This is a genomic window from Calorimonas adulescens (genome assembly GCF_008274215.1).
Taxonomy (GTDB): domain Bacteria; phylum Bacillota; class Thermoanaerobacteria; order Thermoanaerobacterales; family UBA4877; genus Calorimonas; species Calorimonas adulescens.
In genome coordinates, this window is record NZ_VTPS01000012.1 from 1 (window position 1) to 57671 (window position 57671).

54 protein-coding genes and 2 riboswitches (1 of these 56 running past the window's edge) are annotated in these 57671 nt (G+C 42.8%); of the genes, 4 read left to right on the top strand and 50 right to left on the bottom strand.

What is annotated here, in order from left to right:
- Positions 1–108: 108 nt before the first annotated feature.
- From FWJ32_RS08515 to pruA, 8 genes are all read right to left on the bottom strand, one after another.
- Positions 109–837: an amino acid ABC transporter ATP-binding protein gene (locus FWJ32_RS08515; RefSeq protein WP_149545533.1), complete on the bottom strand. Its 729-nt coding sequence runs from the start codon at positions 835–837 to the stop codon at positions 109–111.
- A gap of 12 nt (positions 838–849) precedes the next feature.
- Positions 850–1500: an amino acid ABC transporter permease gene (locus FWJ32_RS08520; RefSeq protein ID WP_149545534.1), complete on the bottom strand. Its 651-nt coding sequence runs from the start codon at positions 1498–1500 to the stop codon at positions 850–852.
- 12 nt (positions 1501–1512) lie between these two features.
- Positions 1513–2355: an amino acid ABC transporter substrate-binding protein gene (locus tag FWJ32_RS08525; protein WP_203227640.1), complete on the bottom strand. Its 843-nt coding sequence runs from the start codon at positions 2353–2355 to the stop codon at positions 1513–1515.
- Between the two features lie 527 nt (positions 2356–2882).
- On the bottom strand, positions 2883–5984 hold the full coding sequence (locus FWJ32_RS08530) for an FAD-dependent oxidoreductase (RefSeq protein ID WP_149545535.1): 3102 nt from the start codon (positions 5982–5984) through the stop codon (positions 2883–2885).
- Positions 5985–5996: 12 nt separating this feature from the next.
- Positions 5997–7757 carry an NADH-quinone oxidoreductase subunit NuoF gene (locus FWJ32_RS08535; protein WP_149545536.1) on the bottom strand — a complete coding sequence of 587 codons (1761 nt, stop codon included), beginning with the start codon at positions 7755–7757 and terminating at the stop codon, positions 5997–5999.
- A 5-nt stretch (positions 7758–7762) separates the two neighbouring features.
- Entirely contained in the window at positions 7763–8254 is a 492-nt protein-coding gene (gene nuoE / locus FWJ32_RS08540; protein WP_238988837.1) for an NADH-quinone oxidoreductase subunit NuoE, read from the bottom strand.
- A 151-nt stretch (positions 8255–8405) separates the two neighbouring features.
- Positions 8406–8738: a winged helix-turn-helix domain-containing protein gene (locus FWJ32_RS08545; RefSeq protein WP_149545537.1), complete on the bottom strand. Its 333-nt coding sequence runs from the start codon at positions 8736–8738 to the stop codon at positions 8406–8408.
- A gap of 54 nt (positions 8739–8792) precedes the next feature.
- Positions 8793–10340, bottom strand: a complete 1548-nt coding sequence (gene pruA / locus FWJ32_RS08550) for an L-glutamate gamma-semialdehyde dehydrogenase (RefSeq protein ID WP_149545538.1) — start codon at positions 10338–10340, stop codon at positions 8793–8795.
- A 441-nt stretch (positions 10341–10781) separates the two neighbouring features.
- On the opposite strand from pruA, the gene FWJ32_RS08555 reads away from it, so the two are divergent.
- Positions 10782–11159 (top strand): tyrosine--tRNA ligase, encoded by a 378-nt coding sequence (locus FWJ32_RS08555; RefSeq protein WP_162523572.1) that lies wholly within the window; start codon positions 10782–10784, stop codon positions 11157–11159.
- Between the two features lie 449 nt (positions 11160–11608).
- Here the strand turns inward: FWJ32_RS08555 and FWJ32_RS08560 are convergent, their stop codons facing one another.
- The 31 genes from FWJ32_RS08560 to FWJ32_RS08710 all read right to left on the bottom strand — a co-directional run bounded on the left by FWJ32_RS08560 (position 11609) and on the right by FWJ32_RS08710 (position 44877).
- Positions 11609–12412, bottom strand: a complete 804-nt coding sequence (locus tag FWJ32_RS08560) for a formate/nitrite transporter family protein (protein WP_149545540.1) — start codon at positions 12410–12412, stop codon at positions 11609–11611.
- A 145-nt stretch (positions 12413–12557) separates the two neighbouring features.
- Positions 12558–13460, bottom strand: coding sequence for an amidohydrolase family protein (locus tag FWJ32_RS08565; RefSeq protein WP_149545541.1), 903 nt, complete (start codon positions 13458–13460; stop codon positions 12558–12560).
- Between the two features lie 29 nt (positions 13461–13489).
- Entirely contained in the window at positions 13490–15169 is a 1680-nt protein-coding gene (locus tag FWJ32_RS08570) for a formate--tetrahydrofolate ligase (protein WP_149545542.1), read from the bottom strand.
- Between the two features lie 356 nt (positions 15170–15525).
- Positions 15526–16350, bottom strand: a complete 825-nt coding sequence (locus tag FWJ32_RS08575) for a methyltetrahydrofolate cobalamin methyltransferase (protein ID WP_149545543.1) — start codon at positions 16348–16350, stop codon at positions 15526–15528.
- A gap of 705 nt (positions 16351–17055) precedes the next feature.
- Positions 17056–18537 carry a lysine--tRNA ligase gene (gene lysS, locus FWJ32_RS08580; protein WP_149545544.1) on the bottom strand — a complete coding sequence of 494 codons (1482 nt, stop codon included), beginning with the start codon at positions 18535–18537 and terminating at the stop codon, positions 17056–17058.
- A 17-nt stretch (positions 18538–18554) separates the two neighbouring features.
- Complete coding sequence (greA, locus tag FWJ32_RS08585) at positions 18555–19034, bottom strand: transcription elongation factor GreA (protein ID WP_149545545.1); 480 nt, start codon at positions 19032–19034, stop codon at positions 18555–18557.
- A 133-nt stretch (positions 19035–19167) separates the two neighbouring features.
- Positions 19168–20253, bottom strand: a complete 1086-nt coding sequence (locus FWJ32_RS08590) for an NAD(P)H-binding protein (protein WP_149545546.1) — start codon at positions 20251–20253, stop codon at positions 19168–19170.
- Positions 20254–20269: 16 nt separating this feature from the next.
- Positions 20270–21175, bottom strand: coding sequence for a quinate 5-dehydrogenase (locus FWJ32_RS08595; RefSeq protein ID WP_149545547.1), 906 nt, complete (start codon positions 21173–21175; stop codon positions 20270–20272).
- An 11-nt stretch (positions 21176–21186) separates the two neighbouring features.
- Complete coding sequence (locus FWJ32_RS08600; protein WP_149545548.1) at positions 21187–21711, bottom strand: helix-turn-helix domain-containing protein; 525 nt, start codon at positions 21709–21711, stop codon at positions 21187–21189.
- A gap of 186 nt (positions 21712–21897) precedes the next feature.
- A complete protein-coding gene (dusB, locus tag FWJ32_RS08605; protein WP_149545549.1) occupies positions 21898–22893 on the bottom strand; it encodes a tRNA dihydrouridine synthase DusB in 996 nt (331 codons plus the stop codon).
- Complete coding sequence (locus FWJ32_RS08610) at positions 22886–23860, bottom strand: biotin--[acetyl-CoA-carboxylase] ligase (RefSeq protein ID WP_149545550.1); 975 nt, start codon at positions 23858–23860, stop codon at positions 22886–22888. The genes dusB and FWJ32_RS08610 overlap by 8 nt, the downstream gene beginning before the upstream one ends.
- Positions 23861–23918: 58 nt before the next feature.
- Positions 23919–25091 carry a sodium ion-translocating decarboxylase subunit beta gene (locus tag FWJ32_RS08615; protein ID WP_162523573.1) on the bottom strand — a complete coding sequence of 391 codons (1173 nt, stop codon included), beginning with the start codon at positions 25089–25091 and terminating at the stop codon, positions 23919–23921.
- An 11-nt stretch (positions 25092–25102) separates the two neighbouring features.
- Positions 25103–25501 (bottom strand): biotin/lipoyl-containing protein, encoded by a 399-nt coding sequence (locus FWJ32_RS08620; RefSeq protein ID WP_149545551.1) that lies wholly within the window; start codon positions 25499–25501, stop codon positions 25103–25105.
- A 5-nt stretch (positions 25502–25506) separates the two neighbouring features.
- Complete coding sequence (locus FWJ32_RS08625; protein ID WP_162523574.1) at positions 25507–25836, bottom strand: OadG family protein; 330 nt, start codon at positions 25834–25836, stop codon at positions 25507–25509.
- A gap of 12 nt (positions 25837–25848) precedes the next feature.
- Positions 25849–27399 (bottom strand): acyl-CoA carboxylase subunit beta, encoded by a 1551-nt coding sequence (locus FWJ32_RS08630; RefSeq protein WP_149545553.1) that lies wholly within the window; start codon positions 27397–27399, stop codon positions 25849–25851.
- 15 nt (positions 27400–27414) lie between these two features.
- On the bottom strand, positions 27415–27816 hold the full coding sequence (mce, locus tag FWJ32_RS08635) for a methylmalonyl-CoA epimerase (RefSeq protein ID WP_149545554.1): 402 nt from the start codon (positions 27814–27816) through the stop codon (positions 27415–27417).
- A gap of 141 nt (positions 27817–27957) precedes the next feature.
- Entirely contained in the window at positions 27958–28902 is a 945-nt protein-coding gene (gene meaB, locus FWJ32_RS08640; protein ID WP_203227642.1) for a methylmalonyl Co-A mutase-associated GTPase MeaB, read from the bottom strand.
- Positions 28902–29303, bottom strand: coding sequence for a cobalamin B12-binding domain-containing protein (locus FWJ32_RS08645; RefSeq protein WP_149545556.1), 402 nt, complete (start codon positions 29301–29303; stop codon positions 28902–28904). The genes meaB and FWJ32_RS08645 overlap by 1 nt, the downstream gene beginning before the upstream one ends.
- 14 nt (positions 29304–29317) lie before the next feature.
- On the bottom strand, positions 29318–30997 hold the full coding sequence (locus FWJ32_RS08650) for an acyl-CoA mutase large subunit family protein (protein ID WP_149545557.1): 1680 nt from the start codon (positions 30995–30997) through the stop codon (positions 29318–29320).
- Positions 30998–31182: 185 nt separating this feature from the next.
- The gene (locus FWJ32_RS13500; RefSeq protein ID WP_275266286.1) at positions 31183–31452 is read right to left on the bottom strand and encodes a sugar phosphate isomerase family; all 270 of its coding nucleotides are present in this window, start codon (positions 31450–31452) and stop codon (positions 31183–31185) included.
- Between the two features lie 215 nt (positions 31453–31667).
- Positions 31668–32519, bottom strand: coding sequence for a dihydropteroate synthase (locus FWJ32_RS08660; protein WP_149545558.1), 852 nt, complete (start codon positions 32517–32519; stop codon positions 31668–31670).
- 12 nt (positions 32520–32531) lie between these two features.
- A complete protein-coding gene (locus tag FWJ32_RS08665) occupies positions 32532–33524 on the bottom strand; it encodes a two-component system sensor histidine kinase NtrB (RefSeq protein ID WP_162523575.1) in 993 nt (330 codons plus the stop codon).
- Between the two features lie 22 nt (positions 33525–33546).
- The gene (locus FWJ32_RS08670) at positions 33547–33945 is read right to left on the bottom strand and encodes a thioesterase family protein (protein ID WP_149545560.1); all 399 of its coding nucleotides are present in this window, start codon (positions 33943–33945) and stop codon (positions 33547–33549) included.
- 128 nt (positions 33946–34073) lie between these two features.
- The gene (gene ftsH, locus FWJ32_RS08675) at positions 34074–35879 is read right to left on the bottom strand and encodes an ATP-dependent zinc metalloprotease FtsH (RefSeq protein ID WP_149545561.1); all 1806 of its coding nucleotides are present in this window, start codon (positions 35877–35879) and stop codon (positions 34074–34076) included.
- 147 nt (positions 35880–36026) lie between these two features.
- On the bottom strand, positions 36027–36566 hold the full coding sequence (gene hpt, locus FWJ32_RS08680) for a hypoxanthine phosphoribosyltransferase (protein WP_149545562.1): 540 nt from the start codon (positions 36564–36566) through the stop codon (positions 36027–36029).
- Between the two features lie 64 nt (positions 36567–36630).
- A complete protein-coding gene (gene tilS, locus FWJ32_RS08685) occupies positions 36631–38019 on the bottom strand; it encodes a tRNA lysidine(34) synthetase TilS (protein ID WP_149545563.1) in 1389 nt (462 codons plus the stop codon).
- Positions 38020–38031: 12 nt separating this feature from the next.
- On the bottom strand, positions 38032–38898 hold the full coding sequence (locus FWJ32_RS08690) for a protein kinase domain-containing protein (protein WP_149545564.1): 867 nt from the start codon (positions 38896–38898) through the stop codon (positions 38032–38034).
- A 6-nt stretch (positions 38899–38904) separates the two neighbouring features.
- Positions 38905–39606 (bottom strand): vWA domain-containing protein, encoded by a 702-nt coding sequence (locus FWJ32_RS08695; protein ID WP_149545565.1) that lies wholly within the window; start codon positions 39604–39606, stop codon positions 38905–38907.
- Between the two features lie 66 nt (positions 39607–39672).
- Positions 39673–42003 (bottom strand): stage II sporulation protein E, encoded by a 2331-nt coding sequence (gene spoIIE, locus FWJ32_RS08700; RefSeq protein WP_149545566.1) that lies wholly within the window; start codon positions 42001–42003, stop codon positions 39673–39675.
- Positions 42004–42127: 124 nt separating this feature from the next.
- On the bottom strand, positions 42128–43780 hold the full coding sequence (locus FWJ32_RS08705) for a cobalamin B12-binding domain-containing protein (protein ID WP_149545567.1): 1653 nt from the start codon (positions 43778–43780) through the stop codon (positions 42128–42130).
- The gene (locus FWJ32_RS08710; protein WP_149545568.1) at positions 43777–44877 is read right to left on the bottom strand and encodes an NAD/NADP-dependent octopine/nopaline dehydrogenase family protein; all 1101 of its coding nucleotides are present in this window, start codon (positions 44875–44877) and stop codon (positions 43777–43779) included. The genes FWJ32_RS08705 and FWJ32_RS08710 overlap by 4 nt, the downstream gene beginning before the upstream one ends.
- 4 nt (positions 44878–44881) lie before the next feature.
- Positions 44882–45005: riboswitch (cyclic di-AMP (ydaO/yuaA leader) on the bottom strand.
- Positions 45006–45127: 122 nt separating this feature from the next.
- Positions 45128–45250, bottom strand: a riboswitch (cyclic di-AMP (ydaO/yuaA leader).
- 125 nt (positions 45251–45375) lie between these two features.
- Between FWJ32_RS08710 and FWJ32_RS08715 the strand changes: the two genes are divergently transcribed.
- Positions 45376–46788 carry a hypothetical protein gene (locus FWJ32_RS08715; protein WP_149545569.1) on the top strand — a complete coding sequence of 471 codons (1413 nt, stop codon included), beginning with the start codon at positions 45376–45378 and terminating at the stop codon, positions 46786–46788.
- On the opposite strand, the gene FWJ32_RS08720 is transcribed toward FWJ32_RS08715, so the two are convergent.
- Positions 46785–47897, bottom strand: a complete 1113-nt coding sequence (locus FWJ32_RS08720) for a CapA family protein (protein ID WP_149545570.1) — start codon at positions 47895–47897, stop codon at positions 46785–46787. The genes FWJ32_RS08715 and FWJ32_RS08720 overlap by 4 nt on opposite strands.
- 151 nt (positions 47898–48048) lie before the next feature.
- On the opposite strand from FWJ32_RS08720, the gene FWJ32_RS08725 reads away from it, so the two are divergent.
- Positions 48049–48576, top strand: a complete 528-nt coding sequence (locus FWJ32_RS08725; RefSeq protein WP_149545571.1) for a ferredoxin domain-containing protein — start codon at positions 48049–48051, stop codon at positions 48574–48576.
- Between the two features lie 16 nt (positions 48577–48592).
- Here FWJ32_RS08725 and FWJ32_RS08730 read toward each other — a convergent pair whose 3' ends face one another.
- The 3 genes from FWJ32_RS08730 to FWJ32_RS08740 form a co-directional block, all read right to left on the bottom strand.
- A complete protein-coding gene (locus tag FWJ32_RS08730) occupies positions 48593–50020 on the bottom strand; it encodes a stalk domain-containing protein (RefSeq protein ID WP_149545572.1) in 1428 nt (475 codons plus the stop codon).
- Positions 50021–50256: 236 nt separating this feature from the next.
- Positions 50257–51183 carry a radical SAM protein gene (locus FWJ32_RS08735; protein ID WP_149545573.1) on the bottom strand — a complete coding sequence of 309 codons (927 nt, stop codon included), beginning with the start codon at positions 51181–51183 and terminating at the stop codon, positions 50257–50259.
- A gap of 5 nt (positions 51184–51188) precedes the next feature.
- Positions 51189–51728 carry a GNAT family N-acetyltransferase gene (locus FWJ32_RS08740; RefSeq protein ID WP_238988838.1) on the bottom strand — a complete coding sequence of 180 codons (540 nt, stop codon included), beginning with the start codon at positions 51726–51728 and terminating at the stop codon, positions 51189–51191.
- 119 nt (positions 51729–51847) lie between these two features.
- Here FWJ32_RS08740 and FWJ32_RS08745 point away from each other — a divergent pair, with 119 nt between their 5' ends.
- Positions 51848–52237 carry a ribonuclease FAU-1 family protein gene (locus FWJ32_RS08745; RefSeq protein WP_149545574.1) on the top strand — a complete coding sequence of 130 codons (390 nt, stop codon included), beginning with the start codon at positions 51848–51850 and terminating at the stop codon, positions 52235–52237.
- Positions 52238–52350: 113 nt separating this feature from the next.
- Here FWJ32_RS08745 and FWJ32_RS08750 read toward each other — a convergent pair whose 3' ends face one another.
- The 7 genes in view from FWJ32_RS08750 to csm3 are tightly spaced (at most 59 nt apart) and all read right to left on the bottom strand, a layout consistent with a single transcriptional unit that may run on beyond the window.
- The gene (locus FWJ32_RS08750; protein WP_149545575.1) at positions 52351–52953 is read right to left on the bottom strand and encodes a DUF445 domain-containing protein; all 603 of its coding nucleotides are present in this window, start codon (positions 52951–52953) and stop codon (positions 52351–52353) included.
- Between the two features lie 40 nt (positions 52954–52993).
- Positions 52994–53920 (bottom strand): ROK family protein, encoded by a 927-nt coding sequence (locus FWJ32_RS08755; RefSeq protein ID WP_238988839.1) that lies wholly within the window; start codon positions 53918–53920, stop codon positions 52994–52996.
- 43 nt (positions 53921–53963) lie between these two features.
- Positions 53964–54719: a CRISPR-associated endoribonuclease Cas6 gene (gene cas6, locus FWJ32_RS08760; protein ID WP_149545576.1), complete on the bottom strand. Its 756-nt coding sequence runs from the start codon at positions 54717–54719 to the stop codon at positions 53964–53966.
- 59 nt (positions 54720–54778) lie between these two features.
- Positions 54779–55042 carry a CRISPR-associated endonuclease Cas2 gene (gene cas2 / locus FWJ32_RS08765; RefSeq protein WP_149545577.1) on the bottom strand — a complete coding sequence of 88 codons (264 nt, stop codon included), beginning with the start codon at positions 55040–55042 and terminating at the stop codon, positions 54779–54781.
- Between the two features lie 12 nt (positions 55043–55054).
- Complete coding sequence (gene csm5 / locus FWJ32_RS08770; RefSeq protein ID WP_149545578.1) at positions 55055–56113, bottom strand: type III-A CRISPR-associated RAMP protein Csm5; 1059 nt, start codon at positions 56111–56113, stop codon at positions 55055–55057.
- On the bottom strand, positions 56110–57036 hold the full coding sequence (gene csm4, locus FWJ32_RS08775) for a type III-A CRISPR-associated RAMP protein Csm4 (RefSeq protein ID WP_149545579.1): 927 nt from the start codon (positions 57034–57036) through the stop codon (positions 56110–56112). The genes csm5 and csm4 overlap by 4 nt, the downstream gene beginning before the upstream one ends.
- Before the next feature lie 14 nt (positions 57037–57050).
- Positions 57051–57671, bottom strand: partial view of a type III-A CRISPR-associated RAMP protein Csm3 gene (csm3, locus tag FWJ32_RS08780; protein WP_203227644.1) — the 3' portion only. 171 nt of this gene lie beyond the right edge of the window; 621 of the gene's 792 nt are visible here — the last part of the coding sequence; its start codon lies beyond the right edge, outside the window; the stop codon is at positions 57051–57053.

Here is a 57671-nt window from a genome sequence, read left to right on the forward strand (position 1 = left end):
AGTTTTATACTCATCCGGATTATAGGATGGTGAGGTCTTATTTCTACATCAAGACTGATTTTTCCTGCTAAGTGACCTAATAAAATTTTACACTATCAAAAAAAGCACCTATCCAAGGCTTAAAACTGAAGATAAAAACGATCTTGTCCTTGAATTCTTAGGTGCTGTAAACACCTCCTCCGGGACACCCTCCTCTAAAAGCCTGCCCTCACTCATAAATATCACCCTATCTGCCACCTCCCTGGCAAAACCCATCTCATGGGTTACAACAACCATTGTCATGCCTTCCTTCGCCAGCGTCTTCATAACATTTAGTACCTCACCAACCAATTCGGGATCAAGGGCTGATGTTGGTTCGTCAAACAGCATTATTTTAGGGTTCATTGCCAGAGCCCTTGATATTGCTACCCTCTGCTGCTGGCCTCCTGAGAGTTTGGATGGATAACAGTCCATTTTGTCCGCAAGCCCTACCTTTTTTAGAAGGTCCATGGATAGTTCTTTTGCCTCCTTAACAGGCATTTTTTTGACTGTTACCGGCCCCTCCATCACATTTTGAAGGGCGGTCATATGAGGAAATAGATTAAAGTTTTGAAAGACTATACCGACTTCAGAGGATATATTTATCTTCTTTGTATCTTTAGTTATCTCTTTATCATTTATCACTATCCTACCTGAATCAATCCTCTCCAAGTGAGAAAGGCATCTTAAAAATGTGCTTTTGCCAGACCCGCTTGGACCTATGATGACAACCACATCACCATCCTGCACCTTCATAGAAACATTCTGCAGAACCTGATTACTGCCAAAATATTTGCATACATTCTCTGCTATAAGCATCTCAAACCACCTCTATTCATATACAGATAGTCTTTTTTCAAGACGCCCAAATAGGATAGTAAACATTGTAGTCATTAAAAGATACAACACACAGGCCATGCCAAATATCTCCAGTGGCCTGAGCGTTACAGAGTATCTCTGCTGGGCTACCCTCATGAGGTCTACCATGGCAATAGTAGATACAAGGGAAGAGTCTTTCAGGAGGGCAATGAACTCATTGCCCATTGGCGGTATAAGCCTCCTGTACGCCTGTGGCACTATGACCCTGCGCATGGCCTGGCCATAACTCATGCCCAATGCCCTTGCCGCCTCCATCTGACCCTTAGGTATGGATTCAATGCCTGCCCTTATTATCTCAGCTAAATACGCTCCTGAATTCACGGACAAGCCTATCACCGCAGCAGGCATGGGGTCTAACGTAATTCCCACCTGAGGCAATCCATAATATATGACAAAAAGCTGCATCATAAGAGGCGTCCCCCTTATAAGCCAGGTATAAAGGGAGCAGAACCATTTTATATAACTGATACCTGATATTTTCCCCAGTGCTACCAGAAAACCTATTGCAGTACCTATCACTATGCCGTATATAGTGAGCTGTACCGTCATACCTGCTCCTTTTAATAGTAAAACCAAGTTTGAAACAACAAAACTCATGTCCATTTCAGAACACCTCTATTGTGTCATATCCACACCAAACCATTTTAGCGAAAGCTCCCTCAGCTTACCATTTTGTTTAAGTTCATTAATAACATCATTTACTGCATTCCTCAGCTCTACATCCTCTTTCCTAAAGGCTATACCTACAGGTTCTTTTACCAGTTCCTCATCCAGTATACGGTAGTTGCCAGGGTTCTTCGTAAGGAAATATCCTCCTACCATGCCATCAACTACAACGGCATCTGTGCGTCCTATGGATAGGTCAGCAAAAGCCTCCGGGTACTGGCTGTATGTCTTAATCTCCCTTATACCATCTATTTTTCTTGCAGCCTCTTCACTGGTGCTGCCCAACTGTACCCCAACAATCTTGCCTTTAAGGTCTTTGCTGCTATTTATTTCCTTATTATCACCCCTCACAACAATCATCTGAGAACCATAAAGATATGGATCTGTAAAGTTAACAGATTTAGCTCTCTCCTCAGTTATGCTCATACTGGACAAAATCATATCAAATTTCTTAGAGTTTAACGCTATTATTACACCATTCCAATCCGTCGGCATCCATTCCATTTTAACACCAAGGGCTTTCTCTATCTCCTTCGACAGGTCGACATCAAAACCAACCAACTCTCCATTATCATCACGGTATTCCATTGGTGGAAAGTTGTCATCCACACCTATAACTATCTTACCTGCCTGCTTAACCCTTTCTAACGAACCGTCCGATTCAACAGGAGTGAGTTGCTCTGATGTACTTTTTGTCTTATTTGTATCTGCGCTTTGACTGCTGCCGCATCCTGATAAAGCCATTGACATAATTAAGATACCTATAATAACAAATAAAAATCTCCTCTTCACTTATATCTCCCCCCTAAAATTTATGTCTTTATTATAATTTACTATTTTATTATAGTAAAGTGTTATCATAGTATCAAAAGAAAAGGATTAAACGTTTTCCATCTCCAGCGCTTTGTTTTTCTTCTAATTGCTTATAACCATGCATTAGATGATAAACCCTAAAAGCATCCCTTTTCCTGTTTATAGTTTTATCAGGTCCTCAACTTTTATATCGTTTTTTATTATTTCCATATACAGTGCCATATACTGTGTTGCCTCCGTTGTTTCGTACCCCTCTCAGATCTTTTGGCACGGCTATGCCACAGAATAGCCTTGCCGTCTTCCATAGAGACAGGATTTGACAGATAAGTCGTGTTTAAATATAAATTGTTATGGAATTGTCCACAGATTCAATTGAGTTTGCACCAGCAGCATTGTTGTTTTTTCCAACCATCCTATAGGTTGCATTTAACCTGTGAGATTTTCATTGCTGTATACATGGTACATAAAAAAGACAGGTTTCATGTAAAAACCTGTCTTTCACATATTTATCTCAGGTATATATGCTCTTCATGATCACTGCCAGTTTGCTTGATGTCTTTCTTAAAATACTCTGCCATCTTAGAAAGAGTCCTCATGCTGCATCTTCTGTCAATGGCACTTCTCAATCTCTTGATCCCATAATCGCTCTCTATGGTACCGTCCTTTTCAAGAGGAGATGTAAATGGTATCACCATATCTACATAAGGCCTCAAGTCCTTCTCTATTGGAGTTATATCAATGAGCAGATGCAAATTGCCCATTGCAGGTTGGTTGAGTCCGTCAATATTGCCCAGAGTTATCAATCCCAGTACCTCACCCTTATTAATTTTTTCGGCCAGTTCCTCACGGGCTATTGCATTATAACCCATAGCAGTTAATCCATTTATATTAGCGCCATACCTCACGGGAATAGCTTTTAAACGAGGATTTAATCCCTCCATCTCTTTAATCTCATCGGCCAACTCTTCACGATATACCACATAGGGCCTTTTGGCCTGTTTTAGCATGTCGACATCATAACCCTCATTATAGTGTTTCCCGCCCATCTTTATGGCCTTTCTTGCCCAGTAGAACACCTGCGGACAGTCCTTTATATCCAGCCCCCTTGTGATTACCACATCGGCCATCTCAATTTCCTTTAATGATAGTGTTTCTACATTAGTGTACCTGCCTATGGTATAGAACATATTATCAGCTATAAAACCTTCAAACAGTTTCTTTGCAGCCAGGCCCTCCTCATTGGTAACGGACGGGGATGCCAGCAGGGCCAGTTTTCCATGATTGGCAGAATTGAATCTCATAACCTCTTTGACCATAGTCCTTAAGGCATTGTCCATATCTATAGTTTTCAGCCCATCTCTATCCCTTATCATGGGCTCTTCCACCACATATTTTCCGTTTACCCAGTCAAAGCCGAAACTACCCTTCCTGCACAATAAGGCCTCATCAAGACCGCTCTCCATATATGGCTTTATCCTTATCATCATGTCACCACGAGACTCAACGGTTACGGGACATGTCAGGCTGCACCCTGTACATGTGGTGACTGTCTCCTTTACCTTCACGGGTACCGGCTTTGTATTGCTGTTTACACTCATTATAGCACCCGTCGGGCATACATAGGCACACTCGCCACAGAATATACATGTGGAGTTAGCCAGTGGATTTTCAAATTCCGGCTTGGTAACAGCCTCAAACCCCCTTCTTACGTACCCCAGTGTGGCAGCGCCAGCTATCTCGTCACACACCCTGACACATAATCCGCAAAGTATGCACTTATTTGGATCTCTCAATATATTAACGCCAGAATAATCCTTCTCCCTCTTTGGCTTCACCCCAGGAAGTTTCTCAGGGTTAACGTCATATATATTGGAATACTGATACAGCTTGCAGTCAAAATAGTCAAGACAACCACACTCTAAGCATCTGGCTCCCTCAGCCCTTGCAGATTCCTCGTCAAAGGTCTGTAGATACTCCCTGAAGTTATCCTTTCGAAGCTCAGGTTCTAAAAGCACAGGTTGATTTCTTGCTATCTTTTCTCTGCCTTCAAGGTCCTTCGTTGAGATATCATCCTGTTTTACAAGATACGGCAATTTTATCGGCTTCAACTCGCCGCTCAAATAACTTTCTATGGCAAAGGCAGCCTCTTTTCCAGTGGCAATGGCCCTAACAGCTATATCCGGCCCTGTAACAGCATCTCCTGCAGCAAACACATATGGTATGCTGGTCCTGTATGTGCCATCCTCTATAACAATCCTGTTTCGGCTGATTGAAATCCCATCCAATCCCGTTGAGTCTATCTGCTGTCCTATTGCAGCTATGCATGTGTCTGCCTCTATATAAAGCTCTTCCCCTGGGATTGGTACAGGAGACCTTCTGCCCGATGCGTCAGGCTCACCGAGCTGCATCTTCTGGAATTTTACTCCTGCCATCTTTCCGTCCTCTACAACCACTTCTTTGGGGCCTGCAAGGTATATAAACCTGATGCCTTCTTCCTCTGCCTCTTCTATCTCTTCTCTTCTGGCCGGCATCTCATCTTTAGTTCTTCGATAAACCACAGCTACCTCGTCAGCACCGAGCCTGAGTGCTGTCCTTGCAGCATCCATGGCTGTATTGCCTCCGCCAACAACTATGACCCTGCGTCCAAGCACTATCGGCTGGTTCAGCGCTACCCTGCGTAGAAATTCAACTCCACCTAGGACGCCCTCTGCATCTTCACCTGGTACCCTTAGAGAAGAACTGTCCTGCGCCCCAACAGCCAATAGGACTGCGTCAAATCCCTGTGCCTTTAAAGAATCAATGGTAAAATCTCTCCCCAGGGCAGAATTTGTCCTTATATCAACACCCATCTCCTCAATTAGAGAAATTTCCTTTGCCAGCACAGACTTGGGAAGTCTGTATTCAGGTATCCCATACCTTAGCATACCCCCGGCCTCGGGCATCTTCTCAAAGATGGTGACGTCATAGCCATCTTTTTTCAAAAAGTATGCAGCAGATAAGCCCGCTGGTCCTGAACCTATTACGGCAACCTTCATCCCGTTTGATGGCTTTATCTCCGGCATATATGGGTTCTCTAATGCAAGGTCATAATCTCCAACAAACCTCTTCAGGTTGCATATAGAGACAGGCTCATCTACCATACCCCTTCTACAGGCTTCTTCACAGGGATGAGGGCATATCCTGCCTACACTGGCCGGCAGAGGTACTGTCTCTTTAATAAGCTTTAACGCCTCCTCATACTGACCGTTGTTTATCAACGCAGCATAGCCCTGGGCATCACAGTGCGTGGGGCAGGCCAGCACACAGGGTGGCCTGCAGTCGCCCCTGTGCTCGGAAAGAAGAAGCTCTAAAGTAAACCGTCTCGCCTCAACCACCCTTGGGCTCTTTGTGTTTACAACCATACCGTCCGCTGCCTCTGTAGCACATGACCTCAGAAGCTTTTTACTTCCCTCAACCTCTACCACGCACATGCCGCATGACCCATACGGCTCTAATCTTTCATCAAAACATAGGGTTGGTATGTCTATACCATTCTGTCTCGCAATTTCCAAGATAGTCTGCCCTTTATAACCGTACACCTGTTTACCATCTATACTAAGCCTTATCATCAATATCCCCCCTCAGCTTATGACAACAGCATCGTAGTTGCATACATCATAACATGTATGACATTTGGTGCATTTATCCGGGTCTATATGGTATGTCTTTCTGAATTCACCCGTTATGGCATGCGACGTGCACTTCAACTCACATAACCTGCATCCTGTACACTTCTCAGGATCTATACTAAAGTGTATGAGTTCCTTACACCTACCACCAGGACACTTTTTATCCCTTATGTGGGCCTCATACTCATCCCTGAAGTATCTTATGGTGGTGAGTACGGGGTTTGGTGCTGTCTGACCCAGTCCACAGAGGGCAGTACTTTGCACCATATGGGCCAGATCCTCCAAAAGCTCTATGTCTCCCTCCTGGCCCTGGCCATTGCATATCCTATCCAGTATGTCCAACATGCGTCTTGTGCCAAGCCTGCATTGGGTACACTTTCCACATGATTCCTTCACTATAAAGTCCATGAAAAACCTCGCTGTATCTACCATGCAGGTGTCCTGATCCATTACAACCATTCCGCCAGAACCTACTATGGCTCCCGTCTTTGTGAGAGACTCATAGTCTACTACTGTATCTAAAAGGCTTTCGGGTATACAGCCACCTGATGGGCCACCTAACTGCACCGCCTTGAACTTCTTGTCTTTCTTTATGCCTCCCCCTATGTCATATATTACCTCTCTTAATGTCATGCCCATGGGTACTTCTACCAGGCCACCTCTTTTTATCTTTCCTGTGAGGGCAAACACCTTTGTACCTTTTGATGTCTCTGTACCGTAGGATGAGTACCTCTTGCCACCGTTGGTTACTATCCACGCTATGTTAGCGAGGGTTTCCACATTATTTATCACTGTAGGCTTCCTCATATATCCTGAATAGGCAGGGTATGGTGGTTTTAGCCTTGGCATCCCCCTCTTACCCTCCAGGGATTCTATAAGTGCCGTCTCTTCTCCACAGACAAAAGCTCCAGCCCCCTGTCTTATCTTTATGTCAAAGCTGAAGTTGGTACCGTACAGATTCTGTCCTAAATATCCTCTGTCTTTAGCTTGTTTTATAGCTATTTTTAACCTTTTTACTGCTACTGGATACTCTGCCCTTACGTATATTATACCCTCCTGAGCCCCTATGGTGTATCCCGCTATCATCATTCCTTCTAAGACTGAATGGGGGTCTCCTTCCAGTACACTCCTGTCCATGAATGCTCCTGGATCTCCTTCGTCAGCATTGCATATTATATATTTTGGATTACCCGGGGCCTCTTTTGTGTTTTTCCACTTTAGCCATGTTGGGAAGCCAGCTCCCCCTCTTCCCCTCAGACCTGACTCCTTTATTTCTGCTATTATGTCATAGGGGTCCATGGTAAGTGCCTTTTGTATTGCCTTATATCCACCAACCTTGATATAGTCCTCTATATCTTCTGGATTTATCTGGCCACAGTTTCTTAAAACTATTTTTACCTGTTTATCCATATAATTGTCATATTTCTTTTCACCTTCTGTATCCCTTACTACCCACTTGAGTAAAGGCTTACCGTCCATTATATGGCTTTTTATTATCTCTTTTATCATGCTTGGTTTCACGTTGCCATATGTCACTGTTCTTCCATCTTCATCTATTATGTCTACCAGTGGCTCCTTATAGCACATACCTACACAGCCAGTAGGATAGACCTTTACATCCATGCCCTGGGTTTCTTTTAACAGTTCGTCATATACTTCAAGCCCTCCTGCTGCTATACCACAGCTTCCCAAGCCTACCCTTATCTCGTACATAAACATTACCCCCTTGACCTGTAATCGGCTATTATCTCTTTCACTCTGTCTAAGGTTAACTGACCATAGGCCTGGCCATTCACCATCATCACAGGTGCCAGGCTGCAACACCCAAGACATGCAACGCTTTCAATGGTAAAGAGTTTATCATCGGTCGTCTCGCCCACCTTTATTCCCAGCTCATCCTCCAAAGCGGTAAGGATATTCTCCGAGCCGTTGACATGGCATGCAGTACCCTGACAGCACATAATAAGATATTTCCCAACAGGTCTAAATCTGAACTGAGCATAAAATGTAGCAACCCCGTACACCTGGGCCTCAGAAATTCCCATCCTTTCAGCAATATATGTCAGTGCCTTTGCCGGCAAATAGTTATATATAGCTTGGGTTTCCTGTAAAATGGTTATCAGTGAGCCCTTATCATCCCCATACTCCTCAAGTATAGGTTCAATCAACGAGAGGTCTATCTCATCTTCCATATTTTTAAGCTTCGACATAAAAATCCCCCTTTTAAGGATATATTTATAAAATAAACCAGTCATTTAAAAAATGGACATAAAAGCTGCTTTAAATGAATCGCTTGCCATAAAATGGAGCCATACAAAATAACCCATATTAATTGTTAAACAATTAACATACCTATTAGGCCTACACGTCATATCCTTCCTCAAATGACCCCTCTATGTCTGCTAAAACCCGTCTTTTAAGCTCACTATATCTTTTTAAGATATCCCTGGCCTTATCTGTAAGGGCTGCACCACCCCCTCTTTTGCCGCCAACACGTGTTTCCACAAGCTTTTTATTCAGATAACGCTCTGACTCCTTTATCTTACCCCATGCCTTTCTGTAAGACATTGAAAGACTTGCTGCAGCCTTATTTATTGAACCCAGTTCATCAATGGCTGCAAGTAGCTCATAAAGCCCATCACCCATTACATACCTGTCATTCTCCTCAATCCACAGCCTGCATCTTACATTCATATGGACACCCCCAGTAGTCAATTATATCACAAAGTCACATCGTGGATAATGTTTTTAAAATCTTTCCGAGATTACCTTAGGCTGCATAAAATACTTTAAATAGTCATGGCTACCAGTCTTTGCGTCTGTACCAGAAAGTTTGAAACCACCAAACGGATGAACGCCAACCAGTGCACCCGTGCAGCCTCTGTTAAAGTATAGATTTCCAACGTTAAATTCCTTCCTGGCCCTCTCTAAATGCTCACGAGTTTTTGAATATACAGATCCTGTGAGGCCATATACGGTATTATTGGCAATATTCAAGGCATCAGTAAAGTCCTTTGCCCTTATGATGGACAGAACCGGCCCGAAAATCTCCTCCTGGGCTATCCTGGCATCGGGGGCAACATCTTTGAAGACTGTCGGCATTATGAAATACCCATTATCCCTTGCCCTGTCTCCACCATATATCAATCTTCCCTCATTTTTACCTATCTCTATATAACTCATTATCTTTTTATAGGCTGCATCATCTATAACAGGCCCCATATCTACAGTGAGTTTCCTGGGGTCTCCCACCTCCAGTTTCGATGTAAGCTGCACTATCCTTTCCACCATATCATCATATATGTCCTCAAGGATTATTGCCCTGGAGCAGGCAGAACATTTTTGACCCTGAAACCCAAACGCCGAAGCTACTATACCTTCTGCAGCTTTTTTAAGATCTGCCGAGCTGTCGACGATTATAGCGTCTTTGCCGCCCATCTCTATGACAGTCTTTTTCAGATGGGCCTGGCCAGGCCTTACCTTTGCTGCCTCCTGATATATATGTATCCCAACCTCCATAGAACCAGTAAAGGCAATAAAGTGTATATCGGGATGTGAGACGAGATAGTCACCAATCTCACTGCCACTACCCGGGAGGAAATTGATAACCCCGTCCGGAAAACCTGCTTCCTCCACCATCTCCATGAACTTAGCGCCAATCACAGGTGTGGCACTGGCAGGTTTTAGTATCACAGTATTCCCTGCAGCCACCGGTCCAATGGTAGTACCTGTCAAGATGGAGAGTGAAAAGTTCCACGGTGGTATAGCAAGTCCTACGCCCAGGGGGATATATATCATCTCATTATCCTCATCAGGCAACCTCACCAGGTCCTCTCCAGCATCCATCCTTTCGGCTTCCCTGGCATAATATTCAAGAAAGTCTATGGCCTCTACCACCTCCCCATCAGCTTCAGGCCATGTCTTGCCACCCTCTATCATCATTGTAGCAACCAGCTCTACCCTTCGCTTTCTAAAAACGCTGGATAACGAGTATAGATATCTGGCCCTTTCCGTCCCAGAAAGAGAACCCCAATACTTAAAGCTCAGCTTACCCGCCATCACAGCCCTGTCTGCCAATTCCCTTGTCCCCTTAGACACATACCCTACTACCTCATGTGTATCTGAAGGATTTATCGATTTTATATAATCATCTAAGAGTATATGGTCACCGGCTATGACAATGGGATACCTAGACCCAAAGGATTCCTCCACCTTTGCAATGGCCTTCTCCAGCTCAGAAGCCATTTCCGGCTTTGAAAAATCAATTGTACACTCATTTTTAAACTCATCTCTCACCGCAATAACCCCCTCCATCTTTATTAATTAAAATTTTTGCCAGATGCTTGACTCTACTGCAAAACCTGTCAGGTACTGCATGTAACCACCTAAATTGTCAAGCTTTACACCATGTCTGACTTAATTTATTGCTGCGTTTCCCTGCTATTAATTCATAAACATAACAATATTATACCATATAAAAAAGGATTAAGGCACTCTTACATAACCTCAGGTTTGAATTAAGTACCCTTAGGTTTTTAAAAACCTCATCATCATATTTAAATTACATATCCATAAAACTGCAAAAGAGAGCAGCACAGATAAAAAATGTTTAAGATACCTTAATAAGGAAGGGGTCTTATAAAACAAACAGTCCATGGGAGGAGATAAGAGAGCTTTTAAGCAAGGAAAAGGTCACTTTTTACATCAGATTTGACACCACAGCCAGCAAGCCGGCATGTGTGGCATTTCTTCCAGATAAACGCCACGAGTCACACACAGAAGGCAAGCCATACATCGATAGTTCTGCTATGGATAGGCACCGCCATGGTGGGAAACCTTTCCAGGAAGGTCGAAATGCACATAATGCACACCCCAGCACACATTAAGAGCAATGTCCGCAAACTCAACAAACAGTACAAAGAGCTGATTGACTTTTCAAACGATAAGTCCATCATTGTAAGCAAAGCCGATTGGTTGCTGGAACCAAACTATGTCGTCTTTTTGCGTGATATCAGCAGACATTTTCCAACAGACAGGGTGCCTACCCCAAATGTTACAGGCAGTGTCTGGAAACCGGGTTGGCTTTTCTTGAATTATACTGATGCAGTCGTATAACCTTATGCAGCTTTATCGGAAATGCAAATGCAGGCTGCAAATGAGTAGAAACGACCCGTGGGCAAATATCATCGGTGGCACTGAGTCAATAAAAAGGTGAAAGGCGCCTATGCTTACGGACTTACCTTCACTCTTCTTGCCTCCAGCAAAGGTGAAAAATAAGGTGAAAAATAAAGAAGGTAAGTACCTGAGGTTTCTGGAAGAGACTAAAATCAATAAAACGAAAGAAGCCCTATCTTTATAGGCTTACAAAAATGATTCACGGGGAATACAAGACAAAAAAGTGGAAGAGACCGCAAAGGCCCTTTTACAGCGGCTCGGACATTCCTTCCACTTAGTTTTATTCCCACTTTCAATATCTCATTTTGCGCTTTACATTCTATTGCTGGCCTCATGTCTTTCCAAATACTGAAGATCAGATGCGAATAGTCGAAACAATAATTTTTGGTCTATATTTGCATCGATTCTTTCTCCGGTAGACTGGCACGTCTTACATAACATAAATAATAGGTAAACGGCACTATCATCGCACCACCGACAATATTCCCAAGAGTGACAGGAATTATGTTATTTATAAAGAACTGTCCCCATGTGACATCAGCACCAAGGAATTTTCCCAATGGAATAAAAAACATGTTTGCCACGCTGTGCTCGAAACCGGAAAGGACAAAGAGCATGATTGGGAACCACAGAGCCAAAATTTTCCCGGTCATGTCTTTTGAACCAGCCTGCATCCAACAGGCCAGAACTACCAGCATATTGCACAATATCCCTCTGATAAATGCCTGCATGAAGGGAAGAGATACCTTGGTAACCGCAATACTCACAGCTTTTGCCACCAAAAACTTTGAACTGTACAGGCCTGACTCTGCTAGCAACCACGCCAGAACAACGGAACCAACAAGGTTCCCTATATATACCATCGACCAGTTAAGGAGCATCTTCCCTGAAGTTATTTTTCTATCAAGCAGTGCCAGAGTCATCAGATTGTTGCCTGTAAAAAGCTCTGCGCCTGCTATTACTACCAGCATCAGACCCACTGGGAATACCGAAGCCCCGAAAAACTTTGCCAGTCCTACATCTACATTACTCTCGAGTGTTTGCGTCACAACGATGCTGGCATTTGCGCCAAATCCTATGAATATGCCTGCAAGTATCCCCAGTAAAAGCATCTTATCTACAGATAAATTCGCTTTCTTTCTCCCATTTTCAATCCATACGGAGGCTATCTCGGCCGGTGAAAGTATATTCATATATTTAATCGACTCCTCCCCAACACAGATAATCTTGCACATCGATCCCTTCTTGTTAATCCCTATTAATTATGAAATTTACCGGGTTCGCAAAAATTTCGTGTCAATCAGTCCTGGTTTCCAATCCACTTGTAAGGTTAGTGAATCAGGGGATGGTACCCTGATTCACTTTAATACCCAAAGCTTTAATGCCATTCTCAAAAGACATCTCATATATTTTGTCCTTTGATATGCCGCATTTTTGTAAGTGCATAACCTCGTCAAAAAAGCCCGTAACGTGATGGACTCTGTAAGAGCCAGCATCGCTTCCAACAGCAATTCTCACACCGATGGTCAGCGCTTTTTTTATTTTCCACAAATGTCCTTCATATATTCTTTGTATATTCGAAATCTGTCCTGAATATCTCTGGTCACAGCTTTTTATGTTGCCCAGTGGAGACAGAGTAGGCACCCACACGGTGTTTCTTTCCCTCATCAGATAAAGTTCATCTTCGGTAATGAAATATCCGTGCTCTATTGTGTCAGCCCCAGCCAACACTGCCATTCTTACTGCCTCCGATGAATTTGCATGCACCATCACCGGCAAATTTTTTTCTTTTGCACTCTGTATCATATAATACAGTTCATCAAAAGTGAAAAATATGCCGCCAACCTGACCGTAAGATTCAAAATCCACCAGGCCCGTCAATATAATCTTTAAATGATCAGGCCGCACCTTCAGAAGTTCTTTGAAGCTCTCCTTGAATTCCGAAATATCTTCCACAGGCCTGCCGAGGAAACTGCCGTAACCCCCTTTTTTATAAATCGCCCATCCTGGCGTCTTATAAATAATTCCAAGCGTTTGGGCTATATCCCTTGCTGCCAGTGACATTCCCAGATTGTCACCACCGTCACGAAGTATTAAAATGTTGTTATCCCTGTACTGGCAGAGTATATCCTTTAAAGAATCATACTTCTTCTCTTTAAACTCTGCACGCAGTTTCCTCGAGTTTTCTCCATTCAGAGATATGTGTATGTGAGCGTCTACATATACTCGCTTATCACTCATTTTTTAAACTCATCCTATATTTAGCCAAATCAGAACAATCCTGAAATCACGCCATTTTCATCCACATCGATTTTTTCAGCCGCCGGCGATTTGGGAAGGCCCGGCATCTTCATTATGTCTCCTGTCAGGGCTACTAAAAATCCTGCTCCAGCCGATACGGTCACGTCCCTTACAGTAATGTCAAAATCAGTAGGCCTACCAAGCTTTGAAGGATCATCCGTCAGAGAATACTGGGTCTTGGCCATGCATACCGGCAATTTCCCAAATCCGAATTTCTCCATATTGCTGATTTCTTTTGAGGCCTTGTCTGTAAATATTACATCCCGTGCTCCGTATATCTTCTGGGCAATAGCCCTTATCTTTTCTTTTATAGGCATGTCAAGGTCGTATGCAAATGTTACTGACTCGCTGTGGTTGTTTTCTATCAGCCGGAGCAGCTCCTGTGCCAAATCTATACCGCCTTCGCCGCCCTTGCCCCAAACTTCGGACAGCACTGCATTGACACCCAGCTCCCTGCATCTTTCCTTGACCAGTTCCAGTTCAGCTTCAGTATCCTGCGGGAACTTATTTATAGCCACCACAGCCGGCAGATGGAAGACCTGAGTGATGTTCTCCACATGCTTTAGCAGGTTAGGCAGACCTTTTTCGAGGGCTTCCAGGTTTTCCTTGCCCAGTTCGGATTTAGGCACACCGCCGTTATATTTCAGAGCCCTTATGCTGGCTACGATGGTCACCGCATCTGGTTTTATCCCCGCGTGCCTGCACTTAATGTCGATGAATTTTTCCGCTCCAAGGTCTGCACCGAAACCGGCCTCAGTAACCACGTAATCCGCCAGGTGCATGGCCATTTTCGTAGCAATCACAGAGTTGCACCCATGGGCGATATTTGCGAACGGACCTCCGTGTACAAAGGCTGGTGTACCTTCCAGAGTTTGCACCAGATTTGGTTTAAGCGCATCTTTGAGCAGTGCTGCCATGGCGCCGTGGGCTTTTAAATCCCCTGCAGTTACCGGGGCGCCGTCCATGTTGTACGCTACAACTATTTTCGACAGCCTCTCTTTCAAGTCCTTTATGTCCATCGCCAAGCAGAAAACTGCCATGACTTCCGAGGCCACGCTGATGTCGAAGCCGTCTTCCCTGGGCATGCCGTTGGCTTTGCCTCCTAAGCCGTCTACAATGAATCTCAGTTGTCTGTCGTTCATGTCTATAGCCCTTCTCCAGACTACACGCCTGGGGTCTATGTTCAGCTCATTGCCCTGGTAGATATGGTTGTCAATCATGGCTGCCAGAAGATTGGTAGCAGCAGTTATGGCATGTATATCGCCCGTAAAATGAAGATTTATGTCTTCCATGGGGATTACCTGGGAGTATCCTCCGCCAGCGGCGCCACCTTTTACTCCGAAAACAGGCCCCAGAGATGGTTCCCGTATAGCTACAATTGCTTTCTTCCCCAATCTTGACAGCGCATCAGCAACTCCGATAGTGGTGGTAGTTTTTCCTTCTCCGGCAGGAGTAGGATTTATGGCAGTGACTAAAATCAGTTTGGCCTTTTTGCCAGTACCTTTTTTGAGCAATCTGTAATCAACCTTAGCTTTATACTTGCCGTACAGTTCGATGTCCTCATCTGAAAGACCGAGTTTTGCCGCAATCTCACGGATATCTTTGGGTTTCACCGATTGGGCAATTTCAATGTCGGATTTGTAGACCATTATAACGCCTCCTTATACAGTTGATTTATAAAAAATTTGTAACTATTCAGCGTCACTTGCCGATGCAGTATTTTTTCGCTCATCCCAAGTTTGCACCAACAGCACTGGGGTTTTTCAAGACCGGGCTTGTGACACTGTAAATGCAGCATTAAACTGCTATACGAACAAATATTTTTAGGTATATCTCTGATTTTTATGTGACTTTCATCTGTCATCCGTTTTATTCCGCCGCCCGGTTACCTTAACCGCTCCGGGTGCTGCTTTTGGTGTTGCACAAGTCGCTCTGCAAAAACACTTGCATCATTTTTAAATAGTGCTGATATAGTTACAAAAATTTTTACGCTAAATTTGTATCCTTATTTAATTGAGGGATCGTTTTCCTTTACAGGACCGATGAGACCCTTCCGATATGCATTGGAGAATTTTCTGCAAAATTTGTCCCTGCCAGCTATTGCCTCGGCAGCCATTAGCATTGTCATCATCTCTCTGTTGCATGGGTCCATTATAGCGGAATCCATCCCATTGAAAACAGCTATGATTAAGAAGTTCTGATTGATTACTTTCCTCAAGGGCATACCAAAAGAAATATTGCTGAGACCGGAAGTGATTTTTATGTCAGGATACATCTTCTTTATACCAACCATGGCTTCCACAAATTTATGCATGGATTGGGTATCCGTGGCCAGTGCAATAACCAGTGGGTCAATATAGATGCGGTCTGGCGTTATATCATATTTTTGAGCTTTTTCCACGAGTATTTTGGCTATATCTAACCTGGTCTGAACATCCGAAGGTATGCCCCGGTTGTCACACGTCAGGCCGATGACCTGCCACGGGGTACCTTTCAGTAATGGATAAATAATTTCACATTTATTTTTTTCTTCAGATACTGAGTTGATTATGCCGGGCTTTTTTGCATACTTCAATACCTGCTCTATGACCCTTGGGTTGGGACTGTCGATACAAAGAGGTTTATCCACTGCATCCTGAACAATGTCCATCAGCCATTTTAATGTCTCCAACTCCACTTCCGGGGCAGTACCGGCACATACATCTATGTAGTCTGCCCCCGCTTCCGCCTGCCTTATCGCCAGATCACGGATGAAGTCTTCGTTTTTCTCCTCTATGGCTTTTTTGACTCTCGGTATGGTGCCGTTGATCTTTTCTCCAATGATTATCATTTCACATCCCCTTTTCGTTTTTATTTTATATATTTAAGTTTATCTCCAGCAAACAGCTACTTGTATATACATGTATACCTTCTACTCTGAGATAAATCTAACATACTTTTTTATTTTTGTCAATGCACTTGTTTGCAATTTATAGTCAATATTTAATCGAAATAACGGCTCAAAGGATTTTGTTTTAGCAAAATATATATTATAGGATATTATTTAATAAGTACAATTATACAAAATTTTATAAAATAACGCTGACAAAGTGAAATTATACATGTAAAATGAAAATGGTAAGGGCAGGAAGCTATATTTCGATCGCAATCGTTTTTTGATATTTATCATTCCATTTGCACTTTTATCTATTATTGAGTTTTTATTAATATACGGTTCATTATTCTTTAACAAGAGTATTACCTGCTGCTTGATGCTTTCGCTTGGCTATGGCGTTCTTTCTAGTTTTAAAAGAAAATAAAAGGTGCCACGGGGCTATCTTTGTGATACACTACTCATGTATCACGAGGACAGCCCCTGTGCATTCTTTTACCTCCTTATGTTTTTCAGATGAGAGTTTTCCACCTATACCATTATTGTCTATGCTGTTTACATTTATAAGCACGTTAAATGTCTCTCCATGGATATTCAGTACCTCATGGAAAACCCCTGTGAGTTTTTTTCACAAGTTCTGTTTTTTTCCCTACCTACCATTCCTTATTCTTTTAATTTCATCGTCGGGAATAGTATTACATCCCTTATCGAGTAGGAGTCTGTGAGAATCATTACCAGCCTGTCTATACCTATACCCAACCCACCGGTTGGCGGCATACCATACTCCAAGGCCTTTAAGAAGTCCTCATCCATCATGTTCGCTTCTTCATCACCAGCCTCCCGGGCCTTTACCTGTTCAATAAACCTTTCCCTCTGGTCCAGCGGGTCATTGAGCTCTGAGAAGGCGTTGGCCATCTCCATGGCATTTATAAAGAGTTCAAACCTATAGGTAAGCCTGGGGTCCTCTGGTATCCTTTTGGCCAGAGGTGATACCTCTACAGGATAGTTTATAATAAATGTAGGATTTATGAGTTCGTGCTCAGCATATTCCTCAAAGAATGCATTTATAATATGTCCCCTGGTAGTCTTTCCAGGTTCCAACTCCAAATTATGTTCTTTTGCCACCTTTTGAGCATCTTCATCAGTGTCTATCTCATTGAAATCAACACCAGCATATCTTTTTACCGCATCTATCATTGTGAGCCGTTCCCATGGCCTGCTTAGGTCTATCTCTTTGCCCTGATAGGTTATATTCAAGGTGCCAAGCACATTCTGAGCAATATTTTTAATCATATTCTCCGTCAGGTCCATCATATCCTCATAATTGGCATAGGCCTGATAGAGCTCAATAGTGGTAAACTCGGGATTGTGCCTGATATCTATACCCTCATTCCTGAATTGTTTTCCTATTTCATATACCTTTTCAAACCCGCCGACAATGAGTCTTTTTAGCCTTAATTCCGTGGCTATCCTGAGGTACATGTCTATATCAAGGGCATTGTGATGCGTAATAAACGGCCTGGCGTTGGCTCCACCCGGTATGGTTTCCAGTATGGGTGTCTCCACCTCAATAAACCCCTTATCATCCAGATACCTGCGCATATATTTTATTATGCTGCTCCTAATTTCAAACGTCCTTTTTACCTCTGGGTTCATTATAAGGTCAGTGTACCTTTCCCTGTATCTTATCTCCACATCTTTAAGGCCGTGCCACTTTTCCGGGAGAGGCCTTATTGACTTGGCCAAAAGCTTAAATTCGGTGACCTTTATCGATACCTCTCCCATGTGCGTCTTAAAGACCTCACCTGTAACCCCAAGTATATCACCTATATCTATGGTCTTGAAGAGCTCATAGTTTTCCTCGCCCACCTCGTCCTGCTTTACATATATCTGTATCTTGCCGAACCTGTCGTTCAGATCGGCAAAAGTGGCTTTACCATGACCTCTCTTTGCCATAAGTCTTCCTGCTATGGTTACAGACCTGCCTTCATGTTCCTCAAATTTTTCCTTGATATCGCTGGTAAAATGTGTACGCTCAAACCTTGTAATTTCAAAAGGGTTTCTTCCCTCTTCCTTGAGTTTTTCCAATTTCTCAAGTCTTACCTTCATAAGTTCATTAAAATCTGCTGGTAGAGATGTCTCCATAAGTCGCCTCCGTTCCTCTATTTTTTTATGTCCAGTATCTTTAACCGTACTATACCATCCGGTATCTCAACCTCGACCTCATCTCCAACTTTATGGCCCATCAGTGCCCTCCCTATAGGTGACTCATCAGATATCTTATTGTGCATAGGGTCGGCTTCTGCCGAGCTGACCAGGGTGTACTCATCCTCTTCATTAAATTCTTTATCAAGGACACGCACCGTTGTCCCGATATTGACAGACTCGGTAGATACGTCTTCTTCATCTATTACCTTCGCATTTCTAAGCATCTGCTCTATCTGAGCAATCCTTCCCTCAATAAAGGCCTGCTCATTTTTTGCCTCATCATATTCAGAGTTCTCACTCAAATCTCCATATGACCTGGCTAATTTTATTTTTTCAGCAATCTCCAAACGTTTTACTGACTTTAAATATTCCAGCTCTTCCTCATACTTTTTTAACCCTTCATAAGTGAGTACTACCGTTTTATTGGTGCTCATAAGCTCTCCCCTCTTCATATAATGCAATCACTTATAATATCCATATGCAATAGATTAACACACAAGCACTGCAAAAGGCAGTGCTTGTGTGTTATTTTTAATGTGTTTATTATAAAACAGTGTGCTTAACATGTCAAGCTTGATAATTCTTTATTTTTTTAGCAGCATTTTCCTTTATCCTCTCTATCTGCTCCCGAGTTACTTCTTTTTCAAAGCTCCTGAAACCAGCTAATTTAAATCCATGTTTTTTACATATTTCATAAATTTCCTTTACTTTATCCACAGACAGTTCCCTGCCCATAGAAAAGTTCTCTATCCTCCCCTCCATAGCTAAGGCCATAGTCTCAGCCATGCACGCATAGGAGGTCTTTGGAGGAAATCCAAAGTTAAAGTTGAAATTAACATCTCCTGGCACCTCAACCACTCCGCCTTCAATAACAAGGACATCATCTCTGACCTCCACTACCTCCCTGGACACATCCCTCGGCCTGGCCACGTCGCAAACCACTGCACCTGGTTTTAAATCCATAGGTTCAATTACAGTATCAACCGCACTGGTGACTGTGATTACTATGTCAGCATTCTTCAATGCTTCATGTACATCACTGGTCAATGATGCTGCAACACCTGTCTTTTCGTATAAATATCCCGCAAAGTCCCTTAGTTTTTCTACACTCCTGGATACCAGCGTAAGGCCTGATACCTGATTGGCCATAAGTTCTGCACAAACCCTGCCTATAGAGCCCGTAGCTCCTATAACGACTGCATTGCATCCCTCAATGTCTTTGCCCATGATCTCAGCAGCTTTTTTGGTCCCCTCCAATGCTGTAGCCACAGTATAACTGTTTCCTGTAGTTACAGCTATATTCAGGTTATTTGCTATTGTATATCCGGCATCTCCTACCACTGAGGTCATAGCCCCCAGCCCTACAATCTCAGCACCAAGCTCCTCTGCAATTTTCCCGGCCCTTATTATTTTTTTTGTCACAACATCTGCAGGAAGAGAAAGCATCTGGTCCGATACCAGCGGAACAGCTATAAACCAGCCTTCAGTCTCTCCGTATGGGCTCTTTACACCGGTTATTTTTGATACCTTCTGCGGCGGCATCAACTTCGTTATCTGCTTTATCACACCTTCAGGTATTTTATTCATAAAGGCATACTTTCTTGTGACATCCCTCGTCTCTATAGGATGAATTATAAAAGCGAATCTATGCATGATAATCATTCCCTTTCTATACAGTTTTTAACATTTCAACCCTTGGTGTAAATCCAATCCTGTCCAACATTTCTCTATAGTCTTCAGGACTCATGTCCTCAGGCCTTTTCCCAGCCAATGTAATGAGCACGCCCTCCATTACATTTGTCCCAAAAGACCTACCATTAAGCTCCGGAGTTGTGGTCACCAGCGTCCTGATGCCTCTTTTCTTCAACTCATCCACGTCTTTTGCCGTAACGGTATTGGTGATTATCACCTTATCATTGAGATCATCCGGCATGTACCTCTTTATAAACAGGTAATCGCCTGCTATGATATCAGCCCATTGATAATATTTTTCATGTTTTGATTTTGAAAATTCCTGCTTTTCACCGGTAGGATACAGCACCTCAAAAGGTAACCTGGAAAGCACAGGCATTAATATGGAGGCAAGGAAATATAGCATCTTTAACGACCTCACCGGCATTGGAATACCCAGTGCAAATATGGCATCCCCAAGTATGAGATCGCATCCCAGCTTTTCAAAAGTCTGTGCCATACCAAACCTGTCCAATCCGCTGACCAGGAGCACATGCCTTCCTTTAAGTGGCATTACCTCTCTATCTACGTATTCTATAACCCTTCTCTCTAAAGTATCCTTAAGCCCCGAACCATCCACTATGGGTGTTATCTTGGCAGCATTTTTAAGCGGCAGAGCATCTCTTATAATGTACTTCTTTTTACCTGCTCTAAGGTAAAGGTCTATTCCTCCCATACCAAAGGCATCAACCTTACCGTCCAGCTCCCTTATCATCTCTACAGCTTTTTTTATGTCACCATCAGTACCAATGCGTTGTATCTCAAACTTTTGTCCGAGAAACTCTGTCTCTACCTTATGATCCCTCGTAGATGAACCGATACTGATACTTACAACCCTTTTCAACATGGTGCCTCCTATCCTTTTAGTGTGTTAATAACCGCCATAAACATACCAGGGTCCACATACACGTCATGGGTGATTGGTGATTCTCCAATATCTATAGTAATCACCTCATTCCCCAGTATGGCTTCCACAAGCTTTGTACGCTTATCTGAACCAAGAAAAATAACCTTATCAAAATTTCTCAACATGGCTATGATATCCAGAACTCGATTAAATAGCTGTACGCCATCCATACTGCTCACAAAGTCCAATCGTTCTTTTTCTGAAAGAAGAAATACATATTCAACCCCATTTCCCCTTGCTATGGACTCCAGCTCCTCTTTATTTTTTACAGGAAAACCAATAAGGGCCAGGCTGCCGCCCTTCTTTATCTCTCCCAGGTTTTCAAGGCGAGAAATAAAGGTCCTGTCTATATGAAAGTGTTCTGCTACCTCCTGCTGCGAAAGTCCCCTTACTCTCATGTCCAGCATCTCGTCTATCAATCTATGTACCTTGTCGGCATCAACAGTCTTGTCACCGATGCGAATAGGCCTCATAAACACCATCCTTGTGCACATTTTGTGCTCATAATACCTGCATGTATATATTGTAAATCTTTCCTTGTGGAAAATCAAGAATGATCTTGCAGTCAGTCACTTGTGTATGCCGGCAAAATCCTGGCACCTGTGCTGCTACCAGACAACCTTATGACATAGCCATGCAGACAGGTTGCTGCATCTGATTCAATGATATATTGAAGATAGCTCCGCCTTATAATCTAGCAGCCTTTCCAGCATCTCGCTCATGGACTCAATCCTGTTTATTTCATCTCTCATGGCTCTTGCTCCATTGAGGCCTCTTATATATTCGCTAATTATTTTACGCATCTCCCTTACAGCTTTTCCTTCCCCTTTGATGGACCCTTCCAGTTTGAGATGATATACAGCCATATCAATCTTCTCAACCGGTGAAGGCAAAGGTGGCAGCATATTACTCTCCAAAAATGTGTTTACCCTTTTAAATATCCAGGGGTTCCCTATGGCTCCCCTGCCAATCATTACAGCATCGCATCCTGTATATTCCATCATTCTTAACGCATCTTCCGGTTCGGCCACGTCACCGTTTCCTATCACAGGGATCCCAACGGCCTCTTTAACTTTTTTTATTATATCCCAGTCGGCCTTCCCGGAATAGAACTGATCCCTTGTCCTTCCATGGAGAGCTACAGCCTTTACTCCACACTCCTCAGCAATAGATGCAATCTCTTCCGCATTTACATGCCACTCATCCCATCCCTTTCTTATCTTGACTGTCACAGGTTTTACAGACACGCTGACCACAGCCTTGAGTATCTCCCTGACCAGCACAGGATCTTTCATCAATGCAGTCCCATCGCCATTGCTTGTTATTTTCTTCACAGGACACCCCATGTTTATATCTATAATACAAAATGGAGAATCATTTAGAAGTTGCACGCTTTGGGCCATTACTTCCGGCTCATGGCCAAAGATCTGTACCGCAACCATACCCTCTCTTGCATCATAGTCAAGCAGGCTTCTTGTATTTTTATGTCCATACACCAACGCCTTTGATGAAATCATTTCAGTATATTTTAAGGCGCAGCCCATCTGGTTGACTATTATTCTGTAAGCCTGGTCAGTCACGCCGGCCATGGGTGCAAGAAAAATCCTACCATTTAGTTTAACATCCCCTATTGCAAGTATATTATCATCATGCATACCCCATAACCCCCCTTACACTGACATCTCCTGCCTGCGCCTCAGTTAATTCACCGTCATCATGTTCTATAAGCAGCGCCCCGGATGGTAATATATCCACTGCTGTACCCGTATATTCCATACGACCATTTATTACCCTTACCTTCCTGCCTATGGTGGCAGACATACTTTTTACTTCTGAAATAAATCCATTGTAGTCTCCACCCTTATATGCAGTATATATTATCTCTATTTCCTTCAGTATTGACGCCAGAAGCTCCGGTCTATAGAACTCTTCTCCGCTCTCTAAATACAGGGATGTGGCTATGCTACTTATCTCTCCAGGAATACGCCTGTTATTAACATTTAAGCCAAAGCCGGTAATTACATAATGAACAGCATCCATCTCTGCAGCCATTTCTGTGAGTATGCCGCATACCTTCTTGCCATTGACCACTATATCATTGGGCCATTTTATGAGTGGATTTATGCCCCGTTTTTGCAGGGCTCGGGCTATGCCAAGGCCAATAAGCTGGGTAAGTTTTGGTATCTCGCTTATGGGAACAGATGGCTTTAAAATAATGCTGCAGTATATCCCTTCAAATTTAGGCGAGTACCATCCCCTGGATATCCTTCCCCTACCTGATACCTGTTCTTCAGCCACCACTATAGTGCCCTCATCACAGTTACCTATGGCCAGGCCTTTAGCCACCTCATTGGTAGACCCTATGGAATCATAGTATACTATTTCCCTCCCCAGTACATCGGTCTTGAGGTAAAATCCGACAAGGTCAGGCAGAAGCAGGTCTGGGGCCTGCTGCAACATATATCCGTTTTTTGTCTCCGCCTTTATATCAAAGCCTCTTTCCCTGAGGGCATTTATCCTCTTCCATACTGCCGTCCTGGTTATCCCGAGGATAGAACTCAACTCTTCTCCAGAGATATATTTACCACGTTTTTCCATCAAAATCTCCAGCAGTTTATCCATTGGATCACCTTTAATATATAATAATAGGGTATCTATATAGATACCCTATTATTATATATTAACCTCCATATATTGACAAGAAGACTCCTGCTGCTACCGCAGTGCCTATAACTCCTGCAACATTAGGACCCATAGCATGCATGAGTATGAAGTTGCCCGGCCTTTCCTGCTGAGCCACCACCTGTGATACCCTTGCCGCCATTGGTACGGCTGAGACACCAGCCGAGCCTATGAGCGGGTTAATCTTACCACCAGATATATAGTTCATGACCTTTCCCAATATCACTCCACCAGCAGTGGATACCCCAAAAGCAACGAGACCCAGAACTACTATATATAAGGTACGGGTATTTAAGAAAGTCTGGGCATTGGTTGTGGCACCGACGGATGTACCAAGAAATATGACTATTATATTATTCAGCTCATTCTGTGCTGTTTTAGAAAGCCTTTCCACTACACCGCTCTCTCTGAAGAGGTTTCCAAGCATGAGCATTCCTATCAGCGGGGCAGCAGGAGGAAGAATCAAGGAAACTACTATCGTGACTACTATTGGGAAGATTATCCTTTCTGTCTTTGAAACCGGCCTGAGCTGTTTCATCATTATTTGTCTTTCCTTTTTGGTTGTAAGTGCTCGCATGATGGGCGGCTGTATTATAGGCACTAAGGCCATATATGAGTATGCAGCAACCGCCACTGTTCCAAGAAGTTCGGGAGCCAGTTTGGTGGCTAAGTAAATGGTTGTAGGTCCATCAGCACCACCTATTATGCCAATGACGGCTGCCTGCTTTGGAGTAAAACCCAAAAGGCCTGCAGCAACATTATAGGTTATAAAAACACCCAGCTGGGCAGCAGCTCCCATCAATACCGAAAGGGGATTGGCTATCATTGGCCCAAAGTCCGTCATGGCCCCTACCCCTAAGAATATAAGTGGTGGAAATATCCCAAGAGCATCACCCTGATACAGGTAATACAGCAGTCCTCCCGGCTGGGTCATGACCTGAGTACCATCTGCAGAGGTTTGATATACAGGCGGACTCATCAACCCTGCCAGAGGCAAATTGGCAAGAAGCATACCAAAGGCAATAGGTAAGAGCAGCAAAGGCTCGTACCTTTTTACCACTGCCAGATATATAAGGAAACATGCTACACCAATCATGATCAACTCGCCAATGGTCATGGCCTTGAATCCAGTACTCTCATACAGGTCTATGAATATTTTAGTTATTGACATTTAAACCCCTCCTACGAGAGCTCAACAAGCGGATCCCCGGTATTGACGGAAGCTCCCTTTTGGACATATATCGCTTTGACTTTCCCATCGGACGGGGCTATTATCTCATTTTCCATCTTCATGGCTTCCAGTATCATAAGCACCTGTCCTTTCTCTACCTCGTCTCCCTCTTTAATCTTAACATCCAGTATGGTTCCTGGCATTGGAGATGCTATCGCTCCCGGCGCTGCAGCAGGTTTCGGTGACTGCGGCCTTGGCTGAGGGGCTGCAGGTTTTGGCGTAACAGGCGATGTAGGTGTTACAGCCGGTTGTGATGTAGGGACATATGACGGCTTCTCTAAATCACCTGCCAGTTCTTCCACCTCTACCTCGTATGTATTCCCATTTACGGTGACCCTGTACTTTTTCATCATTATTACCTCCCCGATATTCTATTAATCTGCTCTTGTCTTGCCATCCTTCCCCATGCAGGAGAAGTATCAGGTATCCTTACTATATTTCTCACTACAAACCTCATACCCGGATTTGAACTGGCTATAGCGGCAGCAATTACTGCGACCAGTTCTTCATCATTAGCCTTCTCTTTTTCCAGGTTATTTATCGCCGAAACCTCCTTTACCGTTTCCTTCTCCGGTTCCTTATAAAATACATATTTAAAACCCATTATGATGAGTGCCAGAAGAATCAGTACGCCAAACACAACACCCATACCAACAATGGTAACCATCAGTAACTCGCTTCCCACCATATCACCCCTTTACACAGGCATATTGCCGTGCTTTTTGGCTGGTCTTGTCTCTCTTTTACTCCTGAGCATCTCAAGGCTCTGCGCAATATACTGCCTGGTAAACCTGGGTTCAATAACGTCATCTACATATCCTCTGGCAGCAGCTTTATACGGATTGGCAAACTTCTCCCTGTATTCTTCTATCTTCTGTCTCCTTGTCTCTGCAGGATCTTCTGATTCCTCTATTTCCTTTTTAAATACTATGTTGGCTGCACCATCAGGTCCCATGACTGCTATCTCAGCTGTAGGCCACGCAAATACAGCATCAGCTCCCAAATGCCTTGAGCACATGGCGATATATGCTCCCCCATATGCTTTCCTGGTTATCACTGTAATCTTTGGCACAGTCGCCTCTGAATAGGCATACAGCAGTTTTGCACCATGTCTTTCTATTCCACCATATTCCTGATTTGTACCCGGCAGGTAACCCGGTACGTCAACAAAATTGACTAAAGGGATGTTAAAAGCGTCACATGTCCTTACAAACCTTGCAGCCTTATCTGATGCGTCTATGTCAAGGCTTCCGGCAAGGAAATTGGGTTGATTGGCTATTATGCCCACACTCCTGCCGCCTATCCTGGCATAGCAGGTGATTATATTTCTTGCGTAGCCAGCCATTACCTCCATGAATTCTCCGTTGTCCACCACCGCTGATATAACTTCCTTCATATCATATGCCTTGTTCGGATTATCCGGTATTATGCTGTCCAGCACCTCTGCCACCCTGTTTACATCATCTCCTGTATTTTTCAAGGGTGCCTCTTCCAGGTTATTTGATGGCAGATAGCTGAGTAGCATCCTTATTTGATCTAAACATTCTCTGTCATCAGACGCCACAAAATGGGCAACACCGCTCTTTGAGCTGTGAGTTAAAGCTCCACCTAATTCTTCTTGTGTAACATCCTCACCCGTTACTGCTTTTACCACTTGAGGCCCCGTTATAAATATCTGACTGGAACCATTTACCATAAACACAAAATCGGTGAGAGCAGGGGAATAAACAGCACCACCTGCGCACGGACCCATTATAGCTGATATCTGCGGAATAACTCCTGATGCTATAGTATTCCGATAGAATATCTCTCCATAACCAGAGAGAGCGTCCACACCCTCCTGTATCCTGGCACCCCCTGAATCATTGAGGCCAACCAAAGGGGCCCCCATCTTAAGTGCCATGTCCATAACCTTACAAATCTTTTTGGCATGATACTCTCCCAATGACCCACCCATAGCAGTAAAGTCCTGGGCAAAGACATAAACCAGCCTGCCGTCTACCGTGCCATATCCTGTAACCACGCCCTCTCCGGGGATCTCAGTCCTGTCCATATCAAACTCTGTGCTTCTGTGTTCTACAAAAGTATCTATCTCCACAAAACTGTCCTTATCAAGAAAATATTCTATCCTCTCCCTGGCTGTCATCTTTCCCTTCTTGTGCTGTGACTCTATCCTTTTCGGTCCTCCACCAAGATACACCTTTTCTCTTCTTTTCATGAGGTCATCAATAAGTTCACTTACTTTCATCACCATACCTCCAGTCTATTTTCTCTCACAGAGTTCAAGCAAAACCCCATGTGTACTTTTGGGATGCAGGAAAGCAATCTTAGCCCCACCGGCTCCCTTTCTTGGCCTTTCATCAATAAGCCTCACTCCCTTATCTCTCATCTCCTCCAGTGCCTTCTCAATATCATCGACACGCAGAGCTATATGCTGCATACCCTCTCCATTTTTCTCAATGAACTTTGCGATAGGGCCATCCTCAGATGTTGACTCTAATAGCTCAATTTCTGAGTTGCCCAAGGGAAGAAATGCAGTTTTAACATGCTGTCCCTCTATGACCTCTGTCCCAGTGCATTTTATCCCCAGAGTATCCTCATAAAATTTAAGCACCTCATCAAGATTTTTAACCGCAATTCCTATATGGTCAATTTTCTGAATCATTTCCATATCTCTCCTCTGATTAATATAATATGGGCATCTGTTCACAATCAGTAGAGTTTCTTGCTGGTCTTAGGAAATATACTCTGGCTTTAACCATGTTTCATTCATATTAGATGTTATAATGTCAATATATAATTACAGCTATCTACAGCCCCCAATCCTTGTCTGCTTTATTATATCGGTAGAGGCACTGTATGGGTCCAATTCTCTCTTTGCTACCTTATCTACAATTCCCATAAGATCCTCTTTTGACAGCCCTGACATAATTTCTGCCATAATATTTTGCGTTAAAAGTTCTAAGAGCTCATTCTTAATATTTTCTCTCCTTTTATTATCAAAAATCCCTGAGTCTTTGAGATATCGCATATGTTCATCTATTGCATACAGGACATCTTCTATGCCCTTGTTGTCCTGTGCCACGGTCAAAATAACCCTTGGCCTCCATGAGGACCTTTCATTCAGGTCCAGCATGGCTTCAATCTCACGGGATGTCTTTTCAGCACCTTCCCTGTCAGCCTTATTGACTACAAATATATCGCCAATCTCCATTATACCTGCTTTCATTGCCTGTATATCATCTCCAAGGCCAGGTGCCAAAACCATTACGGTGGTATCCGCAGTTCCGGCAATCTCAACCTCGGACTGTCCGACACCTACAGTTTCAATAAATATATAGTCCATACCAAATATGTCCATTGCCCGTATTGCAGCTCTTGTCCCTTTAGAAAGTCCACCAAGGTGTCCCCTTGACCCCATGCTGCGGATAAAAATATTGGGGTCGGTAAACAACTCCTGCATCCTTATACGGTCACCCAGTATTGCCCCTCCGGTATACGGACTTGTTGGATCACAGGCTACTATGCCTATCTTTTTGCCCATCTTGCTGTATGCTTTAGCCAGCTTAGCTGTCAATGTGCTTTTGCCTGCGCCAGGCAGACCGGTAATTCCTATTAAATAAGCATTGCCGGTCCTATAATACATTTCTTTAATAACCTCTGTAGCCTCTGGTCTATTATTTTCAGCCATGGTGATAAGCTTAGCCAGTGCAAGTCTGTCCCCTTCAAGTATTCTTTTTTTTATATCCATTATGCCTCAACCCTGACATGAGCCTTTATGAATTCTATAGATTCAGAGGTTGGCGTACCTGGCGTAAATATCTCAGCAATACCCTGTGATTTGAGATAGGGGATATCCTCCTGCGGTATTACACCTCCACCAATAACCAGTTTGTCCCCCGCACCTCTCTCCTTCAAAAGCTGTACTACCTTGGGCAGCAGTGTATTATGTGCACCAGATAATATACTCAGGGCAACCACATCTACATCCTCCTGAATTGCAGCCTCAACAATCTGCTCTGGAGTCTGACGCAGGCCGGTGTATATAACCTCCATACCTGCATCCCTGAATGCCCTTGCTATGACCTTAGCACCCCTATCATGGCCGTCCAACCCTGGTTTTGCAACCAAAACCCTTATAGGCCTGTCCATGGTCTTCCCCCTCCTTATAATATAACTGATTCCTGATATACACCAAAGACTTCTCTTAAAACATCACATATTTCACCAAGGGTAGCATAAGACTTTACCGCATCTATAAGGTATGGCATAATATTTTCCTCTCCTTTGGCGGCTTTTTCCACGCCGGCAAGTACTTCCTTCACCCTATTATTGTCTCTCTCTCTTCTGAGTTTGGCAAGCCTTGCCTTCTGTTTTTCTGCAACCGCCGGGTTAACCCTCAAAATGTTCTTTGGAGGTTCTTCCTCTATCTGAAATTTATTCATTCCAACGACCACTATTTCCCCAGACTCTACAGCCTTTTGATACTCATAGGCCGCATCCTGTATCTCCCTCTGGATATATCCCTTTTCAATAGCCTTAGGCGCACCGCCCAACTCATCAATCTTCTTTATATACTCCATAGCCTTTTTTTCTATATCATCAGTGAGAGCCTCCACATAGTATGAGCCGGCCAGTGGGTCGACTGTATCGGCTACACCGCTCTCATAGGCTATAATCTGCTGTGTCCTTAAGGCTATCCTGACTGAATCCTCAGTAGGAAGTGACAGAGCCTCATCCCTTGAGTTGGTATGCAGCGACTGCGTGCCACCCAAGACAGCTTCTAAGGCCTGCAGGGTTACCCTTACTATATTGTTGTCAGGTTGCTGCGCAGTCAGGGTAGAACCACCTGTCTGAGTGTGAAACCTCAGTTGCCAGGATTTTGGATTCTTTGCGTTGAATCTTTCCCTCATTATCTTGGCCCATAGTCGCCTGGCCGCTCTAAACTTAGCTACTTCCTGGAACAGGTTGTTATGGGCATTGAAGAAGAATGATAGCCGTGGAGCAAACTCGTCTACATCAAGCCCCGCCTTTATAGCTGCATCCACATAGGCTATACCATCTGCCAGTGTAAAGGCCACCTCCTGCACTGCTGTGGCTCCAGCCTCCCTTATATGGTAACCGCTTATACTTATTGTGTTCCATTTGGGTACATTTTTCGAGCAGAATTCAAATATGTCAGTTATAAGCCTCATGGATGGGCCAGGCGGAAATATATATGTTCCTCTTGCCACGTATTCCTTCAATATATCATTCTGTATGGTGCCATCCAGCTTATCCATTGATACACCCTGCTTTTCTGCCACTGCTATATACATGGCTAATAATATCGCTGCAGGAGCGTTTATGGTCATAGATGTGCTTACCCTATCCAAAGGTATACCATCAAAAAGTATCTCCATATCAGCAAGAGATGATATGGCGACACCTACCCTGCCTACCTCACCTTCAGCCAAGGGATGGTCAGAGTCATATCCAATCTGCGTAGGAAGGTCAAATGCTATACTAAGTCCGGTCTGTCCTTGCGAGAGCAGGTACTTATATCGGGCATTAGATTCTTCGGCATCACCAAAGCCAGCATACTGTCTCATTGTCCAGAATCTGCCCCTATAGAGGGTTGGCTGCACACCTCTAGTGTACGGGTATTCACCAGGGAAGCCAAGGTCATTCATATAGTCCATGTCCTTTATGTCCTCAGGGGTGTATATCCTCTTTACCTCTATTCCTGAGTCTGTCTGAAACCTGACTTTCCTCTCGGGGAAATGGGATATGGTCTTTTGTACGAACTTTTCTTCCCATTCCTCACGGGCCTTTTTAATTTCCTTTACCTTATCCTCATCAAACATATATAAACCTCCCTTATTTTATTTTCATAGAACCCGTCTCTTGAAACCTTATGTGCCAGGATAGGGCTTTGTTCAGCAGCATTGGGGTGTGGACACCTCCGCCCTCTTTTAATGCTCTATTGACTACGCTGCCAGCGCCCGACTGTAAGGGTAACAGGTTTTCGGGTATACTTCCACGTTTCACCTCAGACGTCCACATTGACTAAAGGTATAGGTTTCCTATATAGTTGGGCCTCAGGATATACATCATCCATACCTTCCAATGAAAGTGGTTGGCTCAGATTTATCTCTATCATGACCTTCTCTGCCATCTTTGCAAAAGTCGGGGAATTACTCAGCGAGGTGGATGAGACAATATTTCCCTCCTCTATTATGGCCACTGCTTCTATTATAGCAAAATCCATCTTACCAAGAAAGCCATATCTCAACATTTGTGGTGCATGGCTCAAATGGATGTCGTGGTATGGCCTTTAGATGACCTGATGGTGTAAGACCATCTGAAATAAAAAAAACGGCTTCCAAGGTTTTCACCCAGTGAAAGCCGTATATTTATCCACTTTATGAGATAAAATATCTTTTTATCTTAGTAGATAAATGGCAACAAGCTACCTTCTCTTTTGCAATGATATATATTTGACAATGTTATAAAATCCCTTCTCTATTACTTAAATTATATCATAAAAAAATTTGCTCCCTTTGCACTTGCATATCCACACACAAAAGCAGAGTTTTTTAAACACCTAAGGTCAATCATTATTGGAAGCCCAAGCAGTTTTAATTCATCAATCATCTGCATTATTAATTTGTCGTCTTCAGGATTTTTATTTATACCTATCCCCGGTGAAAACATAAGCCTGCTATGTTCAAGCCCAAGTTGATAGGCAACGTCCATAAGCTTTTCTACATATCTTTTTATTTCTTTTATTACATCCTTAATATATCCCAAATCATAAACAACACACAGACTATCATTCTGTTTTACAATAGTCTCAATATCATTATGCTGAAACTCTGACGCCTTTATTATAAAAAGAGCATTATATATTTTTTCTACTGTTTCGTATGCGTCTTTCCCCAACACAATATCACAATCTTCTCCACCTATGAAATAAGTCCTGTCACTTTCAAAAAATCTGTCTCCAATATAAAAGCTGCTTTTTCTCTGATACATAAACAGGAGCTTATTGATAGTTTTCAGTATATCAGGTATATCAAAAAATGGCTGGGCATTAAGCTTCTTGACAAGCTTTTTGAACTGGCTCAATGTCCCCATGATAAGTATATCGGTCTTATCTATTATGCAGCTTACAGCACCTCTTGCCACAGCCACCTCTCCACCTGCAGAGAGCATCTCCTGCTTTATTATATTAGCGGCCGGGGCCTTTACTCCTTCAAAATACATATTTATATGTAATGCCTTGGGGGCCATTATATTTATTGACACCCTGTCTGCGCCCAGCCCCTTTATAATCTCCTTAGCCTCATCTATGTCTTCTATTTTTATTATGGTGCCATTTAGCATTTGACATCCCCTTCAATCCTCCGGAGGCAGTAACACGGTAAATATACTCCCCCTGCCTACCTTGCTTCTCACCCGTATCTTGCAGTTATATTTCCTGAGCAAGGCGTCGGTTATGGCCAGGCCATATCCCGTACCTCTTGCCTTTGTTGTGAAATTTGGCAAAAATATCTTGTCTTTAATATCCTTAGGAATGCCACACCCGTTGTCAGCAATCCTGATGCGGATCATTCCGTTTGTGAGTTCATCAGTGTAAATATATATAATACCGGTTTTGTTCATAGCTTCTATAGCATTCTGAAGAAGGTTAAGGCAAACTCGCTGCAACACTCCAGGATCAATCATAGCCTTCTTGATATCCTTAAAACATGTTTTTATAATATGCTCCCCATTTAATATAATAGTAAGTTTTTTGGTAAGATTTGTAAGTATATCGACGACATCAGCCCATCTGATATCATCCCCTGAGAACCTATTAATCCGCATAAAACCATTTGTAAGATTTACGGCCTTTTCCACCTCTTCCATCATGAGGTCCACGTACTCGCCTTCTCCAGTATATCTTGCCCTAAAAAGCTGAAAAAATCCTTTGATTATCGTCAGAGAGTTTTTAATCTCGTGGGCAAGGGTATTCGCATATAGTCCCTTTACATTCAATTCCTCAATCTCCTGCATCCTCTCCAGGTTGATATTAAAAAACTCTGTACTCACAAATACAAACACATATTCACTATTAAAGGAATTATCAAGTGAGACACGTATCACCAAAAATCTCCTATCCCTGTATTCTTTATACTTAAATTGGAAGTCGTCTTTCATTAAGTCAGAGTCAGACAGCAAAAATTCTTCGATCTTGCACTTTAAACTGTCTTCTGCAGGGTCTAAATCAAACAGTTTATACAAATTGCAGGAGAAGCGTACAAATTTGCTCTCTGCATTATATATTACGTATCCTGTGTTATCGTAAAAGTGGGACACATAGAGCAGGTCCACATCATTCTTACCCAAAACTTGCACCACCATTCTATCATTACAATTTTTTAGCTTCACACCTTTCGAGAAATGTTTTTAGTTCTACAATAAACCTCTCATGGATACCTTTTGCAATAAGTTCTTTTTCATCATAGGCCTCAACTGTAAAGACCAGCCTATGCCCACTGAACTCTTCAAGTACTGCATTCACCCTTACCCTCATACCTACAGGGGTAGCCTTTAAATGCTGAATATCTATCTTTGTACCAACAGTCACATATCCTACTGGTAGATGCATGTCCACCGCAGCCATCGCTGCATTTTCCATCAGGGCAACTACACGAGGTGTAGCTAACACCTTCACAGCCCCGCTGCCATAGTTGTCTGCAGTGTCCTTATCAGTAACCAATGTTTCAATTGTACCTTCAAGTCCTGTTTTTATGTTATTTAAATCCACTTTATCCCTCCTCACACATTTCTATTATATAACAAAATTTATTTATGGTATATACAAATATTACGCAGTATTGTATTAACACAATTTCATAAAAGAATAAAATAAAAAACAGGGTCTCATACCCTGCCCTATGCACTGGCAAACAGCTCTTCAAACTCATCTTTATTCAGTTTTTCTCTTTCAATTAATGCCCTGGCAACTGAGTGCAGTTTATTTATATTATCCTTTAACAGAGTTTCAGCTTTTTTGTAGCACTCTTCAATTATTCTTCTTATTTCCCTATCTATAGAGGCAGCAACCTCTTCACTGTAGTTGCGCTGCCTGCCAAAGTCCTTGCCAATAAATACTTCATCTTTCTCTGAGCCATAGACCATCGGGCCCAGGTTCTCACTCATGCCATATTCTGTGACCATCTTCCTGACAAGAGACGTAGCCCGCTCCAGGTCATTCTCAGCTCCTGTAGATATGTCATGCAGGACAATGTTCTCTGCCACTCTTCCACCCAACAGGTGTATTACCTCATCAATCATCTCAGATTTTGACATGAAATACTTGTCCTCTTCTGGTAGTATCATGGTGTATCCACCAGCCCTGCCTCTTGGTATTATAGATACCTCATGAACCGGTGCCGTATTGGGAAGGAGTTTTGCAAGAACTGCGTGTCCAGCCTCATGATATGCAACCAGCCTCTTATCCTTTTCACTCATCACCCTGCTCTTTTTCTCAGGTCCTGCTATAACCCTGGTCATTGCCTCTTCAAGTTCTTCCATGCCAATGGCTTTTTTGCCCCGTCTGGCCGCCAAAAGAGCGCCCTCATTCATCATATTCTCCAAATCTGCACCAGTAAAACCGGGTGTCATTCGTGCCAACGTCCCAAAGTCTACCTCAGGAACAATTGGTTTGCCTCTTGCATGAACCTTCAGTATCTGTTCCCTTCCCTTCACATCTGGAAGGCCAACAACTATCTGCCTGTCAAAGCGGCCTGGCCTCAAGAGTGCCGGGTCCAGTATGTCAGGCCTGTTAGTCGCCGCAATAACTATGATACCCTCATTGGTAGTAAAACCGTCCATCTCCACAAGCAGCTGGTTTAATGTCTGTTCTCTCTCATCATGGCCGCCGCCAAGTCCTGCACCTCTATGCCTGCCAACAGCATCTATTTCATCAATAAAGACGATACATGGAGAGTTCTTCTTGGCTTGGTCAAAAAGGTCTCTTACCCTGGCAGCGCCAACACCTACAAACATTTCCACAAAGTCAGAACCGCTTATGCTAAAAAACGGTACCCCGGCTTCTCCGGCCACAGCCTTTGCCAGTAGAGTCTTACCCGTGCCTGGGGGACCTACAAGCAGTACACCTTTGGGTATCCTTGCCCCCAGTTCCATAAATCTGCGTGGCTGTTTTAAAAACTCCACAACCTCCTGAAGCTCCGCCTTCTCCTCATCAGCACCGGCCACGTCGTCAAAGGTTACCCTTTTCGTCTGGTCCGTCTGCATCCTGGCCCTGCTCTTACCAAAAGACATCACTCTGCTGCCTCCACCTTGAGACTGCTGCATAATAAGAAACCAGAAGACAACAAATATCACAATCATAAATATTGTTGGGAGCATCTGAATCCACCATGGCGGATTTGTATTCTTGGGTTCAACATATTTTATCTGACCGCTGACAATATAGGGCTGTATAAACTGATCAAAGCTCTCTTCATTTATTATATTTGACTGAAAAGAAGTACCATTTTTAAGTTCGCCACTGACCATATTACCCGATATGGTTATACTGCTTACATTATTGCTGTTTATCTCTCTTATGAGACGAGCATAATCAAAGTTTTCAACCTGTGAAGTCTGCATACCGTACATGCTGACTATAGCGTATATGGCAATGATAATCAATATATAAAAACTTACATCCCTAAAAATTTTATTCAAAATCATGCCTCCTTTAAAAACCAAACTTATGGCACAACAATTAATTTTAGCACATTTAATATTAAAAAACAATAAAGCTGATTTTATTTGTCTATTCAAAGGCTGTCTTATAATATTACCTCGGTATCAGTTGATTTAACCTTAGAGCAAAGGTTAAAACTTATAGACCTCAGGTTTTAATATCCCAATATAAGGCAGATTTCTGTATTTTTCAGCAAAATCCAGTCCATAGCCAACAACAAAAAGGTCATCTATAACAAAACCGGTATAATCTACCGGTACCTCCACCCTTCTCTTCTTTGGCTTGTCCAGTAGGCTGCATATACCCAAGCTGGCAGGCTTCCTATCCAGCAATACCTTTCTCAGGTAGCTCAAAGTAAGGCCACTATCGATTACATCCTCTACAATAAGTATATCCTTCCCCTCAATACTGTAGTCCAAGTCTTTTATAATCCTTACCACTCCTGAAGATGTGGTTGACAGCCCATAACTTGACACTGCCATGAAATCCATTGATAATGGAAGCTCTATCGCTCTGGAGAGGTCTGCCAAGAACATCATAGCCCCCTTCAGTATGCAGAGCAGCATTAGATTTTTTCCCTTATAATCCCTGGTAATCTTCTGGCCAAGTTCACTCACCTTAGCCTTAATTTCATCTTCAGTTATTAATATTTTTTCTATATCCTCATGCACTGTAGCTCACACCTTTCTCGGCTGTTTTAGTATACTAAGTCTGTTATAGCAAACAGATACATCCTTAGCCCGCCCTTATATCATTACTAAACACTATCCTCAGGACATTTTTTGTCTCTCTATCCACTTTATATCTCTCACTTAGCCTCACCCCTGCTGCCCATACCACCTCGTCCCCATCAACAATAAGGGGGATATGGTCTCTCTTTTCCTTGGGTATCTTATTGTCAATGAAAAGCTCCTTCAGTTTTTTTGTACCTGTCATACCCAGCGGTGCTATCCTGTCTCCCGGCCTCCTGTTGCGCACGGCCAGGCCATTTTTGACCTTGTCAAAGTCAATATAGGCAGTGAGACGATTGTGTTCGAACTCAACCTCATCCCTTACCAGAAGCTCGGTCTTCAATACTGTACCAATCTCAGGGATAAAGACCTCTCGGCCGGGCTCTATCTCATAATAAAACATGCCAACCTTTTCTGTCGAACTGTTTCTGAATATTATTTTACCATAGCTGACCTCAACAACCAAACCATCAGGAAGATCCACACTGCTACCAGTTTGACATTTTAAAGCCAGCTTTACCACATCCTCAACATTTTTTAACCCTAGATTAAGATAATTACCCTTTACAAGCTTAACAGCATACCTGATAACCCTGTTTCTTATTGAAATCGGTAATCTCAAAAGATTTTGTATTTCTACAGTCACCCTGCCATCCTCATAATTTACAAAATCATTTAAAAACTTGAGCACAATATCCTCAAAAAATTCCTCATCCTCGCGAAGCAGGGTAGCCGTCCTTGCAATAGAGTCTACCACATCAGGGTTAATCTCCTCCATAGCTGGCAAAATTCTCAATCTGACCCTGTTCCTGTCGTACACAGCCTCATAATTTGTGGCATCAATCCTCGGCTCAATACCTTGCAATGAGAGATATTCTTCAATCTCACTTCTGCTAACCTCTATAAGCGGCCTTATAATCTTACCATTTACAGGCCTTATTCCCACAAGTCCAGTGGTACCGCTCCCCCTTATCAAATGCAGGAGAAATGTCTCCGCCAAGTCATTCTTATTATGGGCTACAGCAATTCTGTTTGCCTGTTTCTTTAAAGCTATCTCATTAAAAAACTCATATCTTACATTTCTTCCAACCAGCTCAGAGGAAAGGCCTGTCTTTTTAACAATCTCTGGCACATTGACCCTGCGCACAAAAAATGGCAGACCCAGGGTGCCGGCAATTTTCTCCACAAAAATGGCATCCTCATCCGCCTCAGTCCCCCTTATGCCATGATTAACATGAGCAACATACAGATTTAAGTCGAATGTCTCTTTAAGACTGTACAGGATGTATAAAAGGCAAAGTGAGTCAGGACCACCTGAGACTCCCACTACAACTCCATCACCTTTTTCCAGCATATTATATTTTTTTATGGTGGCGATTACCTTGTCTTCCATAAAAGTCAGCCCTCATAACACATATAATATTACACACACAAGAAAAATCAAGCTTGCCACTAAAATGATATTAATATAAAGGTCAAGGCAGTCTGCCTGAGCAACCTCAGCCAAGCCACACAGCATTGTAAGTCTTTCCCTTGTTTCGGCCAGGCCAGCATGGCCTTTAAAAACATCACTCATAATACCATACAGTCTTGATGGGATAATACCAGATAACTTCCTCAAAATCAGGTCAATACCCCGCCTGTTAAATGAATACATATGAACCGGTATTAGAAGATTTGCTATAAACATCATTATCTCAAAAGCTGCATACCCATCGTCAGCCCGTCTGACGCCACAATCCCAGAATGCCCTGTCATAGACAGAAGTATATTCTCTCACCATACCACCAACCTCAGAAAGGCTTCCAAGGTCTATAAGGCGTAAAATACCATTTTTAGTGTCCAGCATCAGGTTTTCAGGCTTTAAGTCTGTATATACATACCCCATCTTGAAAAACTCAGTAAAAATCTCTGCTATAAGGACGGCTATGCTGATTACAGTCCTTAAATCCAGCTTCCTTAATCTTATTATCTCAGCCAGGTTTTGCCCCTCTATATATTCTAATATTATATAGTGTTGTCTCTCATTATTCAATATAAAATCATCGATTTCATATGCTTCAGGCAAAAATTTTTTGTTTGTATTTTTAATAAATCTGTATTCCCGTGTAAGGCTTATTACATCGCTGCTGGCCTTAAGACAGTATTTCTTTTTATCCTTTAAAACAAGATAGGCAGCACCTATACCTCCCCTGCCAAGCGGTTTTATTATGGTATATGTGCTGCCACTCCAGAGCCCCGTTATCTTCTGTCCCGACCTCATAATTTCCATGACTGCCTACACCAAACTCTCATAGGCCAGCGGTTTATCCTTAATAAGTTCTGCTGCAAACTCAATGGCTGAGGCAGTAGGTGTACCTCCACCTGTCACTACCTCCATTACAATACTCTCCAGTTCGTCAATATCACTGGTAAAACCTTTCAACAGGTATGCCCCGTTTCTTTCTGATGGATAGCATATCACAGCAATCTGGGTCTCACCCTTCCTGGCTCCCAGTGACTTCAACAATTCTATAACTCCCCTTTTAGCTTCATCAATCTTATCTGCCATGCTTCCACTGGCGTCGATGACCACGGCCACCTTGAGATTTGTCTCATCGGTGAGCCTGTTAATAAAGTCCACCACCTGAAATCTAAGTTCAGGATGTATCTCGTCTATGCCTTTTTTTAAGACCTCCTTAAGTTCTCTGTCAACCACCTCGGTCAGGGTACCGGCAACAGACCTCATAGTGGCAGAGGTAAGGGTTTTCCCCAATTCGCTTATCCTTATGAGGTCATGCACTCCTCCACCTGCCCTTGCAATGCCCTTAATCTCTTTTAATGCCCTGTTGCTGCAGACGTTATCATCCACAACCCCTATGGCATTTATTATTATCCCGTCCTTATGGACGTTTCCGGCAACTATACAGGGGTCCGGTCCAATATTGGAACACCCGTCTGTCACTATATTTATCAGTCTCATCGTCATGTTAGCAGACATAAAGATTCCTCCTTAATTTATGGTTTTATATCATTCATTATTTCCATAATAAGGAGGAAATATTCATTATCCCCAGATTCTGGAAACCAATATGGTCATATCATCACCGGGTTTCCCTTTATTGAGCACCTGCTTCATCAGCTTCTCGGCCATTTCCTGAGGATTGCTGGTATCTATACCCTTTATAATCCCCTGTATTATGTCTTCCTTGTCTTCTCCATCTATACAGTCGATAACCCCATCTGTCATCATAACAAGCATATCCCCCTCATTTAAAATCCTCTTTACGGGCAATATAGAAATTTCGTCCAGAGCTCCTGCTGGAAGGTTTTCATTTTTAACTGTATCTACAGAGTTTTTCCTCTTTATATAACTTACAGGAGCACCCATTTTAAAAGCCTCTACCTTCCCAGAATACCTGTCTATTATTGAAATATCCATGGTGGTATACATATCATCATGAGACTTTAAATTAAGTATAGAATTTATTGACTTTATCGTTATATCCTCTGTAAATCCAGAATTTAAAAATTTCTCTAAAAGTCCAACCGCCGTGCTGCTTATTATTCCAGCCTCTTTGCCTGTACCCATGCCGTCACCTATGGCCACGAGGTATCTGCCTCCTGAAAGTTCACTGAATATAAAGTTATCACCATTGCCGCTGTGTTCTTTTGCTATATGCGCTACACCTGTAGTGACGTTGTACCTTTCTCTTTCCACCAAGTGTATGGTACATGAGTTTTCCTTTCCGTCCAGTCTGCATACATCGTCCTTCCTCCTGTATCTCTTGCCCATAACCCTTGATACAACAGGTTCAATTATTTTAGAACATTCGGCCTTACCAAAACAGGCCACCCTTTTTATAAAGACCTCATCGCTGCCGCTGTCGTTCTGCAGTACTATGACCTCTTCAGGAGTTATACCATCTTTATCCAATTCAACAAAAATCTCTTCCTCCAGATCCTCGCGGAAATGGTCGTGGGTCTTTATGGAGTCTGCCATGTTGCTTACAATTCGGCTTAAATCCTTCAGTTGCTCTGAAACAATCATCTGACTCTTATTAAGCCGCTTCTGCCACATGGAGTTTAACATGTAAAAATCATAGAGGTTGTTGATTTCCTTTATCATAGTATTTACGTGGATGCACCTGTTTTGTGGGACATCCTCGGCAGTAACCTCTCCCTTGAGCTCAAGAAGGGTTATCATGTCAAATATAAACTGATAGGTATAATAGAAATCCCTGCCCCAGCACTGATTACGTTTGATGCAGGACTCGCACACCTCATCTGCAGCCCGTGCTATAACCCTTGATATATCTTGTCTAACCATTACCGAGTTTCTTGCTCCGTCAAATACTGAAGCCAGCTCACTCATAACGCCAGACATGTCCTTAAGCCTGGTAAAGACAATATCCCTGGTCTTATGCATTAATTTTCTGCTGGATTTAAATCTCTCTATACTCCTGTTAAGGTACAAACTTAAGGCTTTAATCATGCTCCGCGGTATCAAAAGACAGATGAAGCCGGAAAGCAAAAGCTCCTTTAAATAGATGGACATGACATATCCTGCTAATTTGTCCAATATAAAGTAGGAAATAACAAGGCTGCTTACAGAACCTATTATGCCAAGGCTGCTGAATGCCCCAGCCAAGAGCCCTGCAAGCGAGAATAACAGCCCTGTTGAGGATGTCGCAGACCCTGTGATCTGTGTGACAACTGCCATCAGCACGCCAACTGCAGCCCCTGCCCCAAGCCCGCCAGTGTAAGCTATTATGGTAAGCCCTGACATCGCCACAATCATCCAGAGTGAAAGTCCATATACCCGGATATCCTTCAGGCTTGTAATAATAAGCCCATAGGTAATGCCTAAGGATATAATCTCCTCTTTGCTGAGATACTTCCTTGATGTGGAGCCCTGTACTATATCCAGTGCATTGTCAAAGACAAATACCGTAGAAAACACAATTACAGATTCCAGCACCACTAATATCAGGTCATACATTATGCGTCCTGTTAAAAAATACATCACCAGGCCTACTGTAAATACCGCAGATGCGGTAATCAAGGCCCTTACATTGGCTTTTGCTACGGGCTTTAAAAAATATAAAAGGGCAGCAACGACTGCATAAGTTACTATATATCTTATGGTATTCGGAAACATGCCTGAACTGAGAAGCCCCAAAATGCAGAAGGCAGAGATGACTATGTTCGTTCTGTTCCTGCCTGTAATACTGCCTATATAGGCCAGGCCAAAGGGAAAACTTCCATAAAACACCCCGACCCTGCCTATAAAAAATCCCATTATTGAGAGAAGCACAAATTTTTCTATAAAACTCCTAAGTTTGAATGTACCCTTCACAGTATCTGAAGCATTTCTTTCAACATTATCAGCATACATACCAATCCCTCCATAGAAAGATTATACCAATTTATGGAAGGATAATTTGTAAATATTTGGTACAAGAATGCATATAAATTATGACAAAAAAAGACACACCCGCATGGTGTGTCTTTTTTGCCGGTTATGCCGGCACCCTTTCAGTGCTATTGAGTATCCTGTCAAGCCTTTCCCTCTCAGCAAGGACCCTGCCATCCTTTTCGTCATAGGCATATAGAGCTCCATTGATAAGCCTTGTGGCAAGGGTACCATTGGCCATACTGTTTCCCTTAAGATGGGGGGCATCCAGGATCCCCATTTTTATAGCCCTGGCTATCACTATAGGGTCAGCAAGAGGGTCTTTTGAGCCTTGCCCTACGGCCTTGACAGCATCAATTATTGCAAGGGCATCGGCCACCAGTTCGTCCTTGCGCCTCATTATTTCTCCATCGGCGGTGACATCAGGAGCTCCCTGCATATGGTTCTTTACAACACCTCTCACCAGTTTTGCGCTCTCTATCACATCCTCTGGAGTTGCAGCATGGTGAGCCTCACAAAATCCCACCACATGATAGATATGGGGTTTTATAGCCATAGCTGTATAGCATGATGCGGCAAGCTGCCCCTTGGCCATGTAAAGGTCGGTGGGGAAGCTGGCCAGGCCCGCTCTTGCCTGCCTGTAGGTTATAAAGTCATCATCATGGAGTGATTCCACCAGTTCAATAGCTGCAAGCATTTTTGCTATATCCATCCTTGGAGACTCGTTGGGAGGAAGGTTAAACATATACTGGGCAACATAGTGCCTTACACCCATCTTTTTGGCATTGTATGCCGCAAGGTATGAGGCTGCCACATATATGGCATCGTGGGCATCCCTCAAACCCCAGTGGTGGGCCTCATTAACCTCTACAGGCACTCCCCTCTCTCCATGCCATCTCATGAGCTGTTGATTTTCTGCTATAGAGGTTACAAGGTCCCTCGGTCCCCTGCCATCCAGCCGGTTATACCAGCAGAGGGGGATGGCTGCCCAGGCATTGTGTATGGTATCTAAAAGCATCTTTGCCATTTCAAATACATTATTGGTACCGCTGTAGCATCTTAATAGAGGATAGTTCCCTGTTCTTGAATTTTCATACAATGCCTTGAAATCTTCCGCAGTACGTAGGGGTGCTCCTCCTGCCCCATCAAGGTCATGGTCCATTTTTTCAGGCTCAAAGAAGTGTTCCTGGGCATTTTGGTCGGGGGCAATGGATATGACATCAACCACCTTTGACTCGGCAATCTTTCTCACACCCTCAATGGTCGCCCCAAGGTCAGGAAGCCCAAAATGGTGTCTTATTACAGGGAATGGATATTTGCTTTCTATCCTGCCTATCAGGCTTTGAGGATAAATCTCATTCTTTTCCCTGTTATCCTCTATGCCCTTCAGATACATGATGGTATCATCCATGTCCCCCGACCCATCAAATATTTTTTCAAATATCCTGTACTGCCTTGCAACATCGGCCGTTGGCTCAGTACCTCCAAATACCCATTTTATATCCTTGAGCCTGTATCTCTCTATTCCAGAATCTATTTTATCGAGTAACGGTTTTAATGCAGATGGTGTAAGCCTGTAGCTTATGCCTACCATGTACGGGCTGTGCTCAATTGCGGCCTCAATGATCCTTTCTGGCGCCACGGCAGGCCCCATAAACATGGTATCGTAACCCTGTTCCTCGGCTAACTTCAGGAAGTTCATAATACCTGCTACATGGACGTCGTTGCCAAGTGCGGCTGCTATTATTAGCCTCTTCATAACGACACCTCCTTCTCATAAGCAAAGTTACCTTCAGCATATGCCAGTATCTCGTCTTTTGTTAACCCATCTAAACCCAATCTTCTGGCATTTCTTCCGTTCTCCCAGTAGTCTATGCCGTGCATACAGGATGCCAGTTGTATTACAGACTTGATTGTGGGCGTATCCACACCCACCTCATTGCCAAGAGAGGCAATAGGCACAAGGCTGTTTGGGACATCCTCAAATATATACCTTGTGTTCACGGTTGCTGGTGCCTTTATACCCTTATAAGCCCTTGTGTTCTGGATGGCCTCATAGAGTGTCTTCCCCTTGGCTCCGTATGTCTCTTCCAACCATTTTTTTGCTGAAGGCAATTTTATGCCCAGCGCCCTTGCCACTCGAAGCCTCTCCATATCTATCCTCTCCAAAACAGTAGCCACTGAGGGGGATACACCTTCAAGATAATATTCAAAACCGTCATTATCAGCCTCTATTCTGCCTGTATTAAGCAGTGTGGGTGCCGGGTGAAATACTGCCCCAATGTTATTAAGACTCGTCTCCAGCACATTTTTGGCAGGCACAAACTGCGGATATGCCTTATTTATCATCTTTACGGTAGGCCAGACCATAAATGAAGGTATTGTGGCAAAGAACACGATGTTTTTTACACTGTTAATCCTTATAGTCCCTGGCTCTTTCTCTCTGCAGGCATAAATAAGGGTCTCTGCCTCTCCTATAGTTACTCTTCTGTCCATGTTAAGCTGCCTTAAGATATTGTTAAACTCAAGAGCCCCTCCTGTCCTTCCCGGGTTTAATACAATCACCTGACCGTCTTTAAGGTAAGGGATTACGGCATAAGCAATATCCCTGTGCCCTGAGGCAGGCACCGTAACCATTATAATGTCTGCATCCTTTACCGCTTCCCTTATATCAGAGGTAAGGTCCGGTGTTCCAAAACCCTCTACCTCTCCCTCTAAGGTTATGCCTCCCCTTTGCCTTAACCTCTCTATCTTCTCTGGAGACCTGTTATATAGGGTTACGTCAAAGCCCATGATAGAGAGGTGCGCAGCCATAGCCTGGCCGCCGTTTCCAGCACCAATTACTGCAAACTTCATAGACAACTCCCCTTTCTACGCTTACGAGGTTAGCTGACGGGTTAGGGCTGAAAGAGTTGGCCCTTCCTTACGGATTCACCCCGGATAGTTGGTTCCCCCGCTCCTTTTGGATTCAGCGTTAATTTAATATTATATTTAATTTTATACTGCAGAATACGGACATTCCTCATCTGCAAAACCTATTTCTGTAGCAGAATATAAACTTTAGTAAAAGAAAAGCTATGGAGAAACCATAGCTTTCATTAGTCTACTCTCCTCTTTCAATGCTTACGAGGTTAGCTGACGGGTTAGAGCTGAAAGAGTTGCTCTTCCTTACGGATTCACCCCGGATAATTGGTTCCCCCGCTCCTTTCGGATTCAGCAGTTAATTTAATATTGAATTGGTGATTTTATTTTAATATAATAGAATGGATTTGTCAATAGAGTGATAACAAAATTTTGTTGTTATTTTTCGACATATTTATATATAATTTAATTCAATTTATTTGGAGGTTGGCAATGAAAAACTATAAACAGATAATTAAAGATTCAAGAGGGAATAAGGAGCAGATGCACAGGTTTTTTGAAGAGATATCTGCTGAAATCACCTCAAACAATTACATCCTTACAATGGACTACTCTGTAAACAACATGTACAATTTTTTTAAAGCTTTCAGGTTTAACAGGTTTATAAAGTCATTCCCTTCAGAATTTACCCTGCCCGTAATTGAAGGGCTGCGATTTATTGAGGTTAATCTACCTGAGTGCATAAATCTCTCGGAGGAAAATATTAAGGCCTTTGTACCTTTAAAAGAGAACCTGTTACAAATTCTGGAGGGGGTTTTATACGCTATTGATGATCTAAACATCCTCCTATCATTATATGAACAGGAGTTAGTGGTTAAAGATGTAACAAGTGACCTACGACCTTTATATGACAGTGACCATCAATTTATTGACGATATGATGGGTTATCTGTATGCTGCAATAGAGAAAGACGAGAACGGAACCACTGTCAATAAAAACATTAAAAGCCTTATACTGCTCTTGCCCATGGGTTTTGTCAAAAACGAGTTCCTATCATATGTGGAAAGGGTTTTAAATGAGGCTCTTTCCAATATGTCACCCTCTGGCATTAAAGCAGTATGTCAAAATCTCGCCAGCCTCACCAACCATACGTCCAATCCATATTACCTTAAGCTTTATGAAATAGCTAAGGAATATGGACTGGATAAAAGGCCGGGCGGCCTTTCATATGAAGAGATAGTCTCAGGTATGCATTTTATAAGTTTCTTTTCCAATGCATTAAATCTCTTCAAATCAATTTTAACCTCCATTCTTTCAATTGGAGATATCATAACAGACAGCCTGGCCGCAAACTGCATCGACATGAATAATTACTTATATTTAAGCAGTATGATTGATGACTATATAAACGGCAGAAGGATAGCGGTAAAACTATCTCCTCCTGACAGAAGCATGATGAAAGATCACCTAAAACTTCTCTCCACCTTAACCCAGTACGGCAATGAGTTTATTTCGTCAGGTATTGATACTCTGACACTCTCACAGGTAATATACAAAGGCATGGGGTTTGCTTTTTATGACACAAAGGAGGACAACCTATTATCAGAGCTATTTAATCTTTTCGAGCATGACATGGATGAGAACCCAGCCGAAGAAGAATTTATAGATGATAACATAAAGGATATCGTAAAAATGATAGATGACGAGATAAGCCATTTTCCTGCATTCTTCAGAAAGGAAAGGATGAAATATATTATGAACATTCTACCGGTAGGGTTTAATAGCATGGATGAGTTGCATGAATATATCCATATGAGTTTGGACACATTGAGCAATGAACGGTCGTTGTATTATGTCGAGACACTGGTGGCATCGCTTATAAGCAAAAACGAGGGTCATGACTAATCCCGACCCTCAATCCTTATCTTCCCTGTAGCCTTTTCAATATTTATCTGCGTATCAAATTCCTCTGAAAGGGACTTTAACATGTCCAGTATTTCTTCTCCTTTTTCACCGGTGGCCGGTGTTGGCTTTACCTTATCCTCTATTACAAAGGGACTAATAACCGCTTCACTCAATTTACCGTCATTAAAATTGAGCCCAAGGACTATACTTTCTTTATTTCTACTGTCATTCTGGTCAAAGACAAAATTCCCGAGACTGTAGGCTACAAGGCCACCCTTGTATACCTCAATACCCTGAAGTATATGCGGATGACTCCCTATTACCACGCTGGCCCCGGCATCTATCATCTCATGGGCCATCTGCCGCTGTTCTGCAGGAACTATGGTGCTCTCCTCAACACCCCAGTGTGGCATGACGATGACTATGTCAGCAGCTTCTCTTGCCTTCTTTATATCATCAACTATCGTCCCTATGTCCAAGGGGGCTGTCCCGCATCTGTCCTTTAGCGCCTCCATAGTCCTGCCATCCCTGCTCCATTTTACATTGTAAAACTGGTTATACCCCAGCACGGCTACCTTTATGCCATCTATGTCCTTTATATACGGTGTCCTGGACTCTGCTATGTTACTCCCGGCACCTACAGTCGATATACCATTTTTTCTTAATATGTCCACGGTATCCATAAAGGCATCCTCACCATAGTCCATGGTATGGTTGTTGGCAAGGGAGAGGACATCAAATCCAAGGTATTTAAGCGTCTCTACTGCCTCAGGCCTGGCCCTCAGGTATATGCCTTTTCCCTCCATTTTCTCCCCTCTCTCGGATATGACACACTCCAGGTTTCCGACAGCCATATCTGACTGTATATATGGTTTAATATCCTCAAATGGTCCTGTGTATCCCTGGTTCTTAAGCCTTGTGCCAACCCCTCTTCCCAGCATGATATCCCCAACTGCGGTGATATAGGTATGCCTCGTCACTGCTCCAGGCTCTTTTGTTTCACCTCCATCATATGTGACCTCCCCTACAGTCCTATCAACAGCTTTGACAGTGCATCCTGATAAAAAAATCGACATAAGAATCAAAAATAAAGACAGATATTTTTTCATACCTTCATTATACCATTAAGGTATTGTTTCTGCGACAATAAATTGCCTTATCCTGTAATACCATCCACAGGCATTCTTGATACATACAACCAGTCTGCGTACTTTACACCATTAAATTTTTGAATTAAAATGTATACAGGGAGGGATACATATGGATATAATGGAAATTGTGGCAGGTCTTATGGAACTTTCTGCCAGAACAGCCCCCAAGGCGTCAGGCCAGGACTATGTGGAGTCAAAAATATTAACGGGAGACATCTTAGACCAACTTGCCGACGAAATGGCGAAATTTGGCCAAGAGGTTAAAAAGGTCAATTTCGACAGGGATGGCAATAATGTGAGGAATTCTGACGCCGTGCTCCTTCTGTCACTCAAAGAGCCAAGGGATGCCGGCCTTAACTGCGGAGCGTGTGGATATGAGGATTGTGCAAGTTACCGCAGCGCAGGCAAAAAAGAAGGCCCTGAGTTTAAGGGGCCAATATGCGCGTGGAGGCTTTTAGATTTAGGGATTGCCCTCGGCTCTGCTGTAAAGACAGCCAGCATATTAAACGCAGATAACCGCATCATGTATCGTGTGGGTGTGGTGGCACGAAAAATGGGCCTTATAGAAGGCGACATTGTTGTGGGGATACCCATCTCCGCGACAGGTAAAAGCATATATTTCGACAGAAAGAATTAAGCTGCCTATAAGCAGCTTAATTTATTATTACCGCATCTTTCCCTCCTACATTGGTAAAGAATGCAGCCATATGGGTTACACTGTACGTACCATCCTCATTTTTTTCAATTTCTTCAGTTTTAAAGGCAGATGGATACGTGCTGAATGTGTCCATGTAGTAAACCCCGCCTCCAACAGTTTTGCCTGGATACTGGGACTCTACCTCTCTTAATATTTCCCCCATCCAATTGGATATGTCCGTTTTGTGACCATTAAGCAGCGCAGAGAGCCAGTTATGATAGCTTACACCAGACCCGTCAAAGGCAGCCAGGACTATAATATTACCCTCGTCTGATTCTGATACAGAAAACCAGTCTATCCAGATGTCAAGGTCATTGATATTTGCATATGAGTAATTGTCAGCCAGATACTGTGCAAAGTCTTCATAGCTCATCTCTCTCCTGAGGTCATCAAATGTCATGTCAATGGCCTGGCCCTTTATCATATCTTTAACCTCATTGATAGGTATGGCAAAGTTGATGTTCTGCCCGGCTAAATATGTGGCAAACGTTATACCGATAACCTCTCCCCTGCTGTTGAAAAGCGCACCACCACTGCTCCCGAAAGAGACCGGTGCTGTAAACTGTATGTCCCCATTCCTGATGGCGCTTACTATTCCCTCTGAAACAGTATTGTCAAGGCCAAGAGGACTTCCTATAGCCACCACCTTTTCCCCTACCTCCACATTGTCAGAATCACCCAGAGACACAAAGGGGAAGTCCTCGCCTTCCACCTTCAAGACAGCTATATCTCTTTTCGTGTCGTAATACCTCACCACGCCCGCCTTGTACCTGTCCTCTCCCAGCACAAATTCGGCCGTATCAATTCCCTTTATCACATGATAGTTAGTAACTACAGAACCGGAGGAATCTATTAAAAATCCACTCCCTTCGGATATCTCTTCTCCATTTCTGTTGTATCCGATGATACTGCCTACTGCCCTTTGGTTCCTGGCTATTTCCACGGTCGACAGATCTTCAGAGCTCTTTTCCCTGTAATTAACCGTTATTGTTTGGGTATCATTGTTATAGTTTACGTTGCCATCAAAAGACTCACCTATAAACCTCAATGGGACAAAGGTATATCCGTCAATAATCCTTGCAGCCTCAGAAAGCGGCACGGCCTGGCCATTTACATAGCCATTGCTGCTGCCTATGGTAAGCTGTACAACCCTATCTCCTTTTATTCCTGTCACCGTCCTTGTCTCATCATTCCAGTACACCTTGGCCCCCATAGCCTCAAAGAACGGGCGCATCGGCACAAGTGTAGTACCATTCTCTATAATTGGAGCAGGATTAAATTTATGGTTCTCGCCATTTATATAAATGCTGACCCCTGCCGCATAAGCCGGCACAACAGCCAAAAGTACAGAGACCATGATGATAAAAATTATCGCCCTCTTCATTTTAATCACCTCTCTCACATTATATCACATTTGCCCGACACAACCCTCCCTGACTAATATCCCTTTGTTTTAGAAAACCGTGCACTAAACCTGCGGCCATCACTGCGTTTTTACATTTAGATCCACAAATATACAGGCACACCTTGGCTCGCTATACAGTAAACTGCAGCCGTAGAGTCCCTCATCTAATCAATATAACTGATGCGTTTATATCGGTCAAATTCAGTAAGTATACCTTACATGCCATGTTCTATAGGTTCTGGCACTGTCAAGCCCTCTAAGTCAAAGTCAGGTACATACTCATCTGAAGAAGATTCCATTTCCTGTACATATCCGTTTTCAAGGCCAATGTTAAAGAAATAGTCTATTATAGAGTCATACTCCTTCTCTGTAACCCTCTTATTTAACTCAGGAATGTCCTTTGCCCTGTAGAGAGGCACGTATTGTGACATTATGCTCACGTATACCCCTGCTGGCAGATTACCCCTTATCCAGTCCAGTACCCGTTTGGAGTCCTCCAGTTGTCCCGGTATCATTAAATGCCTTATAATGAGGCCCTTTTTGATGATGCCCTCATCATCTAAGGCCACTTCGCCAACCTGATGATACATCTCTAAGATAGCCTTAGTGGCTACATCAAAGTAGTGCGGAGCCGACGAGAGGCGGAAAGCCAACATATCGTCATTATACTTCAGGTCTGGAAGATATACATCCACCAGTCCGGTTAACATCTTTAATGCCTCGACATTTTCATAGGCATTGGTGTTATAGACCACCGGTATGGCCAGGCCGCTTTCCTTTGCCAGCCTTATAGCCTCTGCTACCTGAGGTATATATATAGTAGGAGTCACAAGGTTTATGTTGTGGGCGCCTTTATCCTGCAGCCTTAAAAACACAGTGGCAAGTTCCCTGATGCCCACCTCTTTGCCGAAATCCTCCTGGCTTATCCTGTAATTCTGACAGAACTTACACCTCAAGTTGCAGCCAGAAAAGAACACTGTACCGGAGCCTTTTGTCCCGCTTATACAGGGTTCCTCCCACTGGTGAAGGTAGGCCTTGGCAACCTTTACCTTATCATCTGCTCTGCAGATGCCCGTCTCTCCCTTTCTCCTGTTTACCCTGCAGTCCCACGGGCACAGCCTGCATTCTTCCAGCGCCTCCATGCATCTCACCCCTTTCTGAACTCCTCCTCCAGGATACCCATAATATATTCGTTTACATACCTGCCATGCTTGTATACGGCCTCTCTTATAAGCCCTTCCTTTTTAAAGCCGCACTTCTCATAACACCTTATAGCCCTCTCATTGAAGTCGTAAACATGCAGATACACCCTGTGCATGTTCATCTCATTGAAAAGAAAATCAAGCAGGAGTCTTATGGCCTCAGCCCCAAGACCGCGGTTTCTATTCTCTTCTCTTCCTATACCTATAGCAATCTCACAGTTCCTGTTCTTCCAGTCTACATTATGATAGGATATGTTACCAATATACTCTCTGTTCTCATTGAGTATGATTGCAAACTCACCCGACTGTCTTCTGTCCTTATCTCTTTGAGCCCTTTCCCTCACAGATTCAACAGTGGCCGGATATGGCACCCCCGGTATCTTATAATCCCTGGCATCCTCGCTGTTTCTTATCTCTACAAACTTCTCATAGTATTCCTCAGTAAAAGGCACAAGCTCTACCCTCTCACCCTTAAACATCGTCATAACCACCCCCCAGAAATATTATATTGAATTATACCATGACAGAAACGGGGATACAATGTTAAAATGATATGGGGGTGTATATATGGTCTTGCCAGAACATGCGGTTGTAAAACTAAAAGATGAAATTATGGATAGATGATTATGACCTCGGCCTGTTTAAGATTCAGAAAAAAGATGAGGGATTAGAGGTATACTTCAAAGACAGGATGTTTAACATTTTCAGGATAGTGCGAAATGGCTCGCTGGTTGGGTACTACATAAACATGTCCAGCCCCGTCCGTAAGTACATGAACAAACTGGAGTTTACTGATTATGCCATAGATATATGTATATCTCCTGACGGCAGATATGAAATCCTCGACATGGACGAGTATGAGGAGTTCAAGTACAGAATAGATGATGATGAAAACAAAAAGATGCTAATGGAATTTGAGGATATTAAAAAATCCCTCGAAACAGGAGGGATTGGATATATAAATGACCTGCTGTCTGTACTTTTAAATAATTGAGGGTGTCATGACAATATATGCATATATGAAGCCCCTATAAGCTTGAAAACTTTATAAATGTCAGGTAGATGAGGGCAGCAGACATGCACACAGGATAAGCCCACAAATCCAAATCAAATTACCTGCACCAGTATCCCCTCAACTAATCCAATGACAAGCCCAAGAATTCCGCCTATTATCTCTATCCCTCTAAGTTCTTTCCCTGCAGCATAGAGTGCAAGCTCCTCCACCTTGGAAAGCTCAAACCCGTTTATCTTATCCTCCACAATCTTCTTTATGTTTACCCTCTCTGTAAGCTGTTCTATCACCCGTCCAGAATCATTTTCTATAAAGTCGGTAACCTCCTCCATGACGGCCTTTTTCACATAGTCTGCTATCATCCCTTTGAACATAGATGGTATATATGATGGAATCTTCTTCTTTATTATAAGGTCAAGCCTATCCTCAACTGAAGATAGTATCTTTTCCCTGTCGGCATCACCAACAAGGTTGTTTATAATATCATTTATAGAAATAAGCTCTCTCTCCACTATCTCGCCAAGGCTGCCCGCAATATCCCCACGCCTTTTTGGAATTAACCCCTGTATCTCGATATTAAGCACAGGTATTATTATTGGGTTGTACGGTCTGAAAAGCATCATTATAGCGAGATAGTTTGTAAACCATCCTATTACAAAGCCCACTGCCGACGAAATGATTATGCTTAAAATGTTCAATTGTTACACCTCATGATAAGTATATCATTTATATGAGACACTATTCCATGGAAAGATTATACACCAGTGATGCAGCGCCTACTATACCTATATCTTCCCCCAGTTTGGCCCTCACAACCTGGACAGTCTCGTAGTTTGTCGGAAGTGCCCTTTCCTCAATCACCTGTATCATCTTTTCATAGTACATGTCCCATGCCTTTGAGACACCCCCGCCTATTGCTATCATCTCTGGATTAAATGAATTTATTACATTGGTAAGCCCAACACCGAGGTATAGTGCCTCATCATCCACCAACCTTACAGCAAGTGGATCGCCCATCTTAGCAGCCTCAAACACGTCTTCAGCCCGGATGTTTTCATATCCTGCGAGAATTGAATCACTGCATCCCTCCACGGCTTCTCTTGCAAACCTTGCCAGTGCTGTCCCAGACGCCATGACCTCGAAGCAGCCATAGTTTCCACAACCACATCTTGGCCCTTTATAGTCTATAGTGGCATGTCCCACCTCCAGTGCATTGGCGTTTTCACCTTCATAGAACCTCCCGTTTAATACAGCACCTCCACCTATCCCGGTGCTCACTGTAATGTATATAAAGTTTTGAACCCCTCTCCCTGCCCCAAAGAGCCACTCCCCTAGTGCCGCTGCATTGGCATCATTATTTAAAAGTACATTGACACCATACCTATCTCTTAATATATCAGCTAAAGGAATATCTCTCCACTCCGGAAGGTTTGGTGGGCATACAACCACTCCTTTTTTAGAGTCAATGGGGCCAGGCGAACCTACTCCTATCCCCTGTATATCTCTTGTGTTTTCAATTATTTTGTCTATGATACCCATCATTTCTCTTATACTCTCATCGGGCCCTTTTGTCGCAAATACTTCCCTGAAAATTATTCTGCCATCCCTATCTACAAGGCCGATAGCCGTCTTTGTCCCACCTATATCAATTCCTATGGCATTCACTATATCACACCTCCACGAAAACTCATGATACACAGTCCATTTGCTAAATCTTTTCGATCATACCAAACCCCAGGGAATTCTTCTCACCAAGCCCCGCATGGTATGCTATCCACATAAGGTCTTTGTCTCCTGACATGATAAACGGTGCAAGGTATCCTTTTATGTATGTACCCTTAAAGTTTATCAGCTTCCCTTTGGGGTGATTTTTGAGATATTCCTTATCAAAGTAAATATGCAAATCCTTATCTTCGGCGCTGCTCTGTACCATAAGTTCATACTTCCTCTTTAGATTTTTTATCAGATTTTCTTTGAATCCATCTTCATTGATATTCATATCCCTCGGTTTTAATTTACCATCAATCTCTCTTTTTGTACTCATTGTGATCGGCGACAGACATAGAAATCTGTTTTCACCATCTTCAAACCTTGGCTCTTGTAAGGCCTCAATCTCTTCTATCTTTAAAATGGCCTTTCCTATCCTCATCTCCCCCATATTGAGCATACTTGAGGCCAAGTCCTGCATAAACTTTACAACGGGTGAAGATATGTACAGGTCTACCTTACCCCTAAACCTCAGATATGGGCCATTAACATCATAAAAATCCAGCATCCTCAAACCGGAATATGTAAATAACTTGAAATGTTTACCACCATACACAAAACCTTCATCATGCAATAATCTCGAAAACTCTGCATCCTCCTCGTTCAACAGATGATATATATATGAGGTTATAAAATAGTTGTAGTTAATGTCCAGCGTCTGCATGTCATCTGTAAACATCCTTACCCTTATTCTCAATTTATATCATCCCTCTCAATGCATCTAAATTATAACAAAAAAAGATGTCAAACAACACCTTAAATGAGATTATCAGTAGGATTTTTCTCAATACCCATTATGGTTTTCTCCACAAATTTATCGTCGGGCATTCTAAAGATAATCACCGAGTCTTCTTTTCCTTTTATAATTTTTGATAAACCATTCTTCATCTTATAAAACTGACCTTCAGTAAGTTCACCTTCAAATACAGAATTCTGAATCCAGTTCAAATATGTCCTTAAAAATTTCATTACTTTACCAACCCTCTTTACATCTACATCATATACAACTATCACATACATTTAACCACCACATCAACCTATCTCCAGTTTGCACCAGCCCATTGTCCAGTATTTACCACCGTCCATTATAATCCTCTTAGATACTGGAAATAGTCCCTTGTTTTTTAATTTTTTAAAAGTATTAGCAACCTTCATCCTGTTGTCGTCATTTAGCAGTTCTATAACCGTGTTGTTTTCAATACCACATCCAAAGCCCAACCTGAAGTTTGCCCCACCAGTCTTAATCTCATTAAAATAATTTGATACGCCATGAAATCTCTCTTCTTCTTTTATAAGGTTATCCTTAAAGAAACTTTGACTTTTCTCTATTGTCCCTTTAACATCCGCTATCCCTCTGACATTGAGCTTCTTTGCTGTATACTCGTCGATGATCAGTGTACCTGCAAATGTCACATTTGGTTTTATACATTCTCTGTATATCTCATATCCAACAATTTCTCTGCTGTATCTACCAGTGCTTGTCTTGTTCACAGTATCTACCCTGTATATTGCACTTATATTCTCATCGTTACTGAACAGATCTGAGACCTTAACCGCTTTAAATATATCAGTATTTGCTGACGGAGAGTACCCATATACTGATGTCCTCAATATATTTTGCATAAAATTACTGGAATTATTTACGTCAAACCCGTTGTTCAACTTTAACCTGTTGTCGTCGTAACCCCACATTGTATTTAATATTGCAGTCCTCAGGGCCCCCTTAAGACTGGAGCCGGGTATGAACGGCCTGTTTTCCAGCATATCAATGATATTTTCTTTAATTACATTTCCCTCAGAGAAGTTGCGATAGTATGATGGGAGCACCCTCCTTGATATACTTTTTACAAAATCAATTATGTTTGCATCCAGTCTATTGCGGTTTTTATTTAAAAAATCGGAGATTGAAGGGGTACCAGCTTCACTGTATTTTTCCCACAGCCCAAGTTCATTCAGTCTGTAAGCCAGTTTATATAAATCAATTATATACAGGTTGCCATTATTGTAAAAATAACCCGATGATGTTATCTCCTCATTGCTACCGCCAATATGCACCGGCGATAATGTTGTGAGTTTTATATTGTAAATCATATGGAAGCCTCCCTCGCCGGTATATTAAAGGCCAGGCCATATCTATAGACCTTATCTATGGACTTACCCTTTACATCAATCACAAGTATCTTTCCGCTTATATCTTCTTTAAAGATCGCTCCCTCACCAAGCATCCTGCACATATACATCACTGCATTACCATCAGTAAAGTTGGTCCACCAGCGCCTGTCTATTATCCTGTAACTTACTGCGCTCCTTTTAAAACTCTTACTATCATCTGGGTAAATAAGAGAGAGTGACACATACCTCTCCGGTTTATCCGGTATCTTAATCTCCACAGCATCTATAAATTCCGGTACAAACCTACCAAATCCACAACTCCTCATACCGCCCAAACCTTTATCCCCAAGGTACTTTAACAATACCTTTAAACTCTTCCAGTCATCCTCATCACAGTCAACCAAAAAGTGAAGACCGCAGTTTTTATTAAAGACAACAGCCGCCGAATAGAAAAGGCTTGATACCTTGGTTATCCTGTCCAGAGCAACCCTTGGCCTTATATATGAACTTACACTTCTGCTCTCCTTAAAATTATTACTGGAATTCATAAACAGTTCCCAGTTGATTTTACCTCTGTTAATAAGGTCTTCAAAACAATGTTTATCAACGAATCTGGTAGATTTAATCAGTTTTCTCTTCTCCAATATTGCTTTTGCATCTGCGCCATCAAAGTCATTGATATTTAACGGAGGTACATAAAAATAAAGTATATCACCTACAAATGGAAAAGCAGATGTGACCCTTATATCTTTAAAATCAACTCCCGTCTCTTTAGAAGATATATATATGGCGCTATATATGGTGTCTGAATGTATGTAGTCAAGGGAATTCTCCACACCTATACCCTTTTCACCTATATGCATAGGTGTGTAAAAATTCAACTTAATATCTCTTAAAAACAAAGGGCTCACCCCTCCTATTCAAAGTACCTTATAATTTCGTCAACATCTGCTGTATCCATATCCGGAATTTCTACCTCTTTTACAGGTGTATTGCCAAAATAATAGTTGGACAACCGTACCTCTGTCTTTAATCCTTTGATCCTCAGCCTGCCATATCCCCTGGATACACTGCCTCCCAACCCCTCGTCCTGAAGCAGCTTTAAAAGTCCTATTATTGTCTTAATGTCCTCTTTAACCTCTTCGCCATCTTCTTTCATATCCTGATCTACAGTATATGTAATAGTAAAGCCAAACTTAGCCCCCCTTGGAACCCTTTCCATCTGCCGCGGAGTCGCTGCCGATGTTATCCTGTCTAGGGTATTTTCATATTTAATTTCCGTTAAATATCTCTCCATACTATCAAGTTCAATCTCATCCTTGTTGATTAAGAACGCATCGCTTACAGAGATCCTCGATGGCCTGCTGTTCTCCTTATCTGTAGCTCCAAAAATTCTGCAGACAATGCATTCAGGTTCCATACATTCATGCCTTCTAACCGGTCTTTTATCTGTGGCAGAATTCCTGTTAAAATACTCATCACCATTTTTCTTTGCAGCCTCACTCTGTTCCAGAAGGCTACGCATCTTGCCCTTTAT

Excerpts from the sequence above, each read along its gene's own strand:
- FWJ32_RS08515 (WP_149545533.1), bottom strand. The coding sequence starts at position 837 with ATGCTTATAGCAGAGAATGTATGCAAATATTTTGGCAGTAATCAGGTT.
- FWJ32_RS08520 (WP_149545534.1), bottom strand. The coding sequence starts at position 1,500 with ATGGACATGAGTTTTGTTGTTTCAAACTTGGTTTTACTATTAAAAGGA.
- FWJ32_RS08530 (WP_149545535.1), bottom strand. The coding sequence starts at position 5,984 with ATGATAAGGCTTAGTATAGATGGTAAACAGGTGTACGGTTATAAAGGG.
- FWJ32_RS08535 (WP_149545536.1), bottom strand. The coding sequence starts at position 7,757 with ATGTACGAGATAAGGGTAGGCTTGGGAAGCTGTGGTATAGCAGCAGGA.
- nuoE (WP_238988837.1), bottom strand. The coding sequence starts at position 8,254 with ATGTCGAAGCTTAAAAATATGGAAGATGAGATAGACCTCTCGTTGATT.
- FWJ32_RS08545 (WP_149545537.1), bottom strand. The coding sequence starts at position 8,738 with ATGAATGTAAGATGCAGGCTGTGGATTGAGGAGAATGACAGGTATGTA.
- FWJ32_RS08560 (WP_149545540.1), bottom strand. The coding sequence starts at position 12,412 with ATGAATATACTTTCACCGGCCGAGATAGCCTCCGTATGGATTGAAAAT.
- FWJ32_RS08565 (WP_149545541.1), bottom strand. The coding sequence starts at position 13,460 with ATGAGTGATAAGCGAGTATATGTAGACGCTCACATACACATATCTCTG.
- FWJ32_RS08570 (WP_149545542.1), bottom strand. The coding sequence starts at position 15,169 with ATGGTCTACAAATCCGACATTGAAATTGCCCAATCGGTGAAACCCAAA.
- FWJ32_RS08575 (WP_149545543.1), bottom strand. The coding sequence starts at position 16,350 with ATGATAATCATTGGAGAAAAGATCAACGGCACCATACCGAGAGTCAAA.
- lysS (WP_149545544.1), bottom strand. The coding sequence starts at position 18,537 with ATGGAGACATCTCTACCAGCAGATTTTAATGAACTTATGAAGGTAAGA.
- greA (WP_149545545.1), bottom strand. The coding sequence starts at position 19,034 with ATGAGCACCAATAAAACGGTAGTACTCACTTATGAAGGGTTAAAAAAG.
- FWJ32_RS08590 (WP_149545546.1), bottom strand. The coding sequence starts at position 20,253 with ATGCATAGATTCGCTTTTATAATTCATCCTATAGAGACGAGGGATGTC.
- FWJ32_RS08600 (WP_149545548.1), bottom strand. The coding sequence starts at position 21,711 with ATGAGGCCTATTCGCATCGGTGACAAGACTGTTGATGCCGACAAGGTA.
- dusB (WP_149545549.1), bottom strand. The coding sequence starts at position 22,893 with ATGCATGATGATAATATACTTGCAATAGGGGATGTTAAACTAAATGGT.
- FWJ32_RS08610 (WP_149545550.1), bottom strand. The coding sequence starts at position 23,860 with ATGGATAAACTGCTGGAGATTTTGATGGAAAAACGTGGTAAATATATC.
- FWJ32_RS08615 (WP_162523573.1), bottom strand. The coding sequence starts at position 25,091 with ATGTCAATAACTAAAATATTCATAGACCTGTATGAGAGTACTGGATTC.
- FWJ32_RS08620 (WP_149545551.1), bottom strand. The coding sequence starts at position 25,501 with ATGAAAAAGTACAGGGTCACCGTAAATGGGAATACATACGAGGTAGAG.
- FWJ32_RS08630 (WP_149545553.1), bottom strand. The coding sequence starts at position 27,399 with ATGAAAGTAAGTGAACTTATTGATGACCTCATGAAAAGAAGAGAAAAG.
- mce (WP_149545554.1), bottom strand. The coding sequence starts at position 27,816 with ATGATTCAGAAAATTGACCATATAGGAATTGCGGTTAAAAATCTTGAT.
- meaB (WP_203227642.1), bottom strand. The coding sequence starts at position 28,902 with ATGGATATAAAAAAAAGAATACTTGAAGGGGACAGACTTGCACTGGCT.
- FWJ32_RS08645 (WP_149545556.1), bottom strand. The coding sequence starts at position 29,303 with ATGGACAGGCCTATAAGGGTTTTGGTTGCAAAACCAGGGTTGGACGGC.
- FWJ32_RS08650 (WP_149545557.1), bottom strand. The coding sequence starts at position 30,997 with ATGTTTGATGAGGATAAGGTAAAGGAAATTAAAAAGGCCCGTGAGGAA.
- FWJ32_RS08660 (WP_149545558.1), bottom strand. The coding sequence starts at position 32,519 with ATGCTAAATGGCACCATAATAAAAATAGAAGACATAGATGAGGCTAAG.
- ftsH (WP_149545561.1), bottom strand. The coding sequence starts at position 35,879 with ATGATTTTGAATAAAATTTTTAGGGATGTAAGTTTTTATATATTGATT.
- tilS (WP_149545563.1), bottom strand. The coding sequence starts at position 38,019 with ATGGAAGACAAGGTAATCGCCACCATAAAAAAATATAATATGCTGGAA.
- FWJ32_RS08690 (WP_149545564.1), bottom strand. The coding sequence starts at position 38,898 with ATGGAAATTATGAGGTCGGGACAGAAGATAACGGGGCTCTGGAGTGGC.
- FWJ32_RS08695 (WP_149545565.1), bottom strand. The coding sequence starts at position 39,606 with ATGTCTGCTAACATGACGATGAGACTGATAAATATAGTGACAGACGGG.
- spoIIE (WP_149545566.1), bottom strand. The coding sequence starts at position 42,003 with ATGTATGCTGATAATGTTGAAAGAAATGCTTCAGATACTGTGAAGGGT.
- FWJ32_RS08705 (WP_149545567.1), bottom strand. The coding sequence starts at position 43,780 with ATGAAGAGGCTAATAATAGCAGCCGCACTTGGCAACGACGTCCATGTA.
- FWJ32_RS08710 (WP_149545568.1), bottom strand. The coding sequence starts at position 44,877 with ATGAAGTTTGCAGTAATTGGTGCTGGAAACGGCGGCCAGGCTATGGCT.
- FWJ32_RS08715 (WP_149545569.1), top strand. The coding sequence starts at position 45,376 with ATGAAAAACTATAAACAGATAATTAAAGATTCAAGAGGGAATAAGGAG.
- FWJ32_RS08720 (WP_149545570.1), bottom strand. The coding sequence starts at position 47,897 with ATGAAAAAATATCTGTCTTTATTTTTGATTCTTATGTCGATTTTTTTA.
- FWJ32_RS08725 (WP_149545571.1), top strand. The coding sequence starts at position 48,049 with ATGGATATAATGGAAATTGTGGCAGGTCTTATGGAACTTTCTGCCAGA.
- FWJ32_RS08730 (WP_149545572.1), bottom strand. The coding sequence starts at position 50,020 with ATGAAGAGGGCGATAATTTTTATCATCATGGTCTCTGTACTTTTGGCT.
- FWJ32_RS08735 (WP_149545573.1), bottom strand. The coding sequence starts at position 51,183 with ATGGAGGCGCTGGAAGAATGCAGGCTGTGCCCGTGGGACTGCAGGGTA.
- FWJ32_RS08740 (WP_238988838.1), bottom strand. The coding sequence starts at position 51,728 with ATGACGATGTTTAAGGGTGAGAGGGTAGAGCTTGTGCCTTTTACTGAG.
- FWJ32_RS08745 (WP_149545574.1), top strand. The coding sequence starts at position 51,848 with ATGAAATTATGGATAGATGATTATGACCTCGGCCTGTTTAAGATTCAG.
- cas2 (WP_149545577.1), bottom strand. The coding sequence starts at position 55,042 with ATGTATGTGATAGTTGTATATGATGTAGATGTAAAGAGGGTTGGTAAA.
- csm5 (WP_149545578.1), bottom strand. The coding sequence starts at position 56,113 with ATGATTTACAATATAAAACTCACAACATTATCGCCGGTGCATATTGGC.